Below are 54763 nucleotides of genomic sequence, written 5' to 3'. Positions count from 1 at the left end.
CTCGCAGGCGGCGGCGACCATGCGCGCGGCCGCCGAGGCGATCGCGGAGTCGTGGTTGAGGATCGACAGCGCGAGGGTCTCCAGCAGCACGCCCTCGGCGAAGGACGCCCGCACGGTGAGGACGGGGGAGCCGGGGAAGTAGAGGTCGCCCTCGGCGTAGCCGTCGATGTCGCCGCTGAAGCGGAAGTCGGCCAGCCAGTCCAGCAGCCGCTCGTCGGTCAGCCCCTGCGCGCGGAGGGTGGCCAGCTCCTCGTCCCCGAAGCGGAAGCCGGGCAGCGCCTCCAGGAGGCGGCCGGTGCCGGCGAGGACCCCGTAGCGGCGGCCGTGGGGAAGGCGCCGGGCGAAGACCTCGAACACGCAGTCGCGGGTCGCCGTGCCATCGGCGAGGGCGGCCGCCAGCATGGTCAGCTCGTAGCGGTCGGTGAACAGCGCGGAAGCCCTCGGCATGGCATCGGAGCCTAGGCCGACCGGCGCGCGCGGGCAGACCCGCGCTCTAAGCTGGACCCGTGGCCGGACCTCTCGCGCCGACTTGGACGCCCGACAGCTCCGTCGACGAGCTCAGCGATCTCGACCGTCCGTGGGTGACCATCGTCTGGAACGACCCGGTCAACCTCATGAACTACGTGACCTTCGTGCTGCAGGAGCTCTTCGGCTACGACGAGGCGAAGGCCACCGAGCTCATGCTCCAGGTGCACCACGAGGGCCGGGCCATCGTGAGCTCCGGTCCGCGGGAGCGGATGGAGCACGACACCAGCCGGCTGCACGCCTACGGGCTGTGGGCCAGTTACCAGAAGGACTCATGAAGCCGTTCCGCGCCAGCCGGGGAGAGATCGTCGCGCGGCTCGACCGGGCCGAGGCGGGGATCGTCGCCCTCCTGCTCGACCAGCTCGAGCAGCTGCTGGTCGCCGATGCCGACGACGTCGCCGGTGACCCGGTGCTCGAGCGGCTGTTCCCGCCGGGGCACCGCTCGGACCGGGAGATGGCCGAGGACTACCGGGAGCTGACGGAGGAGTCGCTGCGCGGCGGCAAGGCCGACGACCTGGCGATGGTGCGGGCCACCCTGCCGGTCGACGGCGGCGAGATCCGGCTGGACGACGAGCAGGCCGGCGCGTGGCTGCGCACGAGCAACGACCTGCGGCTGGCCCTCGGCACCCGGCTGGACATCAGCGAGGACACCGAGCCGCCGGAGGAGATCCTCGGCGAGGACGACCACCAGCTGGCGGTCTACTACTGGCTCACCGCCGTGCAGGGCTCGCTCGTCGACGCCCTGGTCGCTGGTCGCGCCGGCCGAAGGTGAGCAGCACCAGCGCCGCCACCAGCAGGTCCAGGGCGAACAGCACGTAGACCATGCCGTGCAGGTCCACGTCGACGACGATCGCGCCGATCGTCGAGAGCAGCAGGACGCCGGAGACGGCGAGCAGCAGCAGCAGGAGCAGGACCCGCAGCACCACGATGACGACGACCGAGGCGCGGTCCCCGGGCTCCGCCGCGCTGTAGCCGCGGTGCACGAACAGTCCCCGGACACCCAGGACCAGGGCAGGCAGCGCCAGCAGCACGACACCGGCGATCAGCAGCGAGGGGACAAGCACGACGGCGACGGTATCGGTCCCCGGCCGTCCGCGGTCGACGGCCCGGCCGGGGCCGACTCCGAGTGGTGAGGTAGGGGACGCCTAGACTGGCCACGTGCTGCGCATCGACCGCGCGACCTACGACGCCATCGTGGCCCACGCCCGGGAAGACCACCCGGACGAGGCCTGTGGCGTCGTCGCCGGTCCCGAGGGGACCGACCGTCCCGAGCGCGTCGTCCCGATGCTGAACGCCGCGCGGTCGCCGACGTTCTACGAGTTCGACACCGCGGACCTGCTGAAGCTGTACCGCGACCTCGACGACCGGGACGAGTGGGCCGTCGTCGTCTACCACTCGCACACCGCCACCGAGGCCTACCCGTCGCGCACCGACATCGGCTACGCCTCGGGCCCGGCAGCCGATCCGCGCACCCACTACGTCCTCGTGTCCACCCGGCACCACGGTGGGCAGACCGGCCTGGCCGGAGACGACGTCGAGTTCCGCAGCTACCGCATCGTCGACGGGGAGGTGTCGGAGGAGGAGGTCGAGATCGTCGAGACCCATCTCTTCGGGCACTCGCCGACGACCGTCGTCTACGACTGAGGAAACACCCCGTTCCCCCCACGCCTCGCAGGCTCGGCGCGGGCCCTTGAACGGGGCCGGAATGCGCCGTGCGGAGCGGGCGTTCCGCACACAGACGCACCACCGCTGCCTTGCAGCGATCCCCTGACACACTCGTCCCGAGGAGAACCACGCCATGGCCATCGAGGTCCGGATCCCGACCATCCTGCGCACCCACACCGGCGGCAACAAGACCGTCGACGGCAGCGGGGACACCCTTTCCGCGCTGATCGACGACCTCGACAGCAAGCACTCGGGCCTGAAGAACCGCCTCGTGACCGAGGAGGGCAAGCTGCACCGCTTCGTCAACGTCTACGTCAACGACGAGGACGTGCGCTTCACCGGCGCCCTGGACACCCAGGTCAAGGACGGCGACTCGGTCACGATCCTCCCGGCGGTCGCGGGCGGCTGCTGAGCGGTCCGCCGCTCCCGTCCACCGTCCCCGTTCCCGGAAGAGTTCCCATGGCCCGCTTCGCCTCTCTCGTCGACTCCCTCGGCGGCACCCCGCTGGTGGGGCTGCCGAATCTCTCGCCGACGCCTGACGTGCGTCTGTGGGCCAAGCTCGAGGACCACAACCCCACCGGCTCCATCAAGGACCGCGCCGCGATCAGGATGATCGAGGCCGCCGAGAAGGAGGGCCTGCTGCGGCCGGGGTCGACGATCCTCGAGCCGACGAGCGGCAACACCGGGATCTCGCTGGCCATGGTGGCCCGGCAGCGCGGTTACAAGCTGATCTGCGTCATGCCGGAGAACACCTCCATCGAGCGGCGGCAGCTGCTGGAGATGTACGGCGCGCAGATCATCCCGTCGCCGGCCGCGGGTGGGTCGAACCAGGCCGTCGCGATGGCCAAGGAGCTCGCCGCCGAGCACGACGACTGGGTGATGCTCTACCAGTACGGCAACCCCGGGAACGCGCTCGCGCACTACGAGGGCACGGCGCCGGAGATCCTCACCGACCTGCCCTCGATCACGCACTTCGTCGCCGGCCTCGGCACGACCGGCACGCTCATGGGCTGCTCGCGCTACTTCCGCGAGCACAAGCCCGGTGTGCAGGTCATCGCCGCCGAGCCCCGGTACGGCGAGCTGGTCTACGGCCTGCGCAACATCGACGAGGGCTTCATCCCCGAGCTCTACGACGCCTCGCTGCTGGACTCGCGGTTCTCCGTCGGCCCCGACGACGCGATCCACCGCACCCGCCAGCTGGTCGAGCGGGAGGGGATCTTCGCCGGCATCTCGACCGGCGCGATCCTGCACGCCGCCCTCGGCATCGCCGACAAGGAGGTGGCGGCCGGCCGCGCGGCCGACATCGTCTTCATCGTCTGCGACGGCGGCTGGAAGTACCTCTCCACCGGTGCCTACGCGGGCACGCTCGAGGAGGCGACCTCCGCACTGGAGGGTCAGCTCTGGGCCTGACGAAGGACCGGCCTTCCCCCCACGCCTCGCAGGCTCGGCGCGGGACCCTGAAGGCCGGCCGTTCCATCCCGTCACCAGCGTCCGTCGGTGGGGCCGGTTAGCCTGACCGGCGACATGGGGACGCAGCCAGGAGCCGACGCACCGATCGGCATCTTCGACTCGGGTGTCGGCGGGCTGACCGTGGCCCGTGCGGTGCTCGACCAGTTGCCGAACGAGTCGGTCCGCTACATCGGTGACACGGCCAACGGCCCCTACGGCCCGCTGCCCATCGCCGAGGTGCGCCGGCACTCCCTCGCCGTCATGGACGGCCTGGTCGACGACGGCGTGAAGATGCTCGTCGTCGCCTGCAACTCGGCGAGCGCCGCCTCGCTGCGGGATGCCCGCGAGCGCTACGACGTCCCGGTGGTGGAGGTCGTGCTCCCCGCGGTCCGCAGGGCCCTCTCCGCCACCCGCAACGGGCGGATCGGTGTCATCGGCACCCAGGCCACGGTCACCAGCGGCGCCTACGACGACGCCTTCGCCGCGGCGCCGCACGTGACGGTGACCTCCGCGGCGTGCCCGAGCTTCGTCGACTTCGTGGAGCGCGGGGTGACCAGCGGCCGGCAGCTCGTGGGGCTGGCGCAGTCCTACCTCGACCCGTTGCTGGCAGCCGGTGTCGACACCGTCGTCCTCGGGTGCACGCACTATCCGTTGCTGACCGGCGTCATCTCGCTGGTCATGGGCGAGGACGTCACGCTGGTCTCCAGCGCCGAGGAGACCGCCAAGGACGTCTACCGGGTGCTGACCCGCGCCGAACTGCTCCGCGACGAGGACGCCGCACCACCCCGGCACGCGTTCCTCGCCACCGGCGACCCCGAGCCGTTCGCCCGGCTCGGCCGCCGTTTCCTGGGTCCCGAGGTCGGCGCGGTGCTCCGCGCGGGAACGGTGGGTGCTGCGTGAAGCTGACGGTCATCGGCTGCTGCGGCAGCGGTCCGGGCCCGGACTCGCCCGCCTCCAGCTACCTGGTGGAGCACGAGGGCTACCGGCTGGTGCTCGACCTGGGCAGCGGTGCGTTCGGGGCGCTGCAGGGGCTGATCGATCCCGGCACGGTGGACGCGGTCTTCCTCTCGCACCTGCACGCCGACCACTGCCTCGACGTCGCGCCGTTCGTCGTCTGGGGGCGGTACTCCGGGCGCTCCACGGGCTCGCTCGTGCCGCTGTACGCGCCGGTGGGTGCCGAGCGTCGACTGGCGCTGGCCTACGACATGGACGGCGAGGCGCTGACCGACGTCTTCGACTTCGTCCCGGTGGGGCCGGGCGCCTTCCAGCTCGGGCCCTTCGAGGTCGAGCTGGCCCGCACCGCGCACCCCATCGAGTGCTACGCCATCCGGCTGACCGCCGGCGGGCGCTCGCTGGTCTACACCGGTGACACCGGCCCCAGCGAGCAGGTGGTGGAGCTGGCGCGCGGCGCCGACGTGCTGCTCGCCGAGGCCGCGCACCCGGACAACGCCCGCGAACAGCCCCCGGGGCTGCACCTCACCGGGCGGCAGGCGGCCGAGCACGCAGCGGCGGCCGGCGTGCAGCGGTTGCTGCTGACGCACATCCCGCCGTGGGTCGACCACATCGGCCAGCTCTTCGCCGCGAGCGCGGTGTTCCCGGAGACCGAGCTGGTGCGCGCCAAGGCGACGTACGACATCTGAACGGGTGGTCCCGGTTGCCCGGGGCAGAGCTGCCCGGCACGGTGGGCCGCGTGGACACCGAACGCGACGGCGTCGCGCTGAGCAGCCTGGATTCCCCGCTCGGTGACGGGCTCGAGGTCGCCAAGCGCGCGCTGATCGACCACTTCGACGCCGTCGCCGACCGGCTCGTCCCACTGCTCGCCGGCCGGCCGCTGTCGGTCAAGCGGGTGCGCCCGGGTCAGGCGCCGTTCATGCAGCGCAACGTGAGCAAGGGCGCCCCGGAGTGGGTGCGGACGGTGCCGGTCTGGTCGGAGGGCTCGCACCGGGAGATCCACCAGGTGCTGTGCGACGACCGCCGGACCCTGCTGTGGCTGGGCAACCAGCGCTCGGTCGAGCTGCACGTGCCCTTCCTCCTGGCCGGCTCGCACGAGCCCACCGGCCTGGTGCTCGACCTGGATCCGCCGGAGGGGGCCGACTTCCCGGGAGTCGTCGCCGCCGCCCGGCTGGCGCGCCGGGCCCTGGAGGAGGCGGGGCTGGGTGCCGCGGTGAAGACCAGCGGCTCGAAGGGGCTGCACGTCGTCGTCCCGGTGCACGGCTCGCCGCTGGAGGACGTCGCCGCCGCCACCCGTGCGCTCGCTGCCCGGACCGCCGCCCTGGACCCGGAGCTGGCGACCACGGCCTACCTGCTGGAGGACCGGGGCGGTCGGGTGTTCGTGGACTCCACGCGGTCGGGGCAGGGGACGGTCGTCGCGGCGTACAGCCCACGAATCCGCCCCGGGCTGCCGGTGTCGTTCCCGGTCGGCTGGGACGAGCTCGACGACGTCCGGCCCGGGGACTTCACCGTGACGACGGCGGCCGGGCTGCTCGGCGACCGCGATCCGTGGGCCGAGGCGTTGCCGGAACCGCAGGCGCTGCCGGCGGACCTGGTCGCCGAGGGGCACGCCATCCCGGTCGCCCGGGTGCAGGCGATGCACGAGGGCAAGCGCCGCAAGCGCGCGGCAGCCGATGCGGGGGAGGGCGCGTGAGCGACTACGACTGGTTCGACATCGAGGCCATCGCGCTGACCTTCCTGCGCGGAGCGCGGCTGGAGGAGGTCGTCCACGTGCTGCGACTGGATCCGGCGACCGAGCGGATGCGCACCTTCGACGATGCCGAGGAGGACCCGGACGTCTCCAGCGACGCCTTTCCGGTGCAGATGGAGGAGCTCGAGGGCTGGCTCGTCGTCGTCGAGCCGAACGGCTTCCTGATGACCGACCACCACGTGCTGTCCCGGCTCTCGCGGGGCGGCACGGCGATCTGCTGGTTCCGCAACATCAACGCGGTCTCGGACTTCCTCGTGGCGCGGGACGGCGAGATCGTGCGGGCGTTCGATCCGGTGCTCTTCGACGACGAGGAGGGGGCGCCGCTGCCGGAGGAGGAAGGGCTCGACTTCGCCGACGAGGACGCCGATCCGGACGCCCTCGCCCTCACGCTGATGGAGCGGTTGACCGGTGTCCGGATCGAGGAGTCCTGGCTGCTGGAGCGTCCGCGGCGGACGTGGCTGGCCCCGCATCCGCCGCCGACCTCGGAAGGCCCCCCGGCCGGCCGGCCCGGAGCCCCTGGGGTGATGCGGAGGCTGTTCAGCCGGCTGCGCTGACGGCGCTCCACAGCGCCGCCCGCCGTCCACAGAAGCCTTCCGGGGCTCCGCTCCGGCCCTGCCGGCGCCCAGGCTGGCGGCATGACGACCGAATCCCAGATGCTGGCCTGGCTCGACCAGGAGGACAGCCGGCTGGCCGAGACGATCCGCACCCATCGCGTCGTCGTGCAGTACGTCATGCGCGGCGCGGAGTCCGACGAGCCTCCGTTCGGCTACACCGTCGGCCTGTTCGGCGTGGGGCATCCCGAGCTGGTCGTGGTGGGGGTCGGCTCCGAGAACGCCCGCGCCATGCTCAACGCGGCCGCCGACCTGGTCCTCGACGGTCGGGACCTGCTGCCCGGTGAACTCGTCGAGTTCGACGGCGAGCGCAGGCTCGTCGTGGAGACGCTGCCCAACCCGGACGAGGTCCTGTTCAGCGCGAACCGCTTCTACCGGCGGCCCGATGAGTTCTCGGTGCCGGGGTACCAGCTCGCCTGGACCCACGCCGACGGGTCGTTCCCGTGGGAGCCCGGCTACCCCTGCCCGCCGGAGTGCCAGCCGCGGCCCGGGACGTGGCGGGCCTAGGGGATGGCGCGGTCCTGCTTCAGTCCAGGCCGAGGTCGCGCCGGAGCTTGGCGACGTGGCCGGTGGCCTTGACGTTGTACGAGGCCTTCTCGACGCGCCCCTCGGCGTCGATGATGAAGGTCGAGCGGATGACCCCGACGACCTCCTTGCCGTACAGCTTCTTGGTGCCGAACGCGCCGTAGGCCTGCAGCACCTGCTTGTCCGGGTCGGAGACCAGGGTGATGGCGAGCTTCTCCTCGTCCCGGAACCGGAGGAGCTTCTCGACCGGGTCGGGGGAGATGCCGACGATGTCGAGGCCGGCCTCGGCGAGGTCGCCGGCCGCCGCGGTGAAGTCGACGGCCTGCGTCGTGCAGCCCGGGGTCAGCGCGGCCGGGTAGCAGTAGACGATGACCCGGCGGCCGCGGTAGTCGCTGAGCGAGACCGGGTTGCCCTCGGCGTCGGGCAGCGTGAACTCCGGCGCCGGGTCGCCGGCGGCGAGGCGGACGGGGGCTGCGTCGGTCTCGGTCATGTCGGGAATCCTGCCGTGTCCCTGCCACCGCTCCGCAAGGGGGCGGTGCGAGATCATCCGGCGAGGAACGAGAAGCGCACGTGCCGCTGGTGGTTGTCGGTGTTCGTGTCCACCAGGCAGATGCGCTGCCAGGTGCCCAGCATCAGGCGGCCCTCGAGCACCGGCACGCTGGCGTGCGGCGGCACGAACGCCGGGAGGACGTGGTCCCGACCGTGCCCGGGGGAGCCGTGGCGGTGCCGCCAGCGGTCGTCGCGGGGGAGCAGCTCGTCCAGCTGGGCCAGCAGGTCGTCGTCGCTGCCCGAGCCCGTCTCGAGGATGGCGAGGCCGGCCGTCGCGTGGGGCACGAATACGTGCAGCAGGCCGTCGCCCTCCTGGGCCACGAAGGCGGCGCACTCGTCGGTCAGGTCCACGACGACGGGGACCCCGCCGGTCCGGACGGCTCGCAGCTCCGATCTCATGGGTCGATCCTCTCCACCGGGCACATCGCCGTCGAACCGGGGCGCACTACCCTCGGCATCCGTGACCCGCTCCGACGGCCGTTCGGCCGACCAGCTCCGTCCGGTGACCATCACTCGCAACTGGCTCGACCACGCCGAGGGCTCGGTGCTGGTGGAGTTCGGCCGCACCCGGGTGCTGTGCGCGGCCAGCGTCACCGAGGGCGTGCCGCGCTGGCGCAAGGGATCGGGCCTGGGCTGGGTCACCGCCGAGTACTCGATGCTCCCGCGGGCCACCCACACCCGGAGCGACCGCGAGTCGGTGCGCGGGAAGATCGGTGGCCGCACGCACGAGATCAGCCGGCTCATCGGACGCTCGCTGCGCGCCTCGATCGACCTCGGCGCGCTGGGCGAGAACAGCATCGCCATCGACTGCGACGTCCTGCAGGCCGACGGCGGCACCCGGACCGCCGCGATCACCGGCGCCTACGTGGCGCTGGCGGACGCGGTGTCCTGGCTGGGTGAGCGCAAGAAGCTGGCCAAGCCGAACCCGATGGTGCAGTCGGTCAGCGCGGTGAGCGTCGGTGTCATCGACGGCGAGCCGCGGCTGGACCTGCACTACGAGGAGGACGTGCGCGCCGGCACCGACATGAACGTCGTCTGCACCGGTGACGGCGGCTTCGTGGAGGTGCAGGGCACCGCCGAGGGCGCGGTGTTCGACCGGCCCACGCTGGACGCGCTGCTCGACCTCGCCGTCGCCGGCTGCGGCGAGCTGACCCGGCTCCAGGCCGAGGTCTTGTCTTCACCTGCGGCGCCCCGGTGAGCACCCGGCTGCTGCTCGCCACCCGCAACGCGGGCAAGCTCGCCGAGCTGCAGCGGCTGCTGGAGTCGGCCGTGCCGGGCGTCGAGGTGGTCGGGCTGCGCGACGTCGACGAGTACCCGGAGGCGCCGGAGACCGGTGCCACCTTCGCGGAGAACGCGCTGCTCAAGGCGCGCGAGGCGGTCCGCTACACCGGTCTGCCCGCGGTCGCCGACGACTCGGGTCTCGCCGTCGACGCGCTCAACGGCATGCCGGGCGTGCTCTCGGCCCGGTGGTCGGGGCGGCACGGTCAGGACGACGCGAACACCGCGCTCCTGCTGGGGCAGCTGGCCGACGTCCCCGACGAGCGGCGGGGAGCGGCCTTCGTGTGCGCAGCCGCCCTGGTGACGCCGGACGGCACCGAGCGGGTGCTGGAACGGCAGTGGCGGGGACGCGTGATCCGGGAGAAGCGGGGGAGCAACGGATTCGGCTACGACCCCGTGTTCGTCCCGGAAGGGCTGGAGCTCACCTCCGCGGAGCTCACGGCGGCGGAGAAGGACGCCCGCAGCCACCGGGGTCAGGCGTTCGCCGCGCTGGTGCCGGTCCTCGGAGAGGTGCTCGGAGCCCGCTGAGCGGGCCGTGGCTCAACGGTCGAGGATCAGCGGAAGCTGAAGCCCAGCCAGGCCAGCGAGTCCGACTCCGCCGGCTCGGCGTGCCGACCGGGGCGGACGAGCTCCTCCGAGGTGGCCACCTCGGGGCCGCCGAACTCCGGCGCGCGGTGACGCCCCCGAGCGGGAGCGGCGGCGGTGGAGTGGACGACGGCGGCGCGCACCATCGCGGCCGGGAGCCAGGTGGCGGTCGGAGAGGCGCTCGAGGTCATGCGTTCCAGATCGGCGCGACGGCACGGAAGCCGAAGCCTCCCCCGCCCGGGCACACCCCGTGGGGTGAACCGAAGGTCACCGGGCTGTGACACGGCGCACTCGGCGCTGGTCGATAGCCTGCGGGCATGGAGCTCGTGCGTCTTCTCCTCGTCGTCGTCCACATCCTGGGCCTGGCCGTGATCATCGGGCCGTTCCTGTTCCAGGTGAGCCGCAAGGCGAACTTCGAGCCGAAGCTGATGCAGATCGGCGCGCTGGTGCAGCTGGTGTCCGGGCTCGCCCTGGTCGGGATCCGCGAGGCGGACGACCTGCCGGTCGACCACGCGAAGATCGGCGTGAAGCTGGTCGTGACCGTGCTCGCCGTCGTCACCATCTTCATCGCCGCCCGGAAGCAGCGGGCGGCCACCGCCGGCCAGGCGGGCCCCAAGTCACCGCTGCCGTTCCTCCACGCGACCGGCGCACTGGCGATCCTCAACGTGTTCATCGCCGTCCTCTGGACCTGATCTCCCGCTAGCGTTCGCCGGCATGACCCTTCCGGCGCGCGTGCGACCCCCCGGCGACGGCGATGAGCGGACCCAGCTGCTCGGCTGGCTGAACCTGCAGCGCTCCGTCGTCCACCAGAAGTGCGAGGGCCTGGACGACGCCGCCGCGCACCGGCCGCTGGTGCCGACGTCGCCGCTGATGACGGTCGCCGGACTCGTCTCGCACCTGCGCTGGGTCGAGCACTGCTGGTTCCAGGTGCTGTTCCTCGACCGGGACCAGGTCGCCAACCCGCAGTTCGGCGACGTGCCCGATGCCGACTTCCAGGTGGACGGGGTCCCGCTCGCTCAACTGCTCGAGGAGTACGCGCGGGAGTGCGCCGCCTCCGACGCCGTCGTCTCCGCGGCGTCGCTGGACGACCGCGGGCGCAACCGCGAGCACGGCGCCGACACGCTCACGCTGCGCTGGATCCTCGGGCACATGGTCGAGGAGGTGGCCCGCCACGCCGGGCACCTGGATCTGCTCCGGGAGATGGCGGACGGCGAGAAGGGCCACTACTGACCTGCCGGCTCCCCCCGAGGGGTGAGGCTCTGCGACGTTGCCCTCTGGCACGCCGTCCCCGGACCGATGAACGACTTACCGGTTGTGCAAAACCGAACAGCCTGCCGGTGACGTCGCAATCTCCGCGGCACGGATCAGAGGACGAGCATGAGCAAGCACCACGACGACGAGACACCGAAGACGCGTCGCCAGGTGAGCCCCCACCTGGCCACGGTCGGGCTGGTCGCGGTGCTCGTGCTCCTGGCCGTCTTCTCCATCGCGGCGGCCGTGAACAACGCGCGGGCCGCTGCCGAGGCCACGCGCAGCGCCGAGGTCTCCCAGTGGTCCGAGGAGGCCGAGCGCCAGCTCGCCCTGCAGGAGGAGCTCGCCGACACGCTGAGCATGGACGCCGATGACGAGGTGTGGGCCGAGTACGACGAGGCGAAGACGCAGTTCACGCACGCCCTGGAACGCATGGGTGCGGTCTCGGGTGGGGACGAGAGCACGGAGGTCGCCGAGTGGCTGGCGCTGCACAGCGAGTACGTGCGGGCCGTCGACGGCATGCTCCTGGCCGGGCTAGAGGACGGGCTCGCGATCGACGAGTACGAGGAGGAGTTCGTCGACCCCGCGTTCGAGGCGATCGAGGAGGTCGTCAAGGAGGAGGCGCGCGAGCACTGGCTGGAGGCGACCCGGACCCTCGAGGACCTCGGGACGTTCCAGCGGGGGCTCCTCGTGGCCACGCCGGTGGCCTTCGGGGTGGGACTGGCGATGGTGGCCTGGTTCACCGTGATCCTCACCCGGAGCCGGCGGGACACCGCGCGGCAGTCGGAGGCCAACCGTCACCAGGCGCTGCACGACGCCCTCACCGGCCTGCCCAACCGCACGCTGCTGAAGCAGCGGGGCGCGGACGTGCTGGCCGACGACGCCGAGCCCGCGGGGCTCCTGCTGATCGATCTGGACCGCTTCAAGGAGATCAACGACACCCTGGGTCACGCCTACGGGGACCGGGTGCTGCAGGTGGTCTCCGACCGGCTGCGCCGCACGCTCCGCGCAGGGGACACGGTCGCCCGTCTGGGAGGCGACGAGTTCGCCGTCCTGCTGCCGGCGGTCGGGGACGAGCACGAGGCGCTCGAGCTCGCCGCCCGCGTGCTCGCGGCCATCGCGGCGCCGATCGACGTCGAGGGTGCCTCGCTGGACGTGGACGCCAGCATCGGCATCGCGCTGTCGGGGCTCCACGGCGACGACGTGGAGAGCCTGCTCCAGAGCGCCGACATCGCCATGTACGCCGCCAAGGCACGAGGGCTGGGCGTGTGCGTCTACGACTCCGGGCTCAACGACCACAGCCCTGAGCGCCTGGCGCTCCTCGGTGACCTGCGCCGTGCGATCGACAACGGCGAGCTGCTGCTGCACTACCAGCCGAAGCTCTCGCTCAGCGGCGGCCTCGAGGGCGTGGAGGCGCTGGTGCGCTGGCAGCACCCGGAGCGCGGCATGGTTCCTCCCGGCGCGTTCGTGCCGCTGGCCGAGCGGACCCCGCTGATCCGGGCGCTGACCCGGTGCGTGCTGGACCAGGCGCTGGCGCAGTGCGCCCGGTGGCGGGCCGAGGGCCGCGACCTGCAGGTGGCGGTGAACGTGTCCGCGCGCAACCTGACCGACGAGACCTTCGTCGACGAGGTGCTGGCGCTGCTCGCCCGCTGGGACGTGCCCGCACGCTTCCTGGACCTCGAGGTCACCGAGAGCGCGATCATGGCCGATCCGGAGCGCGCGCGGCAGACGCTGCAGCGGCTCAGCGAGGCCGGCGTCGTCCTCTCCATCGACGACTTCGGCGCCGGGTACACCTCGCTGGGTCACCTCAAGGACCTGCCGGTCCAGCAGCTGAAGATCGACCGGTCCTTCGTGGCGGACATGATCAGCGACCGCAGCGACGCGCTCATCGTCAAGGCCGTGGTCGAGCTGGGGCACAACCTTGGACTGGTGACCGTCGCCGAGGGCGTCGAGGACCAGGCGACCTGGGACGCCCTGAACGCGCTGGGTTGCGACGTGGCGCAGGGTTACCACATGGCCCGGCCCATGCCGGTGGTCGATCTGGAGCGCTGGCTGGACGGGCGGCTGGCCGCCGTCCCCGTCTGACGGCCCGGGGCGTGACCGTCGCGCCCCGGGGGCACTCCGGCTCCGTGCGGATTCACGTGGACGCTGCCAGGCAGCTGAGGTTCGACGACGGGACGCCGGTGACGGCGGCTTCCGGGGTGGCGCCGCTGGGCGACGGGTGGCTGATCGCCCAGGACGACTCGGTGATCGCCGCCTGGCGCCGCCACGGCGGCGTCACGCCGGTGCGGGTGCTGCCTGCCGTGGAGGGCCACGACACGTTCAGCGAGGCCGCCGGGACCAAGCACCTCAAGCCGGACCTGGAGGTCGCCTGTCCCGCGGAGGTGGACGGCGAGCCGGCCGTGCTGCTGCTGGGCTCGGGCTCCTCGCCGCGGCGGATGCGCGGCGTCCTGGTGCGGCTGGTCGACGGCGTGCCCGTGGTCGCCGCTGCCGAGCTCGGACCGCTCTACGCGCGGGTGGCCGACCGTCTCGGCCTGCCGATGGACTCCGTCAACCTGGAGGGCGCCAGCCGCCACGGCGACACGATCCGCTGGTTCAACCGCGGCAACCTCATGGCCGGCGTCCGGTCGGCGAGCGTCGACGTACCGCTCGAGGGGCTCGTCGCCGCCGTCCTCGGCCGGGGCGAGGCCGGCGAGGTGACGGTGGAACGGCCGCTGGAGTACGAGCTCGGCCAGGTGGAGGGGGTGGGGCTCGCGGTCACCGACGCGATCGCGCTGCCCGACGGGCGTGTGCTGCTCAGCGCCGCCGCCGAGGACACCCCCAACGCCGTCGACGACGGCCCGGTGGTCGCCACGGCGATCGCGCTGCTGGACGGCGAGCGGGTGCTGGCGGTCGCGCCGATCCCCGAGGTCGACGGGCACGTGCACAAGGTCGAGGGGCTGGCGCTGCGCGGCGTCGAGGGCGGAACGATCCGGCTGCTGGCCGTGGTGGACGACGACGACACCGCCAGGCCGTCGGCCGAGCTGGACCTGCGGGTGGAGCTGGACCAGAGCGGCTTGGAGCAGAGCACGTCGGGCATCGCCAGGTAGCCGAGGCGCTCCCAGAAGGCGAGCCCGGCGGCGTGGTCGCGCCAGTCGAACTCGCGGATCACGGCCCAACGCCGGCCCGGCCGGTCCGCCCGATCGGGTGGTCCCCGCCGCGTGCTGCCCGGAACCAGCGGCCGCCGGTGGATACGGTCACGGCCACCGAACCGAGGGAGGGCCGGCAGTGAGTGGTCCGGAGCAGCACGCGCAGCCATGGACACCGCCGCAGACGACGCGTCGTCGGTCGCGCTGGCTGACCGTGGCACTCCCGATCGGTCTCCTCGCGCTCCTGATCATCGGGACGCTGGGCTTCTTCGCCGTGAGGGGCTTCTCGGAGGATGTCCGGCCCGCGCAGCAGGCGGTCGACGCCTACGCCACCGCGCTGGTGGAGCAGCGCTGGGACGACGCGCACGGTCTGCTCTGCGAGAAGAGCGCTGACGAGTACACGGCCGAGGACCTCGCCGCGAGCTTCGGGGCCCCGCCGCTGACCGGCTACTACGTCCTGAGCGTCAGCGTGCGCTGGTCGAACGGGACGACGGCCGGTGACGCGACCGTCAGCTTCGAGACCGACGGCGGGATGGAGCAGGACGTCTCGCTGCCCCTGGTCGAGGAGGGCGACGACTGGCGGCCCTGCCCGTGACCTCCTAGGGCTCCCGCAGCAGCTCGGCTCGCCGGTCGAGCCGCCGCGGGCCGACGACGACCGCAACGGTCATGGCCAGGCCAGCGGCCACGGCGATCCACCACCAGGGTGAGCGGGCGAGGGCGAGGAGCCCGCTGACGAGCACCAGGGCAGCGCAGAAGGCGCCGGCGCGGGTCCGGGTCGCCCGCACGACGCTCAGCCGGTCCTCCACGAGCCGCAGCGCTGCCCGCCGCTCCTCGGTATCCGCCGGGACCGGACCGCGGCGGGCGGCCAGCTCCACCCGGGCACGAGCGTGCCCGGGCAGCCCCTCCAAGCCCGGCGACGCGTCCTGGATGGTGCGGGCGGTCGCGAGGCCGAGCACGGGGGCGCACACCGCCGCGAGGGCGATGCCCATGACGCACGCGGTGGCCCAGCTGCGATCCCCGGTGAGCCCGAAGAAGAGCACCGCCAAGGGGGCGAGCACGACCCCCATGAGGGTGGCGATCTTCCACCGGGGGGCGCGCAGCAACCAGGCGTTCAAGCCGGCGATCCTGCGGCACCGCGGCCCCGGCCGGCGCTGCGGTCACCCGGTCGGGGAGCTTGGCCCACACGTGCGGAGGGATCAGACCCACAGATGCACCGCGGGCCGGTCGTGCCCCTCGACCGCACAGGGCACGGACGTCGTCGATGAGGCGACGGAGCCGCGAGGCGCACACTCGACGCATGCGTGCACCCCGCCCCGACCCGGTAGGCCCAGGCCAGGAGTCCGTGTGGAACTACCCGCGGCCGCCGTCGGCGGAGATCGACGGCCGCCGCGTGCTGGTCGAGCTCGGGGGGCGGGTGATCGCCAGCACCGACCGCGCCATCCGGGTGTGCGAGACCAGCCACCCGCCGGTCTACTACGTGCCGGTCGGCGATGTCGTCCCCGGTGTCCTTGAGCAGGGCGCGGGCAGTTCGTGGTGCGAGTGGAAAGGTGCGGCGACCTACTGGGACGCCGTCGTCGACGGCGTCCGGCACCCCTCGGTGGGCTGGTCCTACGAGCAGCCGACCGCGGGCTACGAGCACCTTCGCGGCGCGGTCGCCTTCTACCCCAGCAGGCTCGACCTGGCGACGGTCGACGGGGAGCCGGTGCGCGCCCAGGCCGGTGACTTCTACGGCGGCTGGATCACCTCCGAGGTCGTCGGCCCGTTCAAGGGGGAGCCGGGCACCCGCGGCTGGTGACCGGTGCGCCGGAGGGCACCACGGGAACCCCGAACGGCTCGGCATGAGCCGGCGTGCGGGAGGCGGGAGTCGAACCCGCACGCCCGAAGGCACCAGATCCTAAGTCTGGCGTGGCTGCCGTTACACCACTCCCGCGTGGCCGCCGAGTCTAGGAGTAGCCCGGCCGGGTGCTCCGCGGGACGGTCGGCGCGCTGACCGGGGCGGCGTCTGGCAGGCTGTCGCCGTGCCTCGCGACCCACGACAGATTCAGCTGGAGATCGACTCGGCCCGCGAGTCGCTGGCCGCCACGCTGGACCAGATCGCCTTCCGGACCAGCCCGACCCGCCTCAAGACCAAGGGCAAGGATGCCGTGCAGCGGTTCCTGCAGACCCCGGCCGGTCAGGCGACCGTCGGCGCGGTCGGCCTGCTCGTCACGTTCGTCGTCGTCCAGAAGGTCCGACACCGCAAGCGCTGACCGCACCTGCCGGACAGAACGAAGGCCGGTCCACCCCGCGGGGTGGACCGGCCTTCGCCGTCGGATGGAGAGCCGTCAGGCAGCGGCCCGGATCAGCGGCAGGATGACCGTGTCGAGGACCTGGTCGGCGTAGGCCTCGTCGACCTGGCGGCCGGTGAGCAGCCAGCGCTGCACCAGCAGGGCGCTGACGCTCTCGGCGGCAACCGACCCGCGGAACGCGGCGGAGACCTCTCCGCGGGCCTCGGCCTTGTCGAACACCGCCTCGAACGACTGCTGCCACACCGCGAGCGGGCCGTTGTGGAACGCCTCGGCCAGCGCCGGCTGGCGCGGCACCGTGGAGAGCAGCGACAGCGTCGCCGCGCCGGTCGGGCCGTTCACGACGCCGACCAGCGTGCGCAGCAGCTCGCGGAGGTCGCCCTCGAGGGAGCCGGTGTCGGGGGTCTGGGCCTCGGCGCGGTTCAGGTCGGAGATCGTGTCGACGACGAGGTCTTCCTTCGTCCGCCACCGTCGGTAGATCGTGGCCTTGCCGACGCCGGCCTCGGCTGCGACCGCGTCCATGGTCAGGGCGCCGTAACCCACGTCGGCCAGCAGCTGCAGGATCGCGGCGCGGATGACGCCGTCGCGGCTGGGGTCGCGCGGTCGGCCGCCGCGACTGGGTCGGGCTTCTTCAGCGGTGGGGAGAGCGGCCATGTCCAAACCTTAGACATTCAAGTTGTAGGGATGCTGCACATACCCCGCGAGTACCCCCGGAAGTGGATCGCTACGAGCAGCGCGCGCCTCGACCCACCGCTTGACGGGGTGGGTCACTCTCTCACTGTGGGGACCATCTGCGGTGGAGTCTGTGGCTGCCGCCAGCACTGGGAGGTGCCCGGCCGCGCGAGCCGCGTGCTGCTGGCCACCTCGATCGGGCACGTCCTGCCGCACGTGTCGCGGACCGCGAAGGCGCTGGGCCTGACCGTGCACGCCTCGCCGCAGCTGCTCGACGTCGTGGACCAGGACAAGCGCGGGCGCGGGCTGGAGAGGCTGTTCCAGCGGCTGGCCCGGGAGCTGACCGCTGCCGAGACCGAGGCCGTCCGGGTGGCCACCGATCCGCCGGACGACGACGCCGCCTTCACCGCCCGCCTGCTGACCGCGCCCACCCTCGCCGTCGAGCTGGCCCGGCGCGGGGTCACCGTGGAGGTCGGCGTCCTCGCCGAGGCGGAGTTCTGGTCGGTCTACCAGCCGATCGTCTCGCTGGCCGACCGGTCCGTCGTCGCCCACGAGGCGTTGCTGCGCGGGCTGGTCGACGGGCGGGAGGTGGGAGGCGGCGACCTGTTCTTCGTCGCCGAGTCCGCCGGCTGGCTGCACCGCCTGGACCGCATCGGCCGAGAGTCGGCCATCGCCGGCGCGATGCCGTGGCTGGGCACCGATGACCTGTTCGTCAACTTCAACCCGACGTCGATCTACCGTCCGCAGGTCTGCCTGGCCAGCACCGAACGGGTGGCGCACGACGTCGGGATCCCTCCGAACCAGTTGGTGTTCGAGGTCGTGGAGTCGCACGCCATCGCCGACCGCGGGCACCTCGTCTCGGTGCTCGAGCACTACCGCTCGCTGGGCTGGCGGGTGGCGCTCGACGACGTCGGCTCCGGCTGGTCGAGCCTCTCGCTGCTGGCCGCCGTGAAGCCCGAGGTGGTCAAGCTCGACAAGGGCCTGGTGCAGGAGCTGCCCGACGACGGCGCCCGCACGGTGCTCAAGGCGGTCACCGACCTGGCGCACTCACTCGGCGCCGTCGTCGTCGCGGAGGGCATCGAGACCGAGCAGCTGGCCGAGGAGATGACCGCGCTGGGCGTGGACATGGGTCAGGGCTGGCTGTTCGGGCGGCCGGTGCGGCCCGAGCTGCCGGTCGAGGAGCCCGAGGACCGCTGGCAGCCGGTGGAACGAACGCGCTGACCGCGCGTCAGCCCAGCGCCCAGCCGATGAGCACCGGCCGTGCGTGCTCGTGCCCGAGGACGCCGTAGCGGCCGGCGGGCAGCGCGAACAGCGCCCCGGCTTCCGGCTCCAGGCCGAGCCAGCGAGCGGTCAGCACGCGCAGCACGTGCCCGTGCGCGACGAGGGCGACGTCGCCGTCGTCCAGCCGGGCGCGGGCGCGGTCGAGCACCCGGTCGACCCGCACGCCGACGTCGGCCAGCGACTCACCGGGCTGCTCGGCGTCCACGGTGCCGTCGCGCCAGATGGACCACTCCCGGCCCAGCTCCTCGCTGATCTCGGCGGTGGTGCGGCCCTCGTAGCCGCCGTAGTCGAGCTCCACCAGGTCGCCGTCGAGCTCGGTGGTGGGCAGCCCGGCGAGCTCCGCCGTCCGCCGGGCCCGCTGGAGCGGACTGATCCGCACCTCGACGAACTCCCGGGCGGCCATCGCGTCCCGCAGCGACCGCGCCTGGTCCTCGCCCTCGGGGAGCAGCGGCAGGTCCGTGGTCCCGGTGTGCTGCCCCGACCTGCTCCACTCGGTCTGCCCGTGCCGCACGACCACCAGTTCGCCCATGCCGCCATCGAACACGCCTGAGGGAACACATGCGCGTCATCCTGTGCTGGCCCTTCACATGACCACCGCACAGATCAGCGACACGTTCAGCATCGGTGGGGACCTCCCCGTGCACCGCCTCGGCTACGGCGCCATGCAGCTCCCCGGCAAGGGTGTCTGGGGCGAGCCGGCCGACCGCGCCGCCGCCGTCCGCGTCGTGAAGGCCGCGATCGAGCAGGGCGTCGACTTCATCGACACCGCCGACTCCTACGGCCCCGAGATCAGCGAGCAGATCATCGCCGAGGCGATCCACCCGTACCCGGAGAACCTGGTCATCGCGACCAAGGCCGGGCTGACCCGGCAGGGCCCCGACGTCTGGACGCCGGTCGGTCGGCCGGCCTACCTCAAGCAGCAGGTCGAGCTCTCCCTGCGGCACCTCAAGGTCGACCGCATCGACCTCATCCAGCTCCACCGCATCGACCCCGAGGTCCCGCTGGCCGACCAGCTCGGTGCCTTCGCCGAGCTCAAGGAGCAGGGCAAGGTCCGCCACATCGGCGTCTCCGAGGTCTCGGTCGAGGAGCTGAAGGCCGCCCGCGAGATCACCGAGATCGTCAGCGTGCAGAACCTCTACAACCTGACCACGCGGCAGAGCCAGGACGTCCTGGACTACGCCACCGCCGAGGGCATCGCCTTCATCCCGTGGTTCCCGATCGCCACCGGCAACCTGGCCGCGCCCGACAGCCCGGTCGCCGACATCGCCCGCGAGCTCGACGCCACGCCGTCGCAGGTCGCGCTGGCCTGGCTGCTGCAGAAGTCGCCGGTGATCCTCCCCATTCCGGGCACCAAGTCGGTCGACCACCTGACCGAGAACCTGGGTGCGGCGAAGCTGACGCTGTCGTCCGAGGACATGGCCCGCCTGGACGCAATCGCGTAAGCCCCGCACCAACGCACCAACGCACGAACTACACGAACTCGTGGCCATCGATCGCTGATGGCCACGAGTTCGTGTGGTTCGGCACCGGCGGACCCCGCCTCGATGCCCTGCTGAGTCGCACGTCACGATGGCCCCGTGGACGCCGAGGACTTCCGCCAGATCAAGGACGCCGTTCGTCAGCTCGTGCGCGAGGAGGTCGTCCCCCTCGAGGAGCGGATCGAGGACGAGGACCGGATCCCCGACGAGCTGCGCGCGCAGATCGCCGAGATGGGGCTGTTCGGCTACGCGCTGCCCGAGGAGTACGGCGGGCTCGGCGTCACGATGAGCGAGGACGTCGAGCTGGCGATGGAGTTCGGCTACACGACGCCGGCCTTCCGCTCGCTGTTCGGCACCAACAACGGCATCTCCGGCCAGGTCATCGCCCGGTTCGGAGACGAGGCGCAGAAGCAGAAGTACCTGCCGGGGCTGTCGGCCGGGAAGCTGATCGGCTCCTTCGCGCTCACCGAGGCCGAGGCCGGCTCGGACCCCTCCGCGTTGCGCACGAGCGCCCGGCGCGACGGCGACTCCTGGGTTCTCAACGGCAGCAAGCGCTACATCACCAACGCACCGCTGGCCGACCTCTTCGTCGTCTTCGCCCGGACCAACCCGGAGGAGAAGGGCGGCCGAGGCATCTCCAGCTTCGTCGTCGAGACCACGACGCCGGGTGTCACGGTCGGTCCCAAGGACAAGAAGATGGGCCAGGCCGGCGCCTGGACCGCCGAGGTGTACTTCGACGACGTGCGGGTGCCCGCTGAGGCGCTGATCGGCGAGGAGGGCCGCGGCTACGCCAAGGCGCTCACCGTGCTCTCCCGCGGCCGACTGCACATCGCCGCGCTCTGCGTCGGCATGGCCCAGCGGGTGCTCGACGAGTCGGTCGCCTACGCCGCCACCGCCAAGCAGGGCGGGGCGCCGATCGGTCGCTTCCAGCTCGTGCAGGCGATGCTCGCCGACATGCACACCGAGCTGCTCGCCGGCCGCAGCATGGTGCGCGACGTCGCCGCCCGTTACGACTCGGGTGAGGACACCTCGGTCGGCCCGTCGTCGGCGAAGCTCTTCTGCACCGAGATGGTCGGCCGCGCCACGGACAAGGCGGTGCAGGTGCACGGCGGCATGGGCTACCTGCGGACGACGCCGGTCGAGCGCTTCTACCGCGACGCGCGCCTCTACCGGCTCTACGAGGGCACCAGCGAGGTGCAGCGGGTGATCATCGGCGGCGCGCTGCTGCGCGAGGCCGGCATGCCCCGTGGCTGAGGAGCGGGCCGCCCGGCGCGACGCCGTCGGCGAGCTGGGGGAGGCGCTGCGCGAGCTGGTCGGCGCCGCCGTCCGCACCGAGGTGCCGATCGAGCGGCTGGCCGAGGCCACGCGGGCTGCGCGCGAGCTGACCGCGCTGCTCTCGGACGACCTGCGCGAGGTGCACGAGATCGCCGCCGTCGACGACCCGGAGACCGGCGAGCGCTGGTACAGCCCGGTCTACGGCCCGGGCAGCCCGGTGGCGCCGCCGATGGTGGTCGAGGACTTCCCGGCCGAGGGCCGGTGCGTCGGGCACGTGACGGTCGGCAAGCAGCACGAGGGACCGCCCGGGCTGGTGCACGGCGGCGTGACCGCCACCCTGCTCGACCACGTGCTGGCCCGGTCCGCGCGCGCCGCCGGGCACGGCGGCCTCACCGCCACGCTCACCGTCACCTACCGGCGGCCGGTCCACCTCGGCGTTCCGCTGGTGGTCACCGGACAGCTCGTCTCGGTCGAGGGACGGCGGGCCACCGCGACCGCCCGGCTGGTGGCCGAGGACGACCCCGAGACGACGCTGGCCGAGGGGGAGGCGTTGCTGATCGCGCTGCGCGCCGAGCGGGCGAGCGAGGTCTTCGCGAGGACCGGCCGGGCCGTCGGCGCCTGGACCTCGAAGACCTGAACGCCGCAGGGCGAAAAGCCGGGGACGGCACCCATCGGTTCCGCTACGGTCCGTCGACCGACGGCAACCGGAGGATCGATGAACGACTCGGCGTACGGCTCGGAGCTGCGCCTGACCTTCGACGACGACGACGACGGCCGTGACGCCGTCGCCGTCGGCGGCAGCAGGGACCTGCTGCGCCCGGAGTTGGCCGACGTCGGCCGGCTGGCGCGGCGCGGCGTGCGGGCGCTCGTCGGCGCGGCGCGTGCGGAGGAGCGACCGCAGCTCTCCCGGCTGATCTCCGGGCACCTGGGCGAGGCCGCCGAGGGGCTCGACGTGGTCGAGGAGACCTGGCCGGGCTACGAGCACGTCAACGTGCAGGCCGGTCTCGACGCGTGGCTGGCGGTGCCCGGCCGGGCGCACGAGATCGTGGGCGTGGTGGGCTTCCAGCACACCGTCTTCGGGCTCGGCGAGCTCCTCGACCAGGACGGCGAGCGCTTCCGCCACGGGCTGCGCCCGGGCAACCCGGCCACGGTGAACCTGGCCAGCGGGCCGGACGGCCAGATGCGGGCGTGCCAGCGGTGCGCGGTCTACCTCGTCACCGAGCCCGACGGCTCCCGGGTCACCGTGCTGCTGCGCGGGTCGTCGGCCGACATGGGCATGCCCCAGGTGTCGGTGCAGCTCGTCGGCACCGACCCGGCGGGCGCCGCACGGGCGGCCGGCGAGATCCGGGCGGCGGCCGTCGAGCACAACGTGTTCCGCGGCCAGGTGCTCTCGTTCGGCCAGGAGGTGTTCGGGCACGGCCAGACGCTGCTGCAGTTCCACCGCCGCCCGCAGATGGGCGCCGACCAGCTCATCCTGGCGGCGGAGACCCTGGCGGAGATCCAGCGCCAGGTGGTGGACGTCGCCCGGCACAAGGAGCGGCTGCTCGCCGCCGGGCAGCACCTCAAGCGCGGGGTCCTGCTGTACGGCCCGCCCGGGGTCGGCAAGACGCACACGGTCCGCTACCTGGTCAGCAGCCTGCGCGAGACCACGGTCATCCAGCTGACCGGCAACGCCCTGCACCTGATCGCCGAGGCCTGCTCCGTGGCGCGGACGCTGCAGCCGGCGATGCTCGTCGTGGAGGACGTGGACCTCATCGCCGAGGACCGCGGCATGCACCCGGGAGAGCACCCGCTGCTGTTCCAGCTGCTCAACGAGATGGACGGGCTGGCCGAGGACGCCGACGTCGTCTTCGTGCTCACCACGAACCGGGCCGACCTGCTGGAACCGGCGCTGGCCGCCCGCCCGGGCCGGGTCGACCAGGCGGTCGCGCTGGCCCTGCCCGACGCGGCGGCGCGCCGGGCGCTGTTCGACCTCTACCGCGGCTCGCTGGAGGTCGACACCAGCGGCCTGGACGAGGTGCTCGCCCGGACCGACGGGGTGACGGCGTCGTTCCTCAAGGAGCTGCTCCGCCGTGCAGCGCTGGTCGCCGCGACGCGGACCCCGGACGGCATCGGGCTCGCGGTGTCGGCCGAGGACCTGACCGCGGCGCTCGACGAGCTGCTGGACACCCGGAACGCGATGACCCGCACCCTGCTGGGCAGCGCGCCCGGCTGAGTCAGTTCGCCCGCGGGCCCGGTGCGTTGGCCGGGTCGCCGCCCGGGTCGAGCACCGGGCCGCCGGCGGGGCGGAACAGCGGACCGGGGGCGCCGGCGCCGGCGCCGAGGGCGGCGACGAACTGCCGCAGCACGTCGTCGCCGCGGTGGAACGGCGCCCAGTCCAGCAGCTTGCGGGCGCGCTTGGTGTCCAGCGCCGGCACCTGGGTGCCGATGTCGAGCCAGCCGGGCTCGGTGGGCACCACGTGCGCGGCGTGCGCGGCGGCGAGGCCCGCCCGCAGCGCGAACGCGGGGGTGGGCACCCGCATCGTTCCGAGCGCCTTCGCCAGCGCGTCGGCGTCCATCAGCGGCTCGGCGGCGAGGTTGAACGGGCCGGGCGCGCGGCGGTCGATCATCCGCTCGATGGCGTCGGCGACGTCGTCGGCGTGCACGAACGAGATCGCCAGTGCGGGCAGCGGGAGAGGCAGCAGCTTCGCCACCGCCCCGGGCAGCATCCGCGCCGCGCCGAACAGCAGCGGACCCAGGAAGTAGCGGCCGATCTCGCTGCCGGCCTGGGGCTGGAGCACCAGTGTCGGGCGGACGACGGTCACTGTCGTGTCCCGGTGCCGGCCGAAGACCTCGCGGACGACCCGCTCGGCGGCGGACTTGTCACGGCTGTACTGGGCGCTGGGAATGCCGGTGGTGGGCCAGTCCTCGGTGACCCGGTGCCCGCGCGCGCCGCCGGCGTAGGTGCCGATCGAGCTCATGTGCACGAACTGCCCGACGCCCGCGGCGGACGCCGCCCGGGCCACCCGGCGGGTGCCCTCGACGTTGATCTCGTGCAGCAGGTCGGGGTCCCGGCCCGGCTGGAGCGCCCACGCCAGGTGCACGACGACGTCGGCGCCGGCGACGAACTCGGCCAGCTCCCGCTCGCTCGCCGCCTCGCCGAGGTCGGCCAGGTGCCAGCGCACGCCGTCGTAGGGCGCGACCGACGGCGGGCGGCGGCGCGAGAGTCCGCGCACCTCGCCCACCCCGGCGGACGCGCGGGTCAGCCGGCGGAGCAGTGCGGTGCCGACGTTGCCGCTGGCTCCGGTGACGGCGATCGTCTTCCCGGCGAGCTGACCGGGGGAGAGCTTCGACATGACCTGCCGCTACCCGGCCTTCTCCGCACCAACCGGGGACGATGACGGCGTGCTCTCGTCCAGGGCCTTGCCGCGCAGTTCGGGCAGCCCGAGCGCGGCGATCGAGCCGAGGACGAAGAAGGCGGCGAAGGCGGCGAACACCAGGCCGGTGCCGCCCCCGTCGACCAGCAGGGGCACGCACAACGGCGCGAGGATCGAGGCCAGCCGTCCGAATCCCGCGGCCGCGCCTGCGCCGGTCGCCCGCAGCGCCGTCGGGTAGACCTCCGGCGTCACGGCGTAGAGGGCACCCCACGCGCCGAGGTTGAAGAAGGACAGCACCATGCCGGTGAGCAGGACCGCCGTGTCGCCGTCCGCGGCGGCGAACATCCCGGCACCCGCGGCCGAGCCGAGCAGGAAGGTCACCAGCGTCGGCCGGCGGCCCCACTTCTCGATGAGGAAGGCAGCGGCCGCGTAGCCCGGCAGCTGCGCCAGGGTGATGTAGAGCGTGTACTCGAAGGACTTGACCAGTGAGAAGCCGTCGTTGAACAGCAGCGTGGGCAGCCAGATGAACGCGCCGTAGTAGGCGAAGTTGATGCTGAACCAGACGCCCCACAGCGCCACAGTGCGGCCGCGGACGCCGGCCGCCCACAGCGCGCGGGGGCCGGGGGAGGCGACCGGCTTCGCGGGGGGCGAGTCGACCGGCGCGACTCCGGCGGCGGACTCGAACCGGCGCACCGCGGCCTCGGCCTCGTCGGTGCGGCCGCGCAGCTCCAGGAACCGCACGGACTCCGGCAGCGCGCGGCGGACGACGACGGCGTAGAGCGCCGGCACCGCACCGAGGGCCAGCGCCCAGCGCCATCCGTCGTCACTGGCCGGGACGACGAAGTAGCCGATCAGCGCCGCGAGCGTCCAGCCCACCGCCCAGAACGCCTCGAGCAGGACGACCAGCCGGCCGCGGATGCGGGTTGGCGCGAACTCGCTGACCAGTGTCGAGGCCACCGGCAGCTCGGCGCCCAGGCCCAGCCCGATCAGGAAGCGGAAGACCAGCAGGGCGCCGACCGACCAGGAGAGCGCCGCCGCACCGGTGGCCAGGCCGAAGACCAGCAGCGTGACGGCGAAGACCTGGCGGCGGCCGAACCGGTCGGCCAGCAGCCCGCCGAGCGTGGCGCCCAGGGCCATGCCGGCGAAGCCGATCGAGCCGATCCAGGACAGCTCGGTGGCCGACAGCCCCCACTGCCCCGCGAGCGCCGCCATGACGAAGGAGATGAGCCCGACGTCCATGGCGTCCAGCGCCCAGCCCATGCCCGAGCCGACGACCAGCCGGCCGTGCTCGCGGGTGTAGGGCAGCCGGTCCAGCCGCTCGGCGCGGGTCAGCGGGGCCGTGGACTCCGTCATGCGCGGCAGTCTTCCAATCCGCTCGGATCAGGCGCGCACGTGGGCGGTGATCAGCTCCGCGGTCCGGTCGGCGGCCAGCTCCGGGATCCAGTGCGTCACGTCCTCGAGCACCTCCAGCCGGTAGAAGGCGTCGACGAAGCGCTCGGTGTCCTCCGTGGCCTTGCGGCCGAGGAAGGCGTCGCCGGTGCTCCAGATGTGCAGGGTCGGCACCTGCACCTTCCCGACCGGGTCGCGACCGGTCCACGGCAGCGCGCGGTACCAGCCCAGGGCGGCCGAGAGCGCGCCCGGCTCCCGCATCCGGCGCACGTAGCGGTCGACGGCGTCGTCGGGCAGGCCGCCGTGCCTGAGCAGCCGGCGCAGCGCGGCGCCCTCGCCGGCGAGCAGCAGCCGCTCCGGTACGACCGGGAGCTGGAAGAGGCCCATGTAGTAGGAGCGCAGGCCCTGGTCGCTGGTCACCATGGCGCGGGTCATCGCGCCGGGGTGCGGCACGGAGATCGCGGTGAGGGTGCGCACCCGGTCGGGGTGCCAGGCGCCGAGCGCCCAGCCCACGATGCCGCCCCAGTCGTGACCGACGACGTGCGCGGACTCCAGCCCGGCGGCGTCGAGCAGCGCCACCACGTCGTGCGCCGTCTCGCGGAGCCGGTAGTGCGAGCGGCCGCGCGGGCGGGCCATGGGGGAGTAGCCGCGCTGGTCGGGCGCGAGGGTGCGCAGCCCGTGCTGGTGCAGCGCGGGGGCGACCCGGTCCCAGGCGCTGGAGTCCTGCGGGAAGCCGTGCAGGAGGACGACGGGTTCGCCGTCGGTCGGCCCGGCGTCGCGGACGTCGAAGGTCATGCCGTCTCGGCGGAAGCTGTCCACGATCGGTCCCTGTCCCCACCGGGGGCGGGGATCCATGCCTGCTCTGCGGGTTCTTCTCGCGCTTCCGGCGTCCTGCAGTGCCGCTGGAGCACGAGGAACACCCGCAGAGCGCACAATGGCCCGGTGACTGCGACCTCCCTCGAGCTGATCGTGCTGGTCGACGACGAGGGCCGGTCGATCGGCACGATGCCCAAGCCGGAGGTGCACCACGGCGAGACGCCGCTGCACCGGGCCTTCTCCGCCTACCTCTTCGACGACGCAGGCCGCCTGCTGGTCACCCGCCGCGCGGAGGACAAGCAGACCTTCCCCGGCATGTGGACCAACACCGTCTGCGGCCACCCCGGCCCGGACGAGGCCGACGGCGACGCGATCGCCCGGCGCGCGGGCTTCGAGCTCGGGCTCGGCGTCAGCGGCATCCGGCCCGCGCTGCCCGGCTACCGCTACCGCGCGGAGTTCCTCGGCGTCGTGGAGAACGAGATCTGCCCGGTCTACGTCGGTCGGTTCACCGGGACCCCCGCGCCCGAGCCGACCGAGGTGTGGGAGTGGGAGCTGCTGGACTGGGCGGCTTTCCGCCGTCGCCAGGAGACGGAGGGCGACGCCTGGTCGCCGTGGTGCCGGGAGCAGGCGCGGCTGATCGAGGAAGCCGGTCTGCACACCGCCTGACGGCACCCGGAGTGGTCGGCTGATCGCCCTACGTTCCGGTCCGGCGCGTCGGCCCGCGCCCTCCCCGGGATGCTGAGCGCCGCTCACTACCTTCCGCGGCATGGAACGACGAAGGTTCCTGCTGGCGCTGGCCGCAGGTCTGGCCGGAACAGCGGTCGCGCGTGGTGCGGCCGGGCTGGGAGACGCCGTCGCTCCGCCCCCTGTGAGCCCGCCGGTACCCGCCAGCACGTTGGCGGCGGTGGCGCCGCGCGGCGTTCCCGGTCTGGTGCCGGTGCCGCCTCCGGTCGGCGTCGTCGACGCGCTGCCGGGGGAGGGGACGGGGCTGGCGCTCACGATCGACGACGGCACCAGCTCGGAGGTCGTGGGCGCGTTCGCCCGGTTCGCGCAGGACAGCGGCGTCCGGCTGACCTTCTTCCCGAACGGCCGCTACGCCAGCTGGGAGGAGAACGCGCCCCTGCTGCGCACGCTGATCGAGTCCGGGCAGGTGGCGATGGGCAACCACACCTGGTCCCACCCCGACCTCACCACCCTGGGCGACCGGGAGGTGGCCGAGGAGATCCGACGCAACCAGGAGTTCCTCAGCAACGTGTTCGGCGTGCGCGACAGCCCGTTCCTGCGGCCACCGTTCGGAGCGCACGACGAGCGCACCGACCGGATCGCCGCGGACCTCGGACACCCGACGATCGCGATGTGGAACGGCACGCTCGAGGACTTCCAGGTGCTGACGCCCGAGCAGCTGATGGCGGCCGCCCGGCGCTGGTTCGCTCCCCAGACGATCGTCGTCGGGCATGCCAACCAGCCGTCCGTGACCACCGTCTACGGCGAGCTCCTCGAGCTCATCGCCGAGCGCGGCCTGCGCACCGTCACGCTCGCCGACGTCTGGGCGACGCCGGGCCAGCGGGTCCGGGGCACCACAGCCGACGGCCGGCTGACGACGGGCTAGCGGTCCGCCCCGGTCCGACCTGCGGCTGCCCCGATCGTCGGCGAGGCTGTCCGGGACGGCAGACGGACGACGACGGGGGAGTGGGATGGACAGGCCGCTGGAGGGTCGGGTCGCACTCGTCACGGGAGGCGCCAGCGGACTGGGCCGGGCCACCGCCCTGGCGCTGGCCGAGGCCGGGGCGCACGTGGCGATCGGCGACATCGACGCCGCCGGGAGCGAGGAGACGCTCGGCCGGCTCACCTCGGCCGGCGGCTCCGGCGAGGTCGTGCCACTCGACGTCACCGACGACGGCAGCCGCCGCGCGGTGGTGGAGCAGCTGTTCGACCGGCACGGCGACGCGTTCGACGTCCTGGTGAACGTGGCCGGCATCGACCGGCCCGGCTACATCACCGACATCGACCTCGACGACTACCGGAAGGTCATGGCCGTCAACTGCGAGGGCCCGATCTTCCTCACCAGCGAGTTCACGAAGCGGGTCCAGCACCTGCCCGAGGGGCGGACCGCCGACGTCGTGCACGTCGTCTCCCTGTCGGCCATCACCTCCGGCAGCGGCGCGATCGCCTACAACGGTTCCAAGGCCGGCTTCCTGAACGCCACCAAGTGCATCCAGCGGGAGCTGCGGGAGAAGGCGGTCCGGGCCGACGACGGGAGCGAGCGGCCGTTCCCCTGCCGGGTGCAGAGCGTGATCCCGGCGGCGATGGACACCCCGATGATGGAGCAGTGGGGCATCCCGGGGCACCTGATGATGCCGCCGGTCGCGGTCGCCCATGCCATCCGGACGCTGGTCACGCTGCACCCGGCGGCGTTCATCCCGGAGATGCAGATCGTTCCCCGGCTCGAGCCGAACTTCCCCCGCTGACGCCGGTGAGGAACAGCGGTGTGAACGAGCCCGAGGACCCCACCTCCGCGACCGCGATGGCCTCGGGCTTCGAGGGCGGCCGGACGACCCGGCTGGGCCCGGGTGACCTGGCGCCCGACGAGGAGCGGCTGCTCGCCGCGCTGGAGCGGGACGCCCGGACCCCGGCGCCGGCCGTCGCGGAGGAGCTGCCCCGGCCGACCGTGAGCGGACCGCCGGACGACGGGCTGACGCCGACGTTCATCGCTCCCGGCGGCGACTGACCCCGGTCAGTGCGGCCACCGGGCGGCGACCCCGGTGAACAGCGCGACCGCCTCCTCGAGCTCGCTCAGCTCGGCGTACTCGTCGACGGCGTGCATGACCGCGGGCGTGCCCGGCCCCCAGACCACGATCGGGGCGCCGCCGACCACCTGACCGAGCACGGAGGCGTCGGTGAAGTACGTGGCCGGGGTCGGGAGCACCGGCGCGGGCAGCGCGGCCACCCACGGGTCAGCGGCCGGGGTGCCGACCGGCGGGAGGTCCACGCGCACCTCGACGTCGGCGATCTCGGGCTGGTCGCGCCACCAGGCGAGGAGCGCGGCGCCGTCGGTCACGGTGCGCAGATCGATGACCGCCTCGGCCCGGTCGGGAACCACGTTGGGCACCGTGCCGCCGGAGACGATTCCGCAGTTCCACGTCTCGGACCCCAGGAAGGCATCGGTGCCCAGGGGGAGTGCCCCGGAAGCCCGGGAGAGGACGGCGACGAGATCGAGGACGGCGTTGTGACCGCGCTCCGGGGTGCTGCCGTGAGCCGCTCGCCCGGCGGTCCGCACCGCCAGCCAGAGCGCGCCCTTGTGGCCGAGGACGACCTGGTTGCCGGTCGCCTCGGGAACGATGACGGCGCCGATCGACTGCTCGTCCACGGCGCCGGCCGCGGCGGCGGCCCCCTTCGAGCCGATCTCCTCGTCGCTGGTCAGCAGCAGGGCGACGGGGACCTCCGGGTCGGTCGCGGCCAGGGCGGCCGCTGCGGCGACCAGTCCCGCCTTCATGTCGCTGGCGCCCCGACCCCACACCCGGCCGTCCTCGACGTCGGCGCCGAACGGGTCGCGCTGCCAGGCCGCGGGCTCGGGGACCGGCACGGTGTCGACGTGGCAGGCCAGGAGCAGCTGCGGGCGGTCGGGATCGGTGGGCGTCCGCAGCAGGGTCCACGGCCGGTCCGGGTCGCGACCGACGCGGACGTCGAGGTGCGGGGCGCGCTCGCGGAGCACCTCGGTCACCAGCCCCATGCAGTCCCGCTGGGCGGGAGCGCTGCCCGAGACCGTGGGGCGGCGGACGAGCTCGCGCACGACGGCCGATGCATCCAAGCCTGCAGCTCCGGTGTCCATCGCCCGATCCTGCCCGGGCGCCGCCGCCCGCGCAGTCCGCAGCCTCAGCCGGCCGGTCAGCGCTCCCCGGGGCGCAGGCGGACGGCGACGAGGGCGACGTCGTCCTCCGCGCCCTCGGGGATGAGCCGGTGGATCAGTTCGTCGCACATCCGCTCGACGGGGAGGTGGCGCAGGTCGGCCAGGGCCGCTCCCAGCAGTTCCACGCCGTCGTCGAACACCTGGTCGCGGCGCTCGACCAGCCCGTCGGTGTAGAGCAGCAGGGTCGAGCCCCGCTCGATCTCCAGCTCGTGCGCGGTCCGGGGGCGGGTCGGGTCGACGCCCAGCAGCAGACCGGGCCGGCCGGAGTCCAGCAGCCGCTGCGTGCCGTCGGGCGCGACCACGAGCGGGGGCAGGTGGCCGGCGCTGGCCCAGCACAGCCGTGAGACGCCCCGCTCCTGCTCCTCCGGGGTCTGCTCCAGCCGGGCGACCAGCACGGTGGCCATGGCGTCGATGTCCAGGCCCTGGATCGCGGCGTCCAGCCGGGAGAGCACCGTCGCCGGGCCGGCTCCGTTGTCGTAGGCGATGCCGCGCAGCAGGCCGCGCAGCTGAGCCATCGTCGCGGCCGCCTCGGTGTCGTGACCGACGACGTCGCCGATCACCAGCATCGTGGAGCCGTCGGGCTGCTGGAAGACGTCGTACCAGTCGCCACCGACCTGGGCCTCGCGGGTGGCGGGCACGTACCGCACGCCCATCTCCAGGTCGTCGGGCTGCGGCGGGTCGGACAGCAGGCTGCGCTGCAGCGTCTCCGCGGCCCGCACGATGCTGCGCGAGCGCGCGTACAGCGCCTCGAGGAGGTGCGTGCGCAGCTCGGTCACCTCGGCGACCTCCTGCGCCGTCCACGACTCCGACCGGCCGCGGACCGTCTCCCGCCACCGCTCGAAGGACTTGCGGGGGCTCAGCCGGACCGAGTCGCCCTCGCGCTCGGCGATCGCCTTGTTGTGCGGGTCGCCGCCCCAGTCGATGTGCCGCACCGCCTCGCCGCGGAACCACAGCACGTACTGGCCCTCCGGAAGCGGCAGGACCAGCACGCCGCAGGCGAGCTCCTCGGGTGCCCTCAGATGCGGCGCGTCGACGCCCAGGGTGTCGGTGGCGACGACGTCCTCACCTCGGGCCGCGGCCCACGCGGCGATGCCGTCAGCCAGTGCGGGGGGCAGGTCGGCGCCTGCGGTGCCGCAGTGCCCTTGGAGGTTCACCACGACACCGTCGGCGTCCAGGACGTCGAGGAGGCTGGGGTGGCCGAGCAGGGTCTCGGGAAGCGTGCGGTCCTCGTCGAGCGCGGCGGCGGTCAGCCAGGCCAGGGTGGATCGCACCCGCAGTGCGCGCTCGACCTCGTCGTCGGCAGCCCGGTCGATGAGCCGCACCGAGAGGGTCGAGCCGAGGAACTCGGCTGCCGCACGGGTGGCGTAGGGCGGGGCGTGCGGTCCGCTGTAGTGGTGGCAGGCGATGAGCCCCCACAGCTTGTCGCCGCGCAGCAGCGAGATCGACATCGAGGCGCGCACGCCCATGTTGTGCAGGTACTCCACGTGGATGGGGGAGACGCTGCGCAGCGTGGAGTACGTGAGGTCCAGCGGGCCGCCGGTCACGGGGTGGTCGACCGGTTGGATGGGGACCGGCGTGTAGTCCACGTCGGAGATCAACCGGATCCAGTTCTTCTCGTACAGCGCCCGCGCCTGGGCCGGGATGTCCGAGGCGGGGTAGTGCAGCCCCAGGAAGGAGTTGAGTTCCTCGCGCTTCGCCTCCGCGACGACCTCGCCGTTGTAGTCGGCGTCGTAGCGGTAGACCATCACCCGGTCGAAGCCGGTGAGGGAGCGCACCGCCTGCGCGGTGATGTCGTACAGCTCCGGCAGCGAGGAGGCGCGGTTCAGCGCCGCCACCGTTCCGCGGATCGCCTGGTAGGTGTTCGGGAAGGAGAACGGTCGCGGCCCGCGCGCCGGCTCCAGCTCGATCACCAGGCTCGACAGCGGCAGCGGATCCGCCGCCACGGGCCCGTCCCCGGCGTCCACCGTGGCCTGCTCGAGCACCGCCCGGTGCAGCAGGGCGTCCACCGGGACGGGGTCGCCGTCGAGGTCCAGGGTGATCTCCACCGGGTTCCGCTCGCGCAGGTCGCCGAACGCGCTGGCGGAGCGGATGACGGCGCCGGCGGCGGCCGGGCCCAGCACGTCGGAGAGCGGGCGGCCGATGGCGTCCGCCCCGCGCGCCCCGGTGAGCTCGGCGAGGTTCGCCGAGGCCTGCTGGACCACCCAGTCGGCGTCGCTCACCACGATCAGCACACCGCGGGGCTGGATGCTGCCCGGGACGTGGATCGGCTCGCGCTCGCAGTTGGACAGGTCGACCGGCGTGCCGGGTGCCAGGAAGTCGACCGCGGGATCGACGCCGGTCACGCCGGCACCTGGGCCGAGCTGGCGGCCGGTGCGCAGTGCTCGGCCAGCGCCTGAAAGGTCTCCCGGGCGGCGGCGACGATCCGGTCCACCTCGCCTCCCGCGGCGACGTGGGCTCGGGTGAACCGGCGGAAGGCCGCCCACATCGCCCCGGTCTCGGGGCCGTAGGGCGAGAAGGCGGCGATGCGCACGTCGGCGAGGGGAGGCAGCGTCGCCAGGTGCCGGTCGATGAACGTGCCGCCCAGGGTCGAGCCCTCCAGCACGTACAGCCGGCCCAGCGCCTCGTCGGTGCCGGTCACGGCCGGCAGCTGCGGGGCGTCGTCCGGGACGTCGGCGCCCAGGGCGCGCAGGTCCGCGGCGAAGAGGTCCGCCCGCCGGCGCCGGGGCCAGTCCACGGCGGCGGCGTCCGCCGGGCAGCGGGCCGCCCACTCGTCGAGGCCGTGCTCGGCGGCCACCCAGAAACCGTGCATCACGGCGAGCGCGCGGCCGAGCCGGTCGCGGTCCAGCCGGGGATCCAGCAGGTCCAGGGTGGCCTCGACCGCCTCGTGCTCGGCGGCCGTGCCGGTGCGCAGCCGCCGCAGGACGTCGCGGTCGCTGCGGTCGTCCTGGTGCTCTGTCGTGTCGTCCGCAGCCATCGGGTCCGAGCGTAGGTGACCGGGTCGGGTCAGGGGCGGTCGAGCCCGGAGAGGCGGGCCGCGCGCAGGCCGGCGTGCAGCAGCAGCCGGTCGTCCCCGTCGGTGAGGTCCAGCCCGGTGAGCTCGGTGATGCGGCCGAGGCGGTAGTACAGCGTCTGCCGGTGGATGCGCAGCGCCTCGGCCGTGCGCGCGGCGCTGCCGGCGGCGTCGAGGTAGGTCTCGGCGGTCTCCGTGAGCACCGGATCGGCCAGCAGCGGCAGCACCGCCGGATCGGGGCCGGGAAGGTCGCTGATCGCGCGCCAGGCGCCGAGCTCCGCCCAGTGGGCCACCGGCGAGAAGCGCGACACGGCTCCGGCCACCCGGGCCGCCGCGCGTGCCTCCCGCCACTGCGCGGCGAGCTGGCCGGTGCCCCGGCGCACGAGGGAGACACCGGCGGAGCTCCCCGCCGGCAGGGACCGGAGCGACGCGGCCGCCAGCGCGCCCGCCGGGCGGAGGTCACCGGCGGACGCCAGCGGAACGAGGACGGCCACCGCGGCGTCGGCTCCGGCAGCGTCGGACATGGGGGTGGCCACGGCCCCGGCCCCCGGGAGCCGCCAGCCGGCCGGGAGACCGCCGGCAGGGGAGAGCGCGACGAGCACCTGCGCGACGTCGTCGGTCAGGCGGTCGGCGAGCCGGCGCTCCGCCTGCGCCCGCGCTCCGGGGCGCCCACCCAGGGCGCCGGCGAGCGCCCGCCCCAGATCGTCCGGAGTCCGGTCGGCCAGCAGCCGACCGGCGGTGGCGGCCAGGTCCATCGCGCGGACGAGAGCCGGGTCGGCGTCGTCGTCGGGGTCGATCCGGCCGCCGTCGAGCAGCCACAGGTAGCCACGCGTGCGGTCCCCGTGCCGCACGGGCAGGACCAGTCGCGTGAGGATGCCCGACGCCGGGTCCGCGGGTGTGCGCAGCGGCCGGGTCGCCGCGGTGATGCCGAAGTCCTCGAAGCGGCGGCGGGTCTCCGGGGCCGATCCGCGGGTGAGGATCGACCGCGTGCGGACGGCGTCCATCGGATCGGCGCCGCTGTCGTCGTGGGCGCAGAACGCGAGCAGCGTGAAGTCGGCGTCCTCGAGGGTGGCCGGCGCGGCCAGCACCCGCGACACCTCGTCCACCAGGTCCTGCAGGTCGTCGCGCAGCGGTGCCACACCCTCTCGTCGTCTCGTACAGCTGTATGAGACCAGACGGCCGAAGTCCCGACATCTGTCCCTGGCCCCGACGGGTGGGGGTGCCTAGCGTTCGCGGTGTCCGGATCCGTCTGCCGAGGAGCTGTCGTGGTGCTGCAGAAGGCCCTGTTGGTCGCATCCCGGCGGCCCGGTCTCCGCGTCGCCGTCACCGGCACGCCGGCCACCCGGCGGGTCGTCGACCGGTTCGTCGCCGGGGAACACCTGGACGACGCGCTGCGGGCGGTCTCCGGGCTGCGCGCCGACGGCGTCGCGGTGACGCTCGACCACCTCGGCGAGGACGTCACCGACCGCGCGACCGCGCTGCGCACCCGCGACGCCTACCTCGCGCTGCTGGAGGGGCTGGCCCCGTTGGCGCTCGGCCCGGCGGCGGAGGTCTCGGTCAAGCTCTCGGCGTTCGGTCAGGCGCTGCCCGACGGCGGGCACGACGTCGCCCTGGAGCTGGTCCGCCCGGTCGTCGAGGCGGCCACGGCGATGGGCACCACGGTCACCCTCGACATGGAGGACTCCAGCACCGTCGACTCGACGCTGGCCGCGCTCGCCGAGCTGCGTAGGAAGCACCCCGGCACCGGGGCCGTGCTCCAGGCGATGCTGCACCGCACCGAGACCGATGCGGCGGCGCTGGCGGTCCGCGGGTCGCGGGTCCGGCTGGTCAAGGGCGCCTACGACGAGCCGGCCTCGGTCGCCCACCGGGGGAAGAAGGACGTCGACGCCGCCTACCTGCGCTGCCTGGAGGTCCTCATGGCCGGCGACGGGTACCCGATGGTCGGCTCGCACGACCCGGTGATCGTCACCCGGGCGCACGAGCTCGCCGCGCAGCACTCCCGCGCCGCCGACTCGTGGGAGGTGCAGATGCTCTACGGCATCCGTCCCGACGAGCAGCGCCGGCTGGCGGCCGCGGGCACCCGCGTGCGCGCCTACGTCCCCTACGGGGCCGATTGGTACGGCTACTTCATGCGCCGGCTGGCCGAGCGCCCGGCGAACGTCGCCTTCTTCCTCCGCTCGCTGATCACGAAGTCCTGAGAGGAACCCCCATGGACGCCGTCACCCGAGTTCCCGGCCCCCGCAACGAGCCGGTGCTCACCTATGCGCCGGGCACTCCCGAGCGCGACGAGCTGCAGCGGCGGCTGGCCGAGCTGGCCGCCGACCCCGTCGAGCTGACCAGCACGATCGGCGGCCGGCAGCGGATGGCCGCCGGCGAGCGGTTCGACGTCGTGCAGCCGCACCGGCACGCCGCCGTCCTCGGCACGGCGGCGCACGCCACCTCCGGCGACGCGCAGGACGCCGTCCGCTGCGCCAAGGAGGCCGCACCCGGCTGGTCGGAGCTCTCCTTCGACGACCGGGCGGCGGTGTTCCTCCGCGCCGCCGACCTGCTCGCCGGCCCGTGGCGGCAGACGCTGAACGCGGCCACGATGCTCGGCCAGAGCAAGACCGCGCAGCAGGCGGAGATCGACAGCGCCTGCGAGTTGATCGACTTCTGGCGCTGGAACGTGCACTTCGCCCGCGAGATCCTGGCCGAGCAGCCGGAGTCCTCGCCGGGGGCCTGGAACCGCAGCGACCACCGGCCGCTCGAGGGCTTCGTCTACGCGATCACGCCGTTCAACTTCACCGCGATCGCCGGCAACCTGCCCACCGCTCCGGCGCTGATGGGCAACTCCGTCGTCTGGAAGCCCGCGCCCACCCAGCAGTTCGCCGCGCACTTCCTCATGCGGCTGCTGGAGGAGGCCGGCCTGCCGCCGGGCGTCATCAACCTGGTGACCGGCGACGGCGTGGCGGTGTCGGAGGTCGCGCTGGCCGACCGCGACCTCGCCGGCATCCACTTCACCGGGTCGACGCCGGTCTTCCAGCACCTGTGGCGCACGGTGGGGGAGAACATCGCGAACTACCGCGGCTACCCCCGCATCGTGGGCGAGACCGGCGGCAAGGACTTCGTCGTCGCCCATCCCTCGGCCGACGTCGACGTGCTGCGCACCGCGCTGGTCCGCGGCGCCTTCGAGTACCAGGGGCAGAAGTGCTCCGCGGCCTCCCGGGCCTACGTGCCGCGGTCGGTCTGGGCGCGGATGCGCGACGACCTCGTCGGCGTCACCGAGTCCCTGACGATGGGCGACGTCACCGACTTCTCCAACTTCCTGGGCGCGGTCATCGACCGGAAGTCGTTCTCGAAGCTCTCGGGCGTGCTGGACCGGGTGGACGCCGACCCGTCGCTCTCGATCGTCGCGGGCGGCACCGCCGACGATCGCGAGGGCTTCTTCGTGCGGCCCACGATCATCGAGGGCACCGACCCCGGCCACGAGGTGTTCACCACCGAGTACTTCGGCCCGGTGCTGGCGGTGCACGTCTACGAGGACGCCGAGTACGACGCGGTGCTGACCCAGATGGAGTCGGCGGCGCCCTACGCGCTCACCGGCGCGGTCATCGCGCAGGACCGCACGGCGATCGCGCACGCGCAGAAGTTCCTCCGGCACGCGGCGGGCAACTTCTACGTCAACGACAAGCCGACCGGCGCCGTCGTCGGCCAGCAGCCCTTCGGTGGCGGGCGGGCCAGCGGCACGAACGACAAGGCCGGCGCGAAGCAGAACCTCACGCGCTGGACGTCGACCCGGTCGATCAAGGAGACGTTCGCACCGCCGACGGACCACACCTACCCGCACATGCAGTGACCGGGCGGCGTTCCGCCCCTGCTGATGATCAGCTGACCTGATCGTTAGGCGTCCTGGCTCACCACCGGTGCTGAGCCAGGACGCTTGATGATCAGCTCTCCTGATCAACAGCGCGGGGCCAGGTGAGGACGCCGTCGAGGAGGACGGCAGCCTCGGAGGGGCGGTGCGGGGCGAGCCGGCCGTCGGGCATGAGGTGGACGACGTCGCACCGGTGGGCCAGCACCGCGACGTCGGCGACGATCCGCCGGTGGCACCGCCACCAGACGCTCTCGCTGCACATCACCGCCACCGTGCGACCCTCCGCCTCGCGCAGCACCTCGTGCAGCCCCTCGGCGAACTCCGGCGTCCGGGTGTACGCCGCGTAGGCGGCGAACTGCGTGACGGTCCACCAGTCGTCGACCACCGGGGTGCCCTTCGGCAGCGAGCGACGCCCGCCCAGGCGTTCCTCCCAGCGGTAGCCGATGCCGACGGCCGGCAGCCACTCGGCGAGCGCTTCCCGGCGGACGTCGGGGTTGTTCCGGCTGCCCGGGAAGCGCCGCACGTCGACGACGAGCTCCACCCCGGCGGCCGTCAGGCGAGCGCCCAGGGGGTCGCGGTGCTCGGGGCCGTGCCCCACCGTCATCAGCGCCACGGGGCCTCCCTGCTCGGTGTCAGGGCAGGCGGGCGACCGCTGCCTGCAGCGAGCGGATGAAGAGGATCTCCTCGCCCGCCTTGCGCAACCAGATGCGCAGGCCCGCAGGGTCGTCGCGCTGGGAGTTGCGGAACTCGCCGAGCTTCCCCTGCCGGGTGCTCGCCTGCGCCCGTTGGGCGGTGGGCAGCACCCGCCCCTCGGCGCGGGCGATCACGGTCAGCCCCGCACCGACGTAGACGAGGTCGCGGACCTCGGTCCACTCGGCGAGGAGCGCGTCGACGGCGTCGTCCTCGCCCTCGGACAGGTGCTCCAGCAGCTTCTCGGCGCGGCGGCGGCCCTCGGCCTCGGCTTCCGGCGTGGTCATGCCACAACTGTGCCCCGGCCGGGCCGGCCGGGGCACAGGGGGTGCTTCCTCAGGCGTCGCGACGGCGGAAGGACAGGTACCCGGCGAGCAGGACGACGGCGACCTCGGCGCAGAACACCGCGAAGCCGACCCACGGGTCGAGCAGGTTCGGGTTGAACGACACCGGGGTGGCGATCGAGGCGCCCGCGTTCCCCGGCATGAGCTTGGACGTCCACTCGCCCCAGGCGCCGGGCAGCAGCATCACCATGGTGCCGACGACGAACACCAGCGCCAGCACGATCGACAGCGCCGCGGCGGTGTGCCGCACGAGCAGGCCGACGGCCGCCGCCAGCAGCCCGAGCCCGGCCATGTACAGGCCGCTGCCGAGGATCGACCGCAGCATGCCGTCGTCGGAGAGCGCCAGGCCGATGCCTTCCCGGTCGAGGAAGAAGTTGCCGCCCAGGTAGCCGGCGAGGGCGGTGACGACGCCGGCGACGAACAGCGTGCCGACGAGCACGATCGCCTTGGCCGCCAGGACCGCTCCACGCCGCGGGGTCGCGGCCAGCGTCGCGCGGATCATCCCGGTGCCGTACTCGCTGGTGACGGCCAGTGTGCCGAGCACGATCGCGGTGATCTGGGCGAAGGTCATGCCGAAGGTGATGAACGAGCCGGGGCTCTCGTCGGCCTCGCTGCTGGCCAGCCACTCGGCGTTGGTCGCGCAGATCAGCACGGTCAGGCCGGCGCCGAGGAGGAAGAGCATCGCCGTCGCCCACATCGTCGAGCGGACGGTCCAGAACTTGATCCACTCGGCCCGCAGCGTCTCGGCGAAGCCGGGGGAGCGCACGCCCGGGATGTGCCGGTCCGGGTCGAGGTGGACGGTCGTGTCGGTCGCGGTGACGGTCATGCGGGGATCCCGGTGGGAGTGGACGCGGAGTACTCCACGCTGTCGGCGGTCAAGGTCATGAAGGCCTCCTCGAGGGAGGAGCGGACGAGCGTGAGCTCGTGCAGCAGCAGCCCGTTGCTCCCGACCAGCTCGCCGATGCCGGCGGCGTCGAGGCCCTGGACCCGGAGCTCCTGGTCCTGCACCTCGACCTCGAGTCCGGAGCGGCGCAGGAGGTCGGCGACCTCGCCCCGCTGGGGGCTGGCGACCCGCACGTAGGACGCGGCGTGCTCGGCGATGAACTGCGACATCGAGCAGTCGGCGAGGATGCGGCCACGGCCGACGACGACGAGGTGGTCGGCGGTCAACGCCATCTCGGACATGAGGTGGCTGGAGATGAAGACGGTGCGGCCCTGCGCCGCCAGTTCGCGGGCGAGGGTGCGCACCCAGCGGATGCCCTCCGGGTCCAGCCCGTTGACCGGCTCGTCGAGGACGACGACCGGCGGGTCGCCCAGCAGTGCGACGGCGATGCCCAGCCGCTGGCCCATGCCGAGGGAGAACTTGCCGACGCGCTTGTCCGCGACGGCCTCCAGCCCGACGAGGCCGAGCACCTCGTCGATCCGGGCGCGGGGGATGCCGTTGCTGGCGGCCAGCCAGCGCAGGTGGTCGCGTGCCGAGCGGCCCGGGTGCAGCGCCCGCGCCTCGAGCAGGGCGCCGACCTCGCGCAGCGGCGCGGAGTACTCCTGGTAGCGCCGTCCGTTGACGGTGACGCTGCCGGAGGTGGGGCGGTCCAGGCCGAGGATCATCCGCATCGTCGTCGACTTGCCGGCACCGTTGGGGCCGAGGAAGCCGGTGACCCGGCCGGGCTCGACGGTGAACGTGACGCCGTGGACGGCGGTCGTGGCGCCGTAGGTCTTGGTGAGGCTCCGGGCGGTGATCACGTGATCGCCCGGCGGCCGGTCGGGGGAGGAGTCATGCCGGAAGCCTGTCGGCGGGCCGGCCCGGCAACCATCGGGGAGCGCCCTGATCGGACCCTGAACAGTCCCTGACGGCTCAGTCGCCGCGGGACGGGGGAGCACCCGGGCGCAGCTCGCGCCGCAGCGCCCGTGCGGCGGCCTGACCTGCACGGTTGGCCCCGATGGTGCTGGCCGAGGGGCCGTAGCCGACCAGGTGCACCCGCGGCTCACCGACCACCTGGGTGCCGTCGAGGCGGAACCCCTCGCCCGGTCCGCGCAGGTGCAGCGGGGCCAGGTGGTTCACCGCGGCCCGGAAGCCGGTGGCCCAGAGGAGGACGTCGGCGCGCTGGAAGCTGCCGTCCGCCCAGGCGACGCCGTCCTCGGTGATCCGATCGAACATCGGCAGCCGTTCGAGGACTCCGCGCTCGAGCCCGTCGGCGATGTAGGGGGTGGAGACCAGCAGCCCGGTGAGGCCGACGACGCTGCCCGGCCGGCGACCCTCGCGGACCGCCTCCTCGACCCTCGCGACCACCTCGCGGCCCGCGTTCTCGTCGAACACGCCCTCCCGCCACACCGGGGGCCGACGGGTCACCCACGTCGTCGAGGTGACCCGGGAGATCTCGCCGAGCAGCTGGGTGGCCGACGCGCCGCCGCCGACCACCACGACGTGCTGCCCGCGGAACTCCTCGGCGGTCCGGTAGTCGACGGTGTGCAGCTGGCGGCCGCGGAACTGCTCCTGCCCCGGATAGCGGGGGACGAACGGCCGCGTCCAGGTACCGGTCGCGTTCACCACGGCCCGCGCCGTCCAGCTGCCGCGGTCGGTCTCCAGGCGGAACCGGCCGTCGTCGGTCCGGCGGACGGCGGCGACCCGGACCGGCCGGACGACGGGCAGCTCGAAACTCCGCTCGTACTCGGCGAAGTAGGCGGGCACCGACCGCACGGCCGGGGCGCGGTCGTCGTCGGGTGCGAACGGGAGGCCGGGCAGGTCGTGCACCCGGTGCGTCGTGCCGAGGGTCAGCGACGGCCAACGGTGCTGCCAGGCCCCACCCGGAGCGGGCTCGCCGTCGAGGACGACGAAGCCGGTCCCGCGGTCGAAGCCCTGCCGTGCCAGCGCCCAGGCCGTGGACAGCCCCGCCTGACCGGCGCCGATCACCGCGACGTCGACGTCGACGTCGTCGGGGAGGGCGGGCGTGCTGGTCACACCGGCAGCAACCCTCCGCAGAGCTGCGCACTTCCCCCCGTGGACGGCTCGTCCGGTCTTTCGTGGCACGGGACGAAAAGACTTCCGGATGATACCGACCGGCCGGTATGGTCCGGCGACTCAGTGAGCGAACGGGGAGGCACGCCCATGACGGGGTCGAGCGCACGGGGGTCGGGCGCAGAGGGTCGGAGCGCGCTGGATCAGAGCCTCACCAGGTCGGAACCGCTGGGGGTCCGCTGGTTCGTCGCGGTGGAGCTGCTCCGCCGCTGCTCAGCGGTGCGACCGGAGTTCGGCGCAGGCGAGCGCCTCGACGTGGCGACCGTGGCGCAACTCGAGCAGGCCCGCTCCCGGGGGCTGGGCATCGCGGTGCTCGCGCGCGACCGGGAGTTCTACGGCGACGACGCCGACTGGCTGGTCGACAGGTGGATCGAGTGCGAGACCCTCGACCCCGCGGCCGTCGTCGCTGCCCTGGGGCGGCTGCCCGGAACCGTCGCCGCCGTGACGACCGCCGTCGACGGCTTCCTGCAGTCGACCGCCCTCGCGGCACGCGCCCTCGGGCTGCGGGGCCCCACCCCCGGAACCCCCGCGCTGGTCAACGACGAGATCGTGCTCCGCGCGGCGATGGTCGAGGCCGGGGTCGCCGTCGCGCCCTGGGTGTCGGTGGGCACCGCCGAGGCCGCCCTCACCTCGGCCCTCGGCTACCCCGTCGTCGTCGCGCCCGTGGACGCCGCCCGGCGGTACGACGTCGCGATCGTCGCCGACGACGGCGAGCTGCGCGCGCTCGCCGCCCAGCACGTCCGACGCGCGACCTACGCCCGAGGACTGCGCCCCCGGCACCGGCTCCTCGTCGAGCAGTACGTCGACGGCCCCCGCTTCGCGGCCGACGGCTACGTCGTCGACGGGCGGCCGGTGGTGCTGGCGTGGTCCGAGCAGGTCATGACGCCGCCGCCGGAGTTCACCGAGCTGGCCATGACGGCGACGCGCCGGCCCCCGGCCGCCGGTGCCTCCGCGTTCGTCGCCGCCGCGGTCGCCGCGTCGGGGTACGACTGCGGCCTGTTCCACCTGGAGTTCGTGCTCGGGCCGGCGGGACCGATGCTGACCACGCTGCACGCGCGCCCGGCCGCCTCGGGTGCCCAGTTCTGCGTGGACCGCGTCAGTGGCGTGGACACCGCGGAGGTTGCGGTGGCCCTGCTGCTGGGCGAGCCGGTCCCGGCGGAGCGGCCGGCGCGGGCCGAGGAGGCGTGCACGCGCATGGTCCTCCTGTCGCACTCGGCGGGGAGAGTGCGTCAGGTGTCGGGCGTGCGCGACGGCGCCGCGATCCCGGGCTTCCTGGTGGCCGAGGTCTTCGCCGACGTGGGCGCCGAGACCGAGGCGCCCGGGACACCGACCGGCTACCTCGGGCACGTGATCGCCGCCGGCTCGACGCCCGAGCAGTCGCGGCGCCGGGCGGCCTACGTCCTCGACGGCATCCACGTCGACGTCGAGGTGCTGCAGCCCGTCTGATGCGCAGGGCTTGGAGGCGCACGTGAACGACGAAGCGGCCCCTCCCCGGAGGGAGGAGCCGCTTCGTCGATCCTGGTGCGCCATCAGGGACTCGAACCCCGAACCCGCTGATTAAGAGTCAGCTGCTCTGCCAATTGAGCTAATGGCGCGGTGCACCGGCTGGCCGGGCAACGAGAGAGAACGATACCAGTGCGGTGCGGTGGACATGGCAGGTGTCCGGGGAGTGCTTCGCCACACGTGGCAGCCGACGGAGTGTCAGATCTTTGTGGACACTGATGAGGACGAGCTCGTCCCGGGTGGGACGAGGCGGGGGAATGAGGAGTCGGTGCAGGTGCGACGGACAGCCGCGATGATCGCCGCGGGGACGCTGGTCTTCCTGGCCGGGTGCAGCGGGGACGACGCCGGGAAGTCCGCTGAGCCCGCCGCCGAGGCCGAGCCGGCGACCATCGAGCTCGCGGTCGCCGACGGGTCGGTCGACGTCTCCCCGGTCGTCCCGCTGGAGATCTCGGTGGACGGCGGTGAGCTCGGCGAGGTCACGGTGACCGACGCGGGCGGCGCCCCCGTCGCGGGTGCGGTGGCCCCGGCGGCCGACGAGGAGCCGGCCGCCGGTGAGGAGGCTGCGGAGGAACCGGCCGAGGACGCACCCGCCGGTCAGGTCTGGGTGCCGGAGACGCCGCTGGCCTACGGCACCAGCTACACGCTGACGGCCACCGCCACGAACGACGACGACGAGGAGGCGACGGCGACGTCGACCTTCACCACCGTCACCCCGGAGAACGTCACCACCCCCTCGGTCGGCCCGCTCGACGGGCAGACCGTCGGCGTCGGCATGCCGATCCGCGTCTACTTCGAGGACCCGGTCGCCGACAAGGCCGCTGTCGAGAGCCACCTCGAGGTCACCAGCACCACGCCCACCGACGGCGTGTGGAGCTGGCTCGACGACTCCGAGGTGCACTTCCGCCCGTCGGAGTACTGGCCGGCCAACATCGAGGTCACCCTCGACGCCAACCTGTACGGCGTGAACTTCGGCGAGGGCATGTGGGGCGAGAAGGACCGCACGGTCTCCTTCTCCATCGGTGAGCGCCACGTGTCGATCGCCGACGCCGCGACGCACACCATGGAGGTCTTCGACGGCGACCAGCTGGTGCAGACCTACCCGATGAGCGCGGGAGGCCCGGACTTCCCGAGCCGCAACGGCCCGCACGTCGTCACCGAGCTCAACCGCAACCGGGTGATGGACTCCAGCACCTACGGCACCCCGGTCGACAGCCCGAACGGCTACCGCACGCCGGTCGAGTACGCGGTCCGGCTGTCCAACAACGGCGAGTTCGTGCACGCCGCGCCGTGGTCGGTGGGCCAGCAGGGCCGGGAGAACGTGTCGCACGGCTGCATCAACCTCTCGACCGAGCGCGCCGCGTGGTTCTACAACTTCTCGCAGCCCGGCGACGTCGTGGAGATCAGGAACTCGGAAGGGCCCGCCCTCTCCGCGGCCGACGGGGACATCTACGACTGGGCGATCCCGTGGGACGAGTGGCAGGCCGGCAGCGCCCTGAAGTGATCATCGGCAGGCCGGCGGCGTTTCCTCGGCTGTGACGCCGGGCACCCACGACCCGACTTCAGAGGAGGGGTTGCCGTGGAGACCTGGCAGATCGTGCTCATCGTCGCCGTCGTGCTGGTACTGCTCGCGCTGCTGGCGCTGGCGCTGATGAAGCGGGGCCGCGTCGCGAAGGCGCGCCGCGAGGCGCAGCACCGCGAGCAGGCGCGCGACAACCTGCAGGAGGCCCAGATCCGGGCCGCCCGCGCGGACAAGGAGCAGGCGCTCGCCGAAGAGCAGGCCGCGGCGGCCCGGCGCGAGATGGCCGAGGTCCAGGAGCGTGCCGCGCTGACCGAGCAGGAGGCCCGGGAGCGGGCAGCCCGGGCGGACGAGGACCGGAGTGCGGCCGAGAAGCTGCGCAGCGAGGCCCAGCGCCTCGCACCGGGCCTCACCCCGGACGGACAGCACCCGCAGCACGGCACCACCGACGGGGGCGCGACTCGCCGCTGAGTTCCGCCGGCCCGCCCGGTCTACCTTCCGAGAACCGTCGACTCGGAGGGTGTCATGACCGATCTGCTGGCCATCGGAACGCGCAAGGGGCTGTGGCTGGCCCGCAGCGAGGACGGGCGCCGCACCTGGACGCTGGACGGCCCGCACCTCCTCGCCCAGGAGGTCGCGGCCGTCTGCGTGGACACCCGGCGGGCGAACCCGCGGGTCCTCGCCGGGATCCAGTACGGCCACTGGGGACCGACCGTCATGTGGTCCGACGACCTCGGGGCGAGCTGGCACGAGACCGACTCCGGCGCGATCCGGTTCCCCGAGGACACCGGTGCGGCGCTGGAACGCGTCTGGCAGCTGCGCCCGGACTCCGCCGACCGGCCCGACGTCGTCTGGGCGGGCTGCGAGCCGCACTCGCTGTGGCGCAGCACCGACGGCGGGTGCAGCTTCTCCCTCGTCCGCGGCCACTGGGACCACCCGCACCGGCCGACCTGGGAGCCCGGCGGCGGTGGGGGAGCGGTGCACACGATCCTGCCCGACCCGGCGTCGGACCGGGTGACGATCGCGATGAGCACCGGCGGCGTCTACGTCAGCGAGGACGGCGGCGAGCGGTGGGAGCCGCGCAACCGCGGGATCACCGCGCCCTTCCTGCCCGAGCCGCCGGAGTACGGCCAGTGCGTGCACAAGGTCGCCGTCGACGCGGCCGGACCGGACACCCTGGTCGCCCAGAACCACTTCGGCGTCTTCCGCACCGAGGACGCCGGCCGGAACTGGACCTCGATCGCCGACGGGCTCCCCGCCGACTTCGGCTTCCCGATCGCCGCGTCGCCGTCGGCACCCGGCACCGCGTGGGTCGTGCCGTTGGTCGCCGACATGCAGCGGGTGCCGCCGGCCGGGCGACTGCGCGTGCACCGCACCCGGGATGCCGGCGCCAGCTGGTCCGAGTCCGCGACAGGACTGCCCGACGCCTCGTGGACGGCCGTGATGCGCGATGCCTTCTGCGTGGACGAGGCCGATCCGACGGGCGTCTACGTGGGCACCCGCGACGGCTGCGTCTACGCCAGCGCCGACGAGGGCGAGTCGTTCGCGGTGGTGGCCGAGCACCTGCCCGACGTCCTGTGCGTCCGCGCGGTGCAGCTGCCGTGACCGTCCAGGTGGTGCTGCCGGGCGTGCTCGCCGACCTGGCCGGCGGGTGCAAGCACCTCGACGTCGACCCGTCGGGGGGCACCCTCGCCGACGTGCTGGACGAGCTGGCGATCCGCCATCCGATGCTCGGCAGGCGGCTGCGGGACGAGACCGGCCGGGTGCGGCGGTTCGTGAACGTCTACGTCGACGGCGACGACGTCCGCTACCTCGCCGGGCTCTCCACGACCGTGCGCGACGGGGCGCAGGTGCAGGTGCTGCCGTCCGTGGCCGGAGGCTGAGCGCGGAGGTGGGTCAGAGCGAGGCGAGCTGGTTGCAGTCCGGGCAGAGCTGCTGCTGCTCGTAGCCCTCCGGCGGCCAGGGGAGCTGCTCGTCGACGGAGACGTACGCGCCGCACAGCGCCTTGCGGCTCTGCCCGCCGACCCGGCCGATGGTGGCGTGCGCCGGGCCGATCTGGCGGGGCTGGAGGCCCTCTGCGCCGAAGGAGCCGACCATCACGACCGCGTGTGCCGTGCCGTACGCGTAAACGGTGGTCATGGACCCAGGGTCCGAGGCGGCACGCCGCGAGGCCAGCACCGCCGGGTGCGTGTTCGGCGCATCCGCCCCACCCGTCCCGCGCGTCCCCTCGCCGTGCGCGGATCGTGTTATCCGGGGTTCTCCACCTCGGAGTCGACGATCTCCCGCAGTGCCCGGACGTGTCCGGCGTAGGCACGCGCCCCCTCGCGGGTGAGCGAGAGCCACAGGCGGCTCCGGCCGTCCCGGACGGCGCGTTCCTGCTGCACGTAGCCGGCCTCGACCAGGTGAGCGAGCTGCTTGCTGAGCGCGGACTTCGACAGGCCGAGCCGGTCCTGGAGGACGCCGAACTCGATGCTCTGCGCGGCGCTGAGCATCGCGCAGATCCGCAGGCGCTGCGGCGCATGGATGACCTCGTCGAAGGCGACCGTCTCAGCGGCCATCGCCGTAGATCTTCACGTAGCGGTACCCGGTGACCAGGACGACCGAGGCGGCGACGGCGGCGCCGACCAGGAACACCCACCGGGCGCCGGTCGTCTCGTCGAGCGCCAGGCACAGCAGGTAGGTGCCCGAGGTCCCCAGCAGGAACGGGACCATGTCCGCGAGCCGCGGGGTGACCCAGGAGACGCCGTCGCGGTTGAGCCAGTACCGGTGCCCGAGTCCGCCCGCGCCGGCGGCGATGGCCACGATCCCCACCAACTGGGTCATCCGGCCGGCGTCGGAATCCGGGAGCAGCTGCACCAGGTGGAGGCCGGCGATCGCGGCGGCCATGACGACGAAGAACCAGTAGGGGATGGGCGGGTAGCGCACTGCGTCCTGGTCCTCGGCGAGCTGTCGCAGCGACTCGCGCGCCTCGTCCGGTGTGGGGGAGGGCCCAGCAGGGGTTTCCATGCAGGAAACAGTAGCGCACTGTTTCCTGCATGGAAACCCTCGGCGTCAGGAGGAGTAGATCTTCTCCACCTCGGGAGCGAACTCCTTCATGACCACCGACCGCTTGAGCTTCAGCGACGGCGTCAGCTGCCCGCCCTCGACCGTCCACTCGACGGGCAGGATGGCGAACGAGCGGATCGACTCCGCGCGCGACACCTGCGCGTTGGCCTTGTCGACGGCGGCCTGGATCTCTGCCACGAGCTCCGGGTCGTCCACCAGGTCGGTCACCGCCGTCCCGGTCGGGCGGCCCTTCGACTCCAGCCAGCCCGGCAGCGCCTCGGCGTCCAGGGTGATCAGGCAGCCGATGTAGGGCCGGTTGTCGCCGACGACGATGCACTGGCTCACCAGCGGATGCGCCCGGATCTTGTCCTCCAGGGTGGCGGGGGAGACGTTCTTCCCGCCCGAGGTCACGATGATCTCCTTGATCCGGCCGGTGATCGTCACGTAGCCCTCGTCGTCGAGGACCCCGATGTCGCCGGTGGCGAACCAGCCGTCGCGCATCGTCTCGGCCGTCGCGGTCGGGTTGTTCCAGTAGCCGCGGAACACCTGCGGGCCGCGCACGAGGATCTCGCCGAGGTCGTCGATGCGCACCGCCGAGCCGGGGGCGGCACGCCCGACGGTGCCGACCTTCAGCGCCTCCGGACCGCTGACGGTGGCCGGGCCGGCGGTCTCGGTGAGGCCGTAGCCCTCGAGGATGGTGACGCCGATGCCGCGGAAGAAGTGGCCCAGGCGCTCGCCCAGCGGGGCGCCGCCGGACAGCGCGTACTGCACCTTGCCGCCCATGGCCGCCCGGAGCTTGCCGTAGACCAGCGCGTCGAAGAGCTTGTGCTGCAGGTTCAGCCCGAGCCCCGCGCCACCGGTGTCCTGCGCCTTCGACCAGGCGACGGCCACGCCCTCGGCGCGGTCGAAGATCGCACCCTTGCCGCCGGCGACCGCCTTCTGCCGCGCGCCGTTGTAGACCTTCTCGAAGACGCGCGGAACGGCGACCAGGAACGTCGGCTGGAATGTGCCCAGATCGGCCAGCAGCGAGACCAGATCGCCGGTGTGCCCCAGTCGGGCGCCGTTCTGGATGCAGCCGACCTCGATGATCCGGGCGAAGACGTGGGCCAGTGGGAGGAAGAGCAGCGAGCTCCCGCCCTCGGCGGCCATGGCGGGGATGACCGACGGCGCGAGCTCGGCGACGTAGAGCAGGTTGCCGTGCGTGAGCTCGCAGCCCTTGGGTCGGCCCGTCGTCCCCGACGTGTAGATGATCGTCGCCAGGCTCTCGGTGCTCAGCGTCGCGCGTCGCTCGTCGAGCACGGAGTCGCCCACCTCGCCGGCGCGCGCGGCGACGGCGTCCAGGTCACCGGACTCGATCTGCCACACCTCGCGCAGGCCTGGCAGGTCGGCGCGCACCGACTCCACCAGCGACTGGTGCACCGCGGTCTCGACGACGACGGCGACCGCGCCGGAGTCCGAGAGGATCCACTGCGCCTGCTCGGGCGACGACGTCTCGTAGATCGGCACGCCCACACCGCCGGCAGCCCAGATCGCGTAGTCGGCCAGGGTCCACTCGTAGCGGGTCTTGCTGAGGATGCCGACGCGGTCGCCGGGTCCCACGCCCGCTGCCACCATCCCGCGGGCCAGTGCGGTCACCTGTTGCGCGAACTCGCGGCTGGTGACCGGCGCCCAGGTGCTCCCGGTGTTGCGGCTCAGGGCGACCCGGTCGGGGTGCTCGGCGGCGTTCCGGGTGACCGCGTCGGACAGCGCGGCGTCGTCCGGGATCTGGAAGGTGGCGGGGCTGGAGTACTCCTGCATCAGGTGGGCTCCTCGGGGCTGAAGGCACGCCACGACGGTGTGACGTAGATCGCGAAGATACAGAACACATGGTCTGTATGTTCGGGTTTCTGGCGCGGTGATCGCCGGAGCTCTGCGACCCCCTGGAGGTACCTGTGCAGTCCGCGCTCTACGAGGCCGACCACGAGGCGTTCCGCGCCATGGTGCGCGACTTCCTGGCCAAGGAGGCAGTTCCGCACCAGGCCGCCTGGGAGGAGGCCGGCGTCGTCGACCGCTCGGTCTGGATCAAGGCCGGCGAGCAGGGGCTGCTCGGCATGGAGGTGCCTGAGGAGTTCGGCGGTGGCGGGGTCAAGGACTTCCGCTACAACGCAGTCCTGGCCGCGGAGATCACCCGGGCCGGTGCCAGCGGCCTCGGCTTCACCCTGCACAACGACGTCATCGCGCCGTACCTCCTCGACCTCACCACCGACGAGCAGAAGGCGCGCTGGCTGCCGAGGTTCGTGAGCGGCGAGCTGATCACCGCCATCGCCATGACCGAGCCCGGTGCCGGTTCGGACCTGCAGGGCCTGCAGACCTCGGCCCGCCGGGACGGCGACGACTGGGTGCTCAACGGCTCGAAGACCTTCATCACCAACGGCATCAACGCCGATCTCGTCATCGTGGTCGCCAAGACCGATCCCGAGGCCGGTGCCCGCGGCTTCTCACTGCTGGTCGTCGAGCGGGGCATGCCCGGCTTCGAGCGCGGCCGCAACCTGGAGAAGGTCGGCCTCAAGGCGCAGGACACCGCCGAGCTGTTCTTCGACGACGTCCGGGTGCCCGCGGAGAACCTGCTCGGCACCGAGGGGCACGGCTTCTTCCACCTGATGAACAACCTGCCGCAGGAGCGGTTGTCGATCGCCGCTGTCGCCGTCGCCGCGGCCCGCTTCATCCTCGACACCACCGTCGACTACTGCAAGGAGCGGACGGCGTTCGGCAAGCCGATCGGGAAGTTCCAGAACACCCGCTTCGAGCTCGCCGAGATGCACACCGAGGTGTCGATCGCCGAGACCTACCTCGAGAAGGCGATCCTCGAGCACAACGCCGGCCGCTTCACCGCCGAGGACGCCGCCATGGCGAAGTGGTGGACGACGGAGCTGCAGAAGCGCGTCGTCGACCGGTGCCTGCAGCTGCACGGGGGCTACGGCTACATGCTCGAGTACCCGGTGGCCAAGGCCTACCTCGACTCCCGCATCCAGACCATCTACGGCGGGACGACCGAGATCATGAAGGAGATCGTCGGCCGCTCGCTCGGCGTCTGACCCCCGCTTCCCGCAGGGCCGAAACGGCCATGGTGAGCCCCCATCCCCATCGTTCGAGAGGACCCGTATGACCGCCGAGGCGTTCATCTACGACGCCGTGCGCACCCCGCGCGGCAAGGGCAAGAAGACCGGGTCGCTGCACTCGGTCAAGCCGATCAGCCTGACCACCGGCCTCATCGACGCCGTCCGCGACCGCAACCCGGGCCTGGACACGAACCTGGTCGACGACATCGTCCTGGGCGTCGTCTCACCGGTCGGCGAGCAGGGCTCGGTCATCGCCCGCACGGCTGCGCTCGCCGCCGGCCTGCCGGAGACCGTCGCCGGCGTGCAGATCAACCGGTTCTGCGCCAGCGGCCTGGAGGCCGTGAACATGGCCGCGCAGAAGGTCCGCTCCGGCTTCGAGGATCTGGTGTTCGCCGGCGGCGTCGAGTCGATGTCGCGCGTGCCGATGGGTTCCGACGGCGGCGCGTGGGCGATGGACCCCGAGACCGCGGCCCGCACCGGCTTCGTGCCGCAGGGCATCGGCGCCGACCTGATCGCCACCCTGGCCGGCTGGACCCGTGAGGACGTCGACGCCTATGCCGCCGAGTCGCACGCCCGTGCGGCCAAGGCCTGGTCCAACGGCTACTTCGACCGCTCGGTCGTCCCGGTGACGGACACGAACGGCACCGTCGTCCTCGACGCCGACGAGCTGGTCCGCCCGGGCACGACCGTGGAGTCGCTCGCCGGCCTGCCCTCGGCGTTCGCCGGCATCGGCGACATGGGCGGCTTCGACGCGGTGGCGCTGAACAAGTACCACTCGGTCGAGCGGATCGAGCACGTGCACACCGCCGGCAACTCCAGCGGCATCGTCGACGGCGCCGCGCTCACCGTCATCGGCACCGAGGAGGCCGGCACCCGCCACGGGCTGACCCCGCGGGCCCGCATCCTGAGCACCGCCGTCTCCGGCGCCGACCCGGTGATCATGCTGACCGGTCCGGCGCCGGCCACCTTCAAGGCGCTGGCCAAGGCCGGCCTGACCGTCGACGACATCGACCTGGTCGAGATGAACGAGGCGTTCGCCGCCGTCGTCCTGCGGTTCATGGCCGACACCGGCTTCGACCACGAGCAGGTCAACGTCAACGGTGGCGCGATCTCGATGGGGCACCCGCTGGGTGCCACCGGCGCGATGATCCTGGGCTCGCTCGTCGACGAGCTCGAGCGCCGCGACCTGCGGTACGGCCTGGCCACCCTGTGCGTCGGCGGCGGCATGGGCATCGCCACCGTCGTCGAACGCGTCTGAGCGCGAAGTCTGAGGAGACCCCGAATGTCTGAGAGCACCATCCGCTGGGAGCAGGACTCCGACGGCGTCGTCGTCCTCACCCTCGACGACCCCTCGTCGTCGGCGAACACGATGAACGACGCGTACGTCGCCTCGATGGGCGAGACCATCGACCGGCTCGTCGCCGAGAAGGAGTCGGTGCGCGGCGTCGTCGTCACCAGCGCGAAGAAGACCTTCTTCGCCGGCGGCAACCTCGGCAGCCTGATCCAGGCCACCCCCGAGTCGAAGGACGCCGTCCTCGCGCAGGTCACGCTGGTGAAGAGCCAGCTCCGCCGCCTGGAGACCCTCGGCGTCCCGGTCGCCGCGGCGATCAACGGAGCCGCTCTCGGCGGTGGCCTGGAGATCGCGCTCTCCTGCCACCACCGCGTCGTCCTCGACGACCCGAAGGTCAAGCTGGGCCTGCCCGAGGTCACCCTCGGCCTGCTGCCCGGTGGCGGCGGGATCGTCCGCACGGTGCGGCTGCTCGGCCTGACGACTGCGCTGCTCGAGCTGCTCCTGCAGGGCTCCCAGCTGCGGCCGGAGAAGGCGCTGAAGCTCGGGCTGGTGCACGAGCTGGCGGCCGACCGGGACGAGCTCGTGGCCAAGGCCCGCGCCTGGGTCCTCGCCAACCCCGACGCCGCTCAGCCGTGGGACACCAAGGGCTACAAGGTGCCCGGTGGCACCCCGTCGTCGCCGTCGCTGGCCTCGACCCTGCCGGCCTTCCCGGCCAACCTGACCAAGCAGCTCAAGGGCGCGCCCTACCCGGCGCCCTACGCGATCCTCTCCGCCGCGGTGGAGAGCCTGCAGGTCGACGTGGACACCGCGTTCACCGTCGAGGGCCGCTACTTCGTCGACCTGGTCACCGGCCAGATCTCGACGAACATGATCCAGGCGCTGTGGTTCGACCTCAACGCCATCAACGGCGGCGCCTCGCGTCCATCGGGCCCGGAGAAGTACTCGGCCACCACGGTCGGCGTGCTCGGTGCCGGGATGATGGGCGCGGGCATCGCGCACTCGTTCGCCAAGGTCGGCGTCGAGGTCGTGCTCAAGGACGTCAGCACCGAGGCGGCGCAGAAGGGCAAGGCGCACGTCGAGGGACTCGTGGGCAAGCAGGTCTCCCGCGGGCGCATGACGCAGGAGAAGGCCGACGCCTTCCTCGCGCGGATCACCCCGACCGGCGACGCCGCCGACCTCGCCGGCTGCGACGTCATCGTGGAGGCGGTGTTCGAGGACCAGGCGCTCAAGCACCGGGTGCTCAGCGAGGCCGAGGCCAACGCGCTGCCAGACGCGCTGCTGGCGTCCAACACCTCGACGCTGCCGATCACCGGCCTCGCCGAGGGCGTGCAGCGGCCGGCCGACGTCGTCGGCATGCACTTCTTCTCTCCGGTGGACAAGATGCCGCTCGTCGAGCTGATCGTGGGGGAGCGGACCTCCGACGAGGCCCTGGCCCGCGCCTACGACGTCGTCCGGCAGATCGGCAAGACGCCGATCGTCGTCTCCGACAGCCGCGGCTTCTTCACCAGCCGGGTGTTCGGCACGATGGTGCTCGAGGGCGCCTCGCTGCTCGCCGAGGGCCTCGCGCCGATGAGCATCGAGCGCGCGGCGCTGCAGGCCGGCTTCCCGGCCGGGCCGCTCACCCTGCTCGACGAGGTGTCGCTGACCCTGCCGCTGAAGATCAACGAGGAGGCGGCCAAGGCCGGCGCCACCCAGGAGCACCCGGGCATCGCCGTGCTGCGGGCGCTGGTCGAGCAGGGCCGCACCGGCAAGTCCGCCGGTCAGGGCTTCTTCGACTGGCGGCCGGAGAAGCGGGTGTGGAGCGGGCTGACCGAGCTGTTCCCGGCTCGTGACTCCGACGATGGCACCGCCGTGCCGTTCGCCGACGCGCAGGAGCGGCTGTTGTTCATCATGGCGATCGAGACGGCGCGCTGCGTCGAGGAGAAGGTCCTCACCTCGGTGGAGGACGCCAACATCGGCTCGATCATGGGCATCGGCTTCCCCCCGCTCTACGGCGGCGTGCTCCAGTACGTCGACCAGTACGCGGGCGGCGTGGCCGGGTTCGTGGCGCGCGCCGACGAGCTGGCCGACGCCTACGGCGAGCGGTTCCGTCCGCCTGCGATCCTGCTCGAGCGGGCCGTCCCGGCCGGCAGCCTCCGGGCCTCGCTGGCCGGTCAGGCGTCGAGCTGACCGAGATCATCGCCCCGACCCGCCCGCCGCTCCGCCGCACCCAGGCGGAGCGGCGGGCGGTCACCCGGGACGCGCTGGTGCGGGCGACCGTCGACGCGCTCGTCGAGCTCGGGTACGCCCGCACCACCACGCAGGAGGTGCAGCGCCGGGCCGGGGTGTCCCGCGGTGCGCTGACCCACCACTTCACCTCGAAGGCCGAGCTCCTGCTGGCCGCCGTCGACCACCTCTACGAGGAGTTCAGCGCGAGCGTCCGGCAGGCGGCCGCCGAGCTCCCCGCCGACTCCGCGCTGCGCATCCGGCTCGGCGTGGAGGTGATCTGGGAGCGATTCCACGGTCCGCTGTTCGTCGCCGCGATGGAGCTCTGGGGCGCCGCGCGGACCGACCCCGAGCTGCGCGCAGCGCTGCTGCCGCACGAGCGCCGGCTCAACGGGCAGCTGCGGGCGCTGTCGATGGAGGTGTTCGGCGAGCGGGTGGCCGGGCACCCGCGGGCCGAGGCGGTCTA

General features: G+C 73.1%; 63 protein-coding genes and 2 tRNA genes (2 of these 65 running past the window's edge). 39 read left to right on the top strand and 26 right to left on the bottom strand.

Annotated elements, in window-relative coordinates; translation table 11 throughout:
- Positions 1 to 447: the start of a nicotinate phosphoribosyltransferase gene (locus LBW97_RS04525; RefSeq protein WP_224498202.1), read on the bottom strand. The gene continues 837 nt to the left of window position 1, outside the view; 447 of the gene's 1284 nt are visible here — the first part of the coding sequence; it begins with the start codon at positions 445 to 447; the stop codon falls past the left edge of the window.
- A 59-nt stretch (positions 448 to 506) separates the two neighbouring features.
- Here LBW97_RS04525 and clpS point away from each other — a divergent pair, with 59 nt between their 5' ends.
- Together clpS and LBW97_RS04515 are read left to right on the top strand one after the other, a co-directional pair.
- Entirely contained in the window at positions 507 to 803 is a 297-nt protein-coding gene (gene clpS, locus LBW97_RS04520; protein ID WP_224498201.1) for an ATP-dependent Clp protease adapter ClpS, read from the top strand.
- Positions 800 to 1297: a DUF2017 family protein gene (locus LBW97_RS04515; RefSeq protein WP_224498200.1), complete on the top strand. Its 498-nt coding sequence runs from the start codon at positions 800 to 802 to the stop codon at positions 1295 to 1297. Before clpS ends, LBW97_RS04515 begins: the two co-directional genes overlap by 4 nt.
- On the opposite strand, the gene LBW97_RS04510 is transcribed toward LBW97_RS04515, so the two are convergent.
- A complete protein-coding gene (locus LBW97_RS04510; RefSeq protein ID WP_224498199.1) occupies positions 1236 to 1589 on the bottom strand; it encodes a hypothetical protein in 354 nt (117 codons plus the stop codon). The two genes, LBW97_RS04515 and LBW97_RS04510, sit on opposite strands and share 62 nt — an antisense overlap.
- 94 nt (positions 1590 to 1683) lie before the next feature.
- Here LBW97_RS04510 and LBW97_RS04505 point away from each other — a divergent pair, with 94 nt between their 5' ends.
- From LBW97_RS04505 to LBW97_RS04470, 8 genes are all read left to right on the top strand, one after another.
- Positions 1684 to 2169 carry a Mov34/MPN/PAD-1 family protein gene (locus LBW97_RS04505; RefSeq protein ID WP_224498198.1) on the top strand — a complete coding sequence of 162 codons (486 nt, stop codon included), beginning with the start codon at positions 1684 to 1686 and terminating at the stop codon, positions 2167 to 2169.
- 154 nt (positions 2170 to 2323) lie between these two features.
- Complete coding sequence (locus LBW97_RS04500) at positions 2324 to 2602, top strand: MoaD/ThiS family protein (RefSeq protein ID WP_224498197.1); 279 nt, start codon at positions 2324 to 2326, stop codon at positions 2600 to 2602.
- 47 nt (positions 2603 to 2649) lie between these two features.
- Positions 2650 to 3600 carry a PLP-dependent cysteine synthase family protein gene (locus tag LBW97_RS04495; RefSeq protein WP_224498196.1) on the top strand — a complete coding sequence of 317 codons (951 nt, stop codon included), beginning with the start codon at positions 2650 to 2652 and terminating at the stop codon, positions 3598 to 3600.
- Between the two features lie 114 nt (positions 3601 to 3714).
- On the top strand, positions 3715 to 4539 hold the full coding sequence (gene murI / locus LBW97_RS04490; RefSeq protein WP_224498195.1) for a glutamate racemase: 825 nt from the start codon (positions 3715 to 3717) through the stop codon (positions 4537 to 4539).
- Positions 4536 to 5279: an MBL fold metallo-hydrolase gene (locus LBW97_RS04485; RefSeq protein ID WP_224498194.1), complete on the top strand. Its 744-nt coding sequence runs from the start codon at positions 4536 to 4538 to the stop codon at positions 5277 to 5279. The genes murI and LBW97_RS04485 overlap by 4 nt, the downstream gene beginning before the upstream one ends.
- 50 nt (positions 5280 to 5329) lie before the next feature.
- Complete coding sequence (locus tag LBW97_RS04480; protein WP_224498193.1) at positions 5330 to 6283, top strand: DNA polymerase domain-containing protein; 954 nt, start codon at positions 5330 to 5332, stop codon at positions 6281 to 6283.
- Positions 6280 to 6894, top strand: coding sequence for a DUF6461 domain-containing protein (locus tag LBW97_RS04475; protein WP_224498192.1), 615 nt, complete (start codon positions 6280 to 6282; stop codon positions 6892 to 6894). The genes LBW97_RS04480 and LBW97_RS04475 overlap by 4 nt, the downstream gene beginning before the upstream one ends.
- A gap of 81 nt (positions 6895 to 6975) precedes the next feature.
- On the top strand, positions 6976 to 7458 hold the full coding sequence (locus tag LBW97_RS04470) for a DUF4262 domain-containing protein (protein ID WP_224498191.1): 483 nt from the start codon (positions 6976 to 6978) through the stop codon (positions 7456 to 7458).
- Positions 7459 to 7477: 19 nt separating this feature from the next.
- Here LBW97_RS04470 and bcp read toward each other — a convergent pair whose 3' ends face one another.
- Together bcp and LBW97_RS04460 are read right to left on the bottom strand one after the other, a co-directional pair.
- Positions 7478 to 7966, bottom strand: a complete 489-nt coding sequence (bcp, locus tag LBW97_RS04465; protein WP_224498190.1) for a thioredoxin-dependent thiol peroxidase — start codon at positions 7964 to 7966, stop codon at positions 7478 to 7480.
- Positions 7967 to 8019: 53 nt separating this feature from the next.
- A complete protein-coding gene (locus LBW97_RS04460; RefSeq protein WP_224498189.1) occupies positions 8020 to 8424 on the bottom strand; it encodes a YjbQ family protein in 405 nt (134 codons plus the stop codon).
- Between the two features lie 61 nt (positions 8425 to 8485).
- Between LBW97_RS04460 and rph the strand changes: the two genes are divergently transcribed.
- Together rph and rdgB are read left to right on the top strand one after the other, a co-directional pair.
- On the top strand, positions 8486 to 9223 hold the full coding sequence (gene rph / locus LBW97_RS04455; protein ID WP_224498188.1) for a ribonuclease PH: 738 nt from the start codon (positions 8486 to 8488) through the stop codon (positions 9221 to 9223).
- Positions 9220 to 9831: an RdgB/HAM1 family non-canonical purine NTP pyrophosphatase gene (rdgB, locus tag LBW97_RS04450; protein ID WP_224498187.1), complete on the top strand. Its 612-nt coding sequence runs from the start codon at positions 9220 to 9222 to the stop codon at positions 9829 to 9831. Before rph ends, rdgB begins: the two co-directional genes overlap by 4 nt.
- Positions 9832 to 9857: 26 nt before the next feature.
- On the opposite strand, the gene LBW97_RS04445 is transcribed toward rdgB, so the two are convergent.
- Positions 9858 to 10079 carry a hypothetical protein gene (locus tag LBW97_RS04445; protein WP_224498186.1) on the bottom strand — a complete coding sequence of 74 codons (222 nt, stop codon included), beginning with the start codon at positions 10077 to 10079 and terminating at the stop codon, positions 9858 to 9860.
- A gap of 126 nt (positions 10080 to 10205) precedes the next feature.
- On the opposite strand from LBW97_RS04445, the gene LBW97_RS04440 reads away from it, so the two are divergent.
- The 5 genes from LBW97_RS04440 (at position 10206) to LBW97_RS04420 (ending at position 14862) form a co-directional block, all read left to right on the top strand.
- On the top strand, positions 10206 to 10580 hold the full coding sequence (locus tag LBW97_RS04440) for a hypothetical protein (protein WP_224498185.1): 375 nt from the start codon (positions 10206 to 10208) through the stop codon (positions 10578 to 10580).
- A 22-nt stretch (positions 10581 to 10602) separates the two neighbouring features.
- Complete coding sequence (locus tag LBW97_RS04435; protein ID WP_224498184.1) at positions 10603 to 11118, top strand: DinB family protein; 516 nt, start codon at positions 10603 to 10605, stop codon at positions 11116 to 11118.
- Between the two features lie 147 nt (positions 11119 to 11265).
- On the top strand, positions 11266 to 13224 hold the full coding sequence (locus tag LBW97_RS04430; RefSeq protein WP_224498183.1) for a bifunctional diguanylate cyclase/phosphodiesterase: 1959 nt from the start codon (positions 11266 to 11268) through the stop codon (positions 13222 to 13224).
- Positions 13225 to 13280: 56 nt separating this feature from the next.
- Complete coding sequence (locus LBW97_RS04425; protein WP_224498182.1) at positions 13281 to 14228, top strand: hypothetical protein; 948 nt, start codon at positions 13281 to 13283, stop codon at positions 14226 to 14228.
- A gap of 178 nt (positions 14229 to 14406) precedes the next feature.
- A complete protein-coding gene (locus tag LBW97_RS04420) occupies positions 14407 to 14862 on the top strand; it encodes a hypothetical protein (protein ID WP_224498181.1) in 456 nt (151 codons plus the stop codon).
- Between the two features lie 4 nt (positions 14863 to 14866).
- Here the strand turns inward: LBW97_RS04420 and LBW97_RS04415 are convergent, their stop codons facing one another.
- Positions 14867 to 15382, bottom strand: coding sequence for a hypothetical protein (locus tag LBW97_RS04415; protein WP_224498180.1), 516 nt, complete (start codon positions 15380 to 15382; stop codon positions 14867 to 14869).
- 182 nt (positions 15383 to 15564) lie between these two features.
- Between LBW97_RS04415 and LBW97_RS04410 the strand changes: the two genes are divergently transcribed.
- Complete coding sequence (locus tag LBW97_RS04410; RefSeq protein ID WP_224498179.1) at positions 15565 to 16062, top strand: DUF427 domain-containing protein; 498 nt, start codon at positions 15565 to 15567, stop codon at positions 16060 to 16062.
- A 54-nt stretch (positions 16063 to 16116) separates the two neighbouring features.
- Here the strand turns inward: LBW97_RS04410 and LBW97_RS04405 are convergent.
- Positions 16117 to 16197 (bottom strand) — tRNA-Leu (locus LBW97_RS04405).
- A gap of 88 nt (positions 16198 to 16285) precedes the next feature.
- Between LBW97_RS04405 and LBW97_RS04400 the strand changes: the two genes are divergently transcribed.
- Positions 16286 to 16516, top strand: coding sequence for a DUF3618 domain-containing protein (locus LBW97_RS04400; protein WP_224498178.1), 231 nt, complete (start codon positions 16286 to 16288; stop codon positions 16514 to 16516).
- 75 nt (positions 16517 to 16591) lie between these two features.
- Here LBW97_RS04400 and LBW97_RS04395 read toward each other — a convergent pair whose 3' ends face one another.
- Positions 16592 to 17206, bottom strand: a complete 615-nt coding sequence (locus LBW97_RS04395) for a TetR/AcrR family transcriptional regulator (RefSeq protein ID WP_224498177.1) — start codon at positions 17204 to 17206, stop codon at positions 16592 to 16594.
- Between the two features lie 174 nt (positions 17207 to 17380).
- Here LBW97_RS04395 and LBW97_RS04390 point away from each other — a divergent pair, with 174 nt between their 5' ends.
- Positions 17381 to 18445, top strand: coding sequence for an EAL domain-containing protein (locus LBW97_RS04390; RefSeq protein WP_224498176.1), 1065 nt, complete (start codon positions 17381 to 17383; stop codon positions 18443 to 18445).
- 7 nt (positions 18446 to 18452) lie between these two features.
- Here the strand turns inward: LBW97_RS04390 and LBW97_RS04385 are convergent, their stop codons facing one another.
- Complete coding sequence (locus LBW97_RS04385; RefSeq protein ID WP_224498175.1) at positions 18453 to 19034, bottom strand: histidine phosphatase family protein; 582 nt, start codon at positions 19032 to 19034, stop codon at positions 18453 to 18455.
- Between the two features lie 58 nt (positions 19035 to 19092).
- Between LBW97_RS04385 and LBW97_RS04380 the strand changes: the two genes are divergently transcribed.
- The 4 genes from LBW97_RS04380 to LBW97_RS04365 all read left to right on the top strand — a co-directional run bounded on the left by LBW97_RS04380 (position 19093) and on the right by LBW97_RS04365 (position 23473).
- Positions 19093 to 19947 (top strand): aldo/keto reductase, encoded by an 855-nt coding sequence (locus tag LBW97_RS04380; RefSeq protein ID WP_224498174.1) that lies wholly within the window; start codon positions 19093 to 19095, stop codon positions 19945 to 19947.
- Between the two features lie 135 nt (positions 19948 to 20082).
- Complete coding sequence (locus LBW97_RS04375; protein WP_224498173.1) at positions 20083 to 21237, top strand: acyl-CoA dehydrogenase family protein; 1155 nt, start codon at positions 20083 to 20085, stop codon at positions 21235 to 21237.
- Positions 21230 to 21895, top strand: a complete 666-nt coding sequence (locus tag LBW97_RS20330) for a PaaI family thioesterase (protein WP_224498172.1) — start codon at positions 21230 to 21232, stop codon at positions 21893 to 21895. Before LBW97_RS04375 ends, LBW97_RS20330 begins: the two co-directional genes overlap by 8 nt.
- Positions 21896 to 21973: 78 nt before the next feature.
- Positions 21974 to 23473, top strand: coding sequence for an ATP-binding protein (locus LBW97_RS04365; RefSeq protein ID WP_224498171.1), 1500 nt, complete (start codon positions 21974 to 21976; stop codon positions 23471 to 23473).
- A gap of 1 nt (position 23474) precedes the next feature.
- On the opposite strand, the gene LBW97_RS04360 is transcribed toward LBW97_RS04365, so the two are convergent.
- From LBW97_RS04360 to LBW97_RS04350, 3 genes are read right to left on the bottom strand one after another with little or no spacing between them, the layout of a single operon-like run.
- Positions 23475 to 24593: an NAD-dependent epimerase/dehydratase family protein gene (locus tag LBW97_RS04360; protein ID WP_224498170.1), complete on the bottom strand. Its 1119-nt coding sequence runs from the start codon at positions 24591 to 24593 to the stop codon at positions 23475 to 23477.
- 9 nt (positions 24594 to 24602) lie between these two features.
- Positions 24603 to 25967, bottom strand: a complete 1365-nt coding sequence (locus tag LBW97_RS04355) for an MFS transporter (protein ID WP_224498169.1) — start codon at positions 25965 to 25967, stop codon at positions 24603 to 24605.
- A 27-nt stretch (positions 25968 to 25994) separates the two neighbouring features.
- Complete coding sequence (locus tag LBW97_RS04350; protein WP_224498168.1) at positions 25995 to 26822, bottom strand: alpha/beta fold hydrolase; 828 nt, start codon at positions 26820 to 26822, stop codon at positions 25995 to 25997.
- Positions 26823 to 26945: 123 nt separating this feature from the next.
- Here LBW97_RS04350 and idi point away from each other — a divergent pair, with 123 nt between their 5' ends.
- The 4 genes from idi to LBW97_RS04330 all read left to right on the top strand — a co-directional run bounded on the left by idi (position 26946) and on the right by LBW97_RS04330 (position 29547).
- Entirely contained in the window at positions 26946 to 27485 is a 540-nt protein-coding gene (gene idi / locus LBW97_RS04345; RefSeq protein WP_224498167.1) for an isopentenyl-diphosphate Delta-isomerase, read from the top strand.
- Positions 27486 to 27585: 100 nt separating this feature from the next.
- Complete coding sequence (locus LBW97_RS04340) at positions 27586 to 28428, top strand: polysaccharide deacetylase family protein (protein WP_224498166.1); 843 nt, start codon at positions 27586 to 27588, stop codon at positions 28426 to 28428.
- A gap of 85 nt (positions 28429 to 28513) precedes the next feature.
- The gene (locus LBW97_RS04335; protein ID WP_224498165.1) at positions 28514 to 29287 is read left to right on the top strand and encodes an SDR family NAD(P)-dependent oxidoreductase; all 774 of its coding nucleotides are present in this window, start codon (positions 28514 to 28516) and stop codon (positions 29285 to 29287) included.
- 20 nt (positions 29288 to 29307) lie between these two features.
- Positions 29308 to 29547 carry a hypothetical protein gene (locus tag LBW97_RS04330; protein ID WP_224498164.1) on the top strand — a complete coding sequence of 80 codons (240 nt, stop codon included), beginning with the start codon at positions 29308 to 29310 and terminating at the stop codon, positions 29545 to 29547.
- A gap of 6 nt (positions 29548 to 29553) precedes the next feature.
- Here LBW97_RS04330 and LBW97_RS04325 read toward each other — a convergent pair whose 3' ends face one another.
- From LBW97_RS04325 to LBW97_RS04310, 4 genes are read right to left on the bottom strand one after another with little or no spacing between them, the layout of a single operon-like run.
- Positions 29554 to 30648, bottom strand: a complete 1095-nt coding sequence (locus tag LBW97_RS04325) for a M20 family metallopeptidase (protein ID WP_224498163.1) — start codon at positions 30646 to 30648, stop codon at positions 29554 to 29556.
- A gap of 56 nt (positions 30649 to 30704) precedes the next feature.
- A complete protein-coding gene (locus LBW97_RS04320) occupies positions 30705 to 33068 on the bottom strand; it encodes a SpoIIE family protein phosphatase (protein ID WP_224498162.1) in 2364 nt (787 codons plus the stop codon).
- Positions 33065 to 33700 (bottom strand): biliverdin-producing heme oxygenase, encoded by a 636-nt coding sequence (locus tag LBW97_RS04315; protein WP_224498161.1) that lies wholly within the window; start codon positions 33698 to 33700, stop codon positions 33065 to 33067. The genes LBW97_RS04320 and LBW97_RS04315 overlap by 4 nt, the downstream gene beginning before the upstream one ends.
- 29 nt (positions 33701 to 33729) lie before the next feature.
- A complete protein-coding gene (locus LBW97_RS04310) occupies positions 33730 to 34875 on the bottom strand; it encodes a helix-turn-helix domain-containing protein (protein ID WP_308010412.1) in 1146 nt (381 codons plus the stop codon).
- A 126-nt stretch (positions 34876 to 35001) separates the two neighbouring features.
- Here LBW97_RS04310 and LBW97_RS04305 point away from each other — a divergent pair, with 126 nt between their 5' ends.
- Positions 35002 to 35934, top strand: a complete 933-nt coding sequence (locus tag LBW97_RS04305) for a proline dehydrogenase family protein (protein ID WP_224498160.1) — start codon at positions 35002 to 35004, stop codon at positions 35932 to 35934.
- Positions 35935 to 35945: 11 nt separating this feature from the next.
- Positions 35946 to 37571: an L-glutamate gamma-semialdehyde dehydrogenase gene (gene pruA, locus LBW97_RS04300; protein ID WP_224498159.1), complete on the top strand. Its 1626-nt coding sequence runs from the start codon at positions 35946 to 35948 to the stop codon at positions 37569 to 37571.
- A 91-nt stretch (positions 37572 to 37662) separates the two neighbouring features.
- Here the strand turns inward: pruA and LBW97_RS04295 are convergent, their stop codons facing one another.
- The 5 genes from LBW97_RS04295 to LBW97_RS04275 form a co-directional block, all read right to left on the bottom strand.
- On the bottom strand, positions 37663 to 38193 hold the full coding sequence (locus LBW97_RS04295; protein WP_224498243.1) for a DUF488 family protein: 531 nt from the start codon (positions 38191 to 38193) through the stop codon (positions 37663 to 37665).
- A gap of 28 nt (positions 38194 to 38221) precedes the next feature.
- Positions 38222 to 38566 carry a hypothetical protein gene (locus LBW97_RS04290; RefSeq protein WP_224498158.1) on the bottom strand — a complete coding sequence of 115 codons (345 nt, stop codon included), beginning with the start codon at positions 38564 to 38566 and terminating at the stop codon, positions 38222 to 38224.
- Between the two features lie 49 nt (positions 38567 to 38615).
- Positions 38616 to 39449 (bottom strand): ABC transporter permease subunit, encoded by an 834-nt coding sequence (locus LBW97_RS04285; protein ID WP_224498157.1) that lies wholly within the window; start codon positions 39447 to 39449, stop codon positions 38616 to 38618.
- Positions 39446 to 40366 carry an ABC transporter ATP-binding protein gene (locus LBW97_RS04280; protein ID WP_224498156.1) on the bottom strand — a complete coding sequence of 307 codons (921 nt, stop codon included), beginning with the start codon at positions 40364 to 40366 and terminating at the stop codon, positions 39446 to 39448. Before LBW97_RS04280 ends, LBW97_RS04285 begins: the two co-directional genes overlap by 4 nt.
- Positions 40367 to 40478: 112 nt before the next feature.
- Complete coding sequence (locus tag LBW97_RS04275; protein ID WP_224498155.1) at positions 40479 to 41582, bottom strand: NAD(P)-binding domain-containing protein; 1104 nt, start codon at positions 41580 to 41582, stop codon at positions 40479 to 40481.
- Between the two features lie 249 nt (positions 41583 to 41831).
- Here LBW97_RS04275 and LBW97_RS04270 point away from each other — a divergent pair, with 249 nt between their 5' ends.
- Entirely contained in the window at positions 41832 to 43085 is a 1254-nt protein-coding gene (locus LBW97_RS04270) for an ATP-grasp domain-containing protein (protein WP_224498154.1), read from the top strand.
- Between the two features lie 73 nt (positions 43086 to 43158).
- Here LBW97_RS04270 and LBW97_RS04265 read toward each other — a convergent pair.
- Positions 43159 to 43234, bottom strand: a tRNA-Lys gene (locus LBW97_RS04265).
- Between the two features lie 182 nt (positions 43235 to 43416).
- On the opposite strand from LBW97_RS04265, the gene LBW97_RS04260 reads away from it, so the two are divergent.
- From LBW97_RS04260 to LBW97_RS04245, 4 genes are all read left to right on the top strand, one after another.
- A complete protein-coding gene (locus LBW97_RS04260; RefSeq protein ID WP_224498153.1) occupies positions 43417 to 44643 on the top strand; it encodes an Ig-like domain-containing protein in 1227 nt (408 codons plus the stop codon).
- 75 nt (positions 44644 to 44718) lie between these two features.
- On the top strand, positions 44719 to 45129 hold the full coding sequence (locus LBW97_RS04255) for a hypothetical protein (RefSeq protein ID WP_224498152.1): 411 nt from the start codon (positions 44719 to 44721) through the stop codon (positions 45127 to 45129).
- Between the two features lie 54 nt (positions 45130 to 45183).
- Positions 45184 to 46263 carry a sialidase family protein gene (locus LBW97_RS04250; protein ID WP_224498151.1) on the top strand — a complete coding sequence of 360 codons (1080 nt, stop codon included), beginning with the start codon at positions 45184 to 45186 and terminating at the stop codon, positions 46261 to 46263.
- On the top strand, positions 46260 to 46541 hold the full coding sequence (locus tag LBW97_RS04245) for a ubiquitin-like small modifier protein 1 (RefSeq protein WP_224498150.1): 282 nt from the start codon (positions 46260 to 46262) through the stop codon (positions 46539 to 46541). Before LBW97_RS04250 ends, LBW97_RS04245 begins: the two co-directional genes overlap by 4 nt.
- 13 nt (positions 46542 to 46554) lie before the next feature.
- Here the strand turns inward: LBW97_RS04245 and LBW97_RS04240 are convergent, their stop codons facing one another.
- The 4 genes from LBW97_RS04240 to LBW97_RS04225 all read right to left on the bottom strand — a co-directional run bounded on the left by LBW97_RS04240 (position 46555) and on the right by LBW97_RS04225 (position 49500).
- Positions 46555 to 46797, bottom strand: a complete 243-nt coding sequence (locus LBW97_RS04240; protein ID WP_224498149.1) for a hypothetical protein — start codon at positions 46795 to 46797, stop codon at positions 46555 to 46557.
- Between the two features lie 107 nt (positions 46798 to 46904).
- Complete coding sequence (locus LBW97_RS04235; protein WP_224498148.1) at positions 46905 to 47216, bottom strand: transcriptional regulator; 312 nt, start codon at positions 47214 to 47216, stop codon at positions 46905 to 46907.
- Positions 47206 to 47664 (bottom strand): hypothetical protein, encoded by a 459-nt coding sequence (locus LBW97_RS04230; RefSeq protein WP_224498147.1) that lies wholly within the window; start codon positions 47662 to 47664, stop codon positions 47206 to 47208. Before LBW97_RS04230 ends, LBW97_RS04235 begins: the two co-directional genes overlap by 11 nt.
- Before the next feature lie 45 nt (positions 47665 to 47709).
- On the bottom strand, positions 47710 to 49500 hold the full coding sequence (locus LBW97_RS04225; protein ID WP_224498146.1) for a long-chain fatty acid--CoA ligase: 1791 nt from the start codon (positions 49498 to 49500) through the stop codon (positions 47710 to 47712).
- A gap of 134 nt (positions 49501 to 49634) precedes the next feature.
- Here LBW97_RS04225 and LBW97_RS04220 point away from each other — a divergent pair, with 134 nt between their 5' ends.
- The 4 genes from LBW97_RS04220 to LBW97_RS04205 form a co-directional block, all read left to right on the top strand.
- Entirely contained in the window at positions 49635 to 50777 is a 1143-nt protein-coding gene (locus tag LBW97_RS04220; protein ID WP_224498145.1) for an acyl-CoA dehydrogenase family protein, read from the top strand.
- A 67-nt stretch (positions 50778 to 50844) separates the two neighbouring features.
- Entirely contained in the window at positions 50845 to 52059 is a 1215-nt protein-coding gene (locus LBW97_RS04215) for an acetyl-CoA C-acetyltransferase (protein WP_224498144.1), read from the top strand.
- A 24-nt stretch (positions 52060 to 52083) separates the two neighbouring features.
- Positions 52084 to 54261 carry a 3-hydroxyacyl-CoA dehydrogenase NAD-binding domain-containing protein gene (locus LBW97_RS04210; protein ID WP_224498143.1) on the top strand — a complete coding sequence of 726 codons (2178 nt, stop codon included), beginning with the start codon at positions 52084 to 52086 and terminating at the stop codon, positions 54259 to 54261.
- A 77-nt stretch (positions 54262 to 54338) separates the two neighbouring features.
- A protein-coding gene (locus LBW97_RS04205) for a TetR/AcrR family transcriptional regulator (RefSeq protein ID WP_224498142.1) crosses the window boundary here: on the top strand, positions 54339 to 54763 show its 5' portion. The gene runs 127 nt beyond the window's last position; only the first 425 of its 552 coding nucleotides appear in the window; its start codon is at positions 54339 to 54341; the stop codon falls past the right edge of the window.

It is taken from the genome of Blastococcus sp. LR1, assembly GCF_020166105.1.
Taxonomy (GTDB): Bacteria; Actinomycetota; Actinomycetes; order Mycobacteriales; family Geodermatophilaceae; genus Blastococcus.
The sequence above is the reverse complement of the archived record's forward strand: the minus strand, read 5'-3'. Positions and strand labels throughout refer to the sequence as shown.

Bases quoted from the DNA above. Each gene is read 5' to 3' on its own strand.
- LBW97_RS04235 (WP_224498148.1), bottom strand. From the start codon at position 47,216: ATGGCCGCTGAGACGGTCGCCTTCGACGAGGTCATCCATGCGCCGCAG.
- LBW97_RS04355 (WP_224498169.1), bottom strand. From the start codon at position 25,967: ATGACGGAGTCCACGGCCCCGCTGACCCGCGCCGAGCGGCTGGACCGG.
- LBW97_RS04325 (WP_224498163.1), bottom strand. From the start codon at position 30,648: ATGGACACCGGAGCTGCAGGCTTGGATGCATCGGCCGTCGTGCGCGAG.
- LBW97_RS04365 (WP_224498171.1), top strand. From the start codon at position 21,974: ATGAACGACTCGGCGTACGGCTCGGAGCTGCGCCTGACCTTCGACGAC.
- pruA (WP_224498159.1), top strand. From the start codon at position 35,946: ATGGACGCCGTCACCCGAGTTCCCGGCCCCCGCAACGAGCCGGTGCTC.
- murI (WP_224498195.1), top strand. From the start codon at position 3,715: ATGGGGACGCAGCCAGGAGCCGACGCACCGATCGGCATCTTCGACTCG.
- LBW97_RS04250 (WP_224498151.1), top strand. From the start codon at position 45,184: ATGACCGATCTGCTGGCCATCGGAACGCGCAAGGGGCTGTGGCTGGCC.
- LBW97_RS04500 (WP_224498197.1), top strand. From the start codon at position 2,324: ATGGCCATCGAGGTCCGGATCCCGACCATCCTGCGCACCCACACCGGC.
- LBW97_RS04295 (WP_224498243.1), bottom strand. From the start codon at position 38,193: ATGACGGTGGGGCACGGCCCCGAGCACCGCGACCCCCTGGGCGCTCGC.
- LBW97_RS04215 (WP_224498144.1), top strand. From the start codon at position 50,845: ATGACCGCCGAGGCGTTCATCTACGACGCCGTGCGCACCCCGCGCGGC.
- LBW97_RS04230 (WP_224498147.1), bottom strand. From the start codon at position 47,664: ATGGAAACCCCTGCTGGGCCCTCCCCCACACCGGACGAGGCGCGCGAG.
- bcp (WP_224498190.1), bottom strand. From the start codon at position 7,966: ATGACCGAGACCGACGCAGCCCCCGTCCGCCTCGCCGCCGGCGACCCG.
- LBW97_RS04440 (WP_224498185.1), top strand. From the start codon at position 10,206: ATGGAGCTCGTGCGTCTTCTCCTCGTCGTCGTCCACATCCTGGGCCTG.
- LBW97_RS04340 (WP_224498166.1), top strand. From the start codon at position 27,586: ATGGAACGACGAAGGTTCCTGCTGGCGCTGGCCGCAGGTCTGGCCGGA.
- LBW97_RS04210 (WP_224498143.1), top strand. From the start codon at position 52,084: ATGTCTGAGAGCACCATCCGCTGGGAGCAGGACTCCGACGGCGTCGTC.
- LBW97_RS04240 (WP_224498149.1), bottom strand. From the start codon at position 46,797: ATGACCACCGTTTACGCGTACGGCACGGCACACGCGGTCGTGATGGTC.
- LBW97_RS04385 (WP_224498175.1), bottom strand. From the start codon at position 19,034: ATGGGCGAACTGGTGGTCGTGCGGCACGGGCAGACCGAGTGGAGCAGG.
- LBW97_RS04395 (WP_224498177.1), bottom strand. From the start codon at position 17,206: ATGGCCGCTCTCCCCACCGCTGAAGAAGCCCGACCCAGTCGCGGCGGC.
- LBW97_RS04225 (WP_224498146.1), bottom strand. From the start codon at position 49,500: ATGCAGGAGTACTCCAGCCCCGCCACCTTCCAGATCCCGGACGACGCC.
- LBW97_RS04380 (WP_224498174.1), top strand. From the start codon at position 19,093: ATGACCACCGCACAGATCAGCGACACGTTCAGCATCGGTGGGGACCTC.
- LBW97_RS04470 (WP_224498191.1), top strand. From the start codon at position 6,976: ATGACGACCGAATCCCAGATGCTGGCCTGGCTCGACCAGGAGGACAGC.
- LBW97_RS04445 (WP_224498186.1), bottom strand. From the start codon at position 10,079: ATGACCTCGAGCGCCTCTCCGACCGCCACCTGGCTCCCGGCCGCGATG.
- LBW97_RS04430 (WP_224498183.1), top strand. From the start codon at position 11,266: ATGAGCAAGCACCACGACGACGAGACACCGAAGACGCGTCGCCAGGTG.
- LBW97_RS04335 (WP_224498165.1), top strand. From the start codon at position 28,514: ATGGACAGGCCGCTGGAGGGTCGGGTCGCACTCGTCACGGGAGGCGCC.
- LBW97_RS04515 (WP_224498200.1), top strand. From the start codon at position 800: ATGAAGCCGTTCCGCGCCAGCCGGGGAGAGATCGTCGCGCGGCTCGAC.
- LBW97_RS04315 (WP_224498161.1), bottom strand. From the start codon at position 33,700: ATGGCTGCGGACGACACGACAGAGCACCAGGACGACCGCAGCGACCGC.
- LBW97_RS04410 (WP_224498179.1), top strand. From the start codon at position 15,565: ATGCGTGCACCCCGCCCCGACCCGGTAGGCCCAGGCCAGGAGTCCGTG.
- LBW97_RS04495 (WP_224498196.1), top strand. From the start codon at position 2,650: ATGGCCCGCTTCGCCTCTCTCGTCGACTCCCTCGGCGGCACCCCGCTG.
- LBW97_RS04360 (WP_224498170.1), bottom strand. From the start codon at position 24,593: ATGTCGAAGCTCTCCCCCGGTCAGCTCGCCGGGAAGACGATCGCCGTC.
- LBW97_RS04460 (WP_224498189.1), bottom strand. From the start codon at position 8,424: ATGAGATCGGAGCTGCGAGCCGTCCGGACCGGCGGGGTCCCCGTCGTC.
- LBW97_RS04285 (WP_224498157.1), bottom strand. From the start codon at position 39,449: ATGACCGTCACCGCGACCGACACGACCGTCCACCTCGACCCGGACCGG.
- LBW97_RS04435 (WP_224498184.1), top strand. From the start codon at position 10,603: ATGACCCTTCCGGCGCGCGTGCGACCCCCCGGCGACGGCGATGAGCGG.
- LBW97_RS04290 (WP_224498158.1), bottom strand. From the start codon at position 38,566: ATGACCACGCCGGAAGCCGAGGCCGAGGGCCGCCGCCGCGCCGAGAAG.